The following is a 57,671-nucleotide window of genomic DNA, read 5'->3' on the forward strand; positions in this document are numbered from 1 at the left end:
ACCCCCCACCCCCCGCACCCCCCGCACCCCCGCACCCCCGCACCCCCGCACCCCCGCACCCCCGCACCCCCCGCTCCGCCCCGTCGATCATGGAGTTGTGGTGGGTGACAAAGCCCCCTCATGACGCCAAATCAGGCACCACAACTCCATGATCGATCGGAGTCGGGCCGCGATCTTGCACTTGCTGTCCCGGCGTAGGCGGCATTCCTCGCTTTTCCCCGACCGGAAACGCAAGATCGGCGTGGGCGGGGCGTTCCGGCGAGTTGGCGGTGGTTCGGAATGCTCCTGACGGGTATGCCGCTCCGCGCGGTGCGGCAAGGGACCCCCGCGCGCCGATGACGGAGTGCCAAGGAGCGGAGCGTCCCATGGCTCAGCGGAACAGCTCAGGTCGCGGCGCGACTGCGACAAGGACGAAGCGACAGGCCGGCAATCAGAGTCCGGGTACGCCCGGAGTCTCCGAGTCGGAGATTTCCCGGATGCGGGTGGACGACATCCGTGGGCAGTTGCGCAAACGCGGAGTCTCCGGGATCTCCGCTCTGCGCAAGCCGGAGTTGGTGAAACAGTTGGTGCGTTCGATGCGGGCCGGTGCGGGTCGGAGCAGCACGGGCCCGGCGGGCCGGGCTGCCGGCACCAGGGCATCGGCGGGTCGTGCGGCCGCCACCAGGAAGTCGGCGGCCAGGCCGGCGTCGAGCCGCGCGAAGGCCGCGCCGGCGAACAAGAGCGCGCCCGCGAAGCGGGCCGCCGCCACGAAGGCGACCGCCGCGCGGAAGTCGGCTGCGGCGGCGAAGCGGGCGCCGGCGAGGAAGACGACAGCCGCGAAGAAGACGACAGCGGCGAAGAAGACGACAGCGGCCGCGAGCCCGACGGCCGCGCGCAAGACCGCGGCCGCGAGCAGGACAACTGCCACCCGCAAGACCGCGACGGCCCGCAAGACCGCGGCAGCGCGGAAGACCACGGCGGCCCGGAAGACAGCGACGGCGCGTACCGCGCCCGCGCGGAAGACGGCGGCGAAGAAGGCACCGGCCAGGAGCGCGGCGGCGAAGCGCACGACGTCGGCCAGGAGCGCGGCGGCGAAGCGCACGACGTCGGCCAGGAGCGCGGCGGCGAAGAAGGCACCCGCCAAGAGTGCGGCCGCGAAGCGCACCGCACCGGCCAAGAGCGCGGCGGGGAAGCGTCCGCTGACGCGGTCGACCGGCGGCGGGACCGCGGCCGGCGGGATCCGGACCGGACGGGGTACGGGTCGGTCGGTCCGTAGTTCACAGGTGATTTCGTCGACGATGGACCGGCCGGAGCGTCCTGGGCGGAGCCTGATCACGGCGAACCACGAGGTGATCCAGCGGTGGGCCCGGGAACGTGGGGCGAAGCCGGCGACCATCGCCGGCACCGAACGGGATGGCCGGGCCGGTGTGTTGACCTTCAACATTCCCGGATACCGGGAAAGTAGCCGGATCCGCGAAATCACCTGGGATGAGTGGTTCTACACGTTTGACCTGCGTCGGCTGAATCTGATTTATCAGGAACAGTTGCGGGACGGCCGGCAGAGCAGCTTCTTCCGGACCGAGTCACCCGATCGGGAAGATGGTTGAGGTGTTTGCGGGAATGGGCGACGGGTATGCGCCTGTTGCCAACGGACGAGGCCGGAGCAGCGGATACTCGCCAGTTGTGACGGGCGAGACAGCCGTTCTGGGTTGAATCCAGAATCCGGGCGAACTAGCTTTATTGCACCGCGCCACGTTTGGAAACGTTCGGGGGAGCGGCGGATCGATCAGATCCGCGCACCAGACGAGGCGCGAGGGGACGGGTGGATCAACCGTTGGGGGACGGTGCCCACCTGTTTGGACCGGCGGCGTGAGCGGGCGATGCTTACGGGGGTGAGTGTTGCCCGCCGCCGCCGGCCCCACGGCGGGCGCCCACTACGACCTCAGGGACGTGGTGGGCGCTTTGCGTTGTTCATCCGGTCGGCGGGAGTGTTCGGCTCCGGCCCGGCGTAGCGCGGCGACGTGCCGCTCCCGGGGCGGTCCGGCGAGCAGGTGCCCGAGCGCGGCAAGCAGACCGAGCCCGGCCACGATCAGCCAGTGCCGGTCGCCGAGGTGCTGAAGGCTCACTCCGCCGAGGGTGGGTGCGACGAATGCGGCGGCCGGGAACGTCAGGTAGAAGACCGACTGGTAGCGCGCTCGTAGCTGTGGTGGTGCCAGGTCCGCGTTGATCTGCGCGTTCGGGGGTGCGGCGAGCATCGAGCCGACCGTCCAGACGACTGCGGCAGCCAGGTAGATGGCCAGTTCGTCGGCGATGGCGAGGACCCCGAAGCCGAGCGCGAGCAGCGCCGTGGAGGCGGCCAGGACGACGTCCTTGCGGTGCCTGTCGATCAGCCGGGGCACGAACAGTTGCCCGACCACGATCAACGCGCCGCCGAGTGCCACCACCAGCCCGTACGCCGATGGGCCCAGGCCGTCCGCGCGCATGGCCAACGGCATGATCGTCGAGGTCTGCATGGTGAGTACGGCGAGCACGAAGGTGAGCCCGACGAAGATCAGGAAGGTGCGGTCGGTGAGCGCGGTGTGCAGTCCCGGTCGGCGGGCGCGGACGGTTGTCGGTGCCGCGCTGGTGGCGGGCGGTCGGCCGGTCGCCGGCCGGGTCAGCCGCAGGGTTTCCGGCACCTTCCAGGCGATCACGGCGGCGGCGGTGAGGGTGGCACCCGCGTCGACGAGGAACAGCGCGGTGAAGCTTGCCTCGGCCAGGATGCCGGCGAGCAGCGAGGCGACCGCCATGCCCAGGTTGAACGCCCAGAACTGGAGGTTGAACGCCCGCGAGCGGCGTTCGGCGGGCACCACGTCGACGATCGCCGCGACGAACGCCGGGCTGGGCATCGAGTGGACCACGCCGATCAGCGCGGAGAGCACCGCGATCAGCAGCAGCGGTCGGGTGAAGGCGAGCGCCACCATCAGGCCGACGGTGGCCAGGTGCGCGGCGAGCAGGGTCGCCCGGCGGCCCCACCGGTCGGCGAGCACCCCGCCGAGCAGTACACCGGCCGCCCCGCCGGCCCCGTACGCGCCGACCACGGTGCCGGCCAGCCCTTCGCTCGCGCCGCGCACGTCGGTGAGGTAGAGCGAGAGGAACAGCATGGCGAAGGCGCCGGCCCGGTTGATCAGTAGGCCGGCCCAGAGGTACCAGAAGGTGGCGGGGAGCCCGCCTGCGGTGTCGTGCCACCAGCGCCGCAGGGCGTGCACCCGACCTCCCGACAGTTCAGGTTGTTAACTGTTTCCACTGCACAGTAGAAACTCGCGGCCCCACCGCGCCAGTCGTCAGGCGTCGGCGGGTTGCGGCGCCGGGGTGACGGCGACCGTTGCCAGCGCCTCACCGGAGCGGCGCAGCGCGGTGGCGCGCCGCTCCCGGGCCGGCCCGGAAACCAGGTGGGCCACCGCGGTCAGCAGGCCGAGCGCGGCGCAGCCGTACCAGAGCGCGTCGTTGCCCACGTGCTCGCGGACCAGGCCGCCGAGGATCGGCGCGCTGGCACCGGCGATCTGCCAGGAGAGCGAGAACACACCCTGGTAGCGGCCGCGCAGCTCGGCCGGGGACAGCTCGGCGATCAGCGTGGAGTTGGAGGGGGAGTTCAGCATCTCGCCGACCGTCCAGATGAGCACGGTCAGCCCGTAGAACCAGGCGGTGCCGGCGAACGCGGTCAACCCGAACCCCACGCCCATCACCACGGAGGCCAGCGCGAGCACGTGTGAGCGGCTGCGGCCCCGGATCAGTCGGGGTACGAAGAGCTGGCCGACCACGATGAGGATGCCGTTGAGCGCGATCACCGAGCCGTAGGTGGCCGGGCTCAGACCGTCGTCGCCCATCGCGATCGGCAGCATCGAGATGTGCTGGAGGAACACCAGCGCGGCGAGCAGATTGAGTGCCACGAAGCCGAGGTAGACCCGGTCGGTGAGGATCGTGCGCAGGGCGCCGAGCGGGACCGCCTTCACCGCGTCGGCACCTGTGGGGCCGGCCTGTCGGGTCTCCGGCACCCTGCTGAAGATGATCAGCGCGGTGATCAGCATGGTGGCCGCGTCGACCACGAACAACAGCAGGTAGTCGGCCTGTGCGGCGAGGCCGGCGAGGACGGCGGCGCAGGCGAAGCCCAGGTTGATCGCCCAGTAGTTGAGCGAGAAGGCGCGCAGCCGGTCCTTGGCCGGCACCACGTCGATCATCATGGCCCCGAACGCGGGCCGGGCCGCCTCGGCGAACATGCCGAGCAGCAGTGCGCCGAGCGCCACCGCCCAGAGGTCCCGGGCCAGCCCGAGCCCGAGCATCATGGCCGCCGCGCCCACGTGCGCGGTGAGCAGCGTCGGTCGGCGACCCCACCGGTCGGCCAGGGTGCCGCCGGCGGTCGTGCCGAATGCCCCGCCGACGCCCCAGAGGCCGATCACCAGGCCGGCCTGCGAGGCCGAGAAGCCACGTTCCTGGGTCAGGTAGATGGCAAGGAAGACGAGGACGAACGAGCCGAGTCGGTTGATCAGTGTCCCGGACCACAGGTACCAGAAGGTGGTCGGAAGGCCGCCGGTGGTGTCCCGGAACCAACTCCGCATCGTCCGCATATTGGCGCCCCGCTTGCAGTAATGACCGATGTGACTGGCGTGCCTTACAACCCTAGTGGCGGGCGGATCGGCAGGTCATCCGCTTTTTCACGTGGTGGTCGTCACGACGGCTGCCCGCGTGTCCGCCCGGCGGTTGAGGCAGGATGATCCGCATGACTGCGAGCGAAGGGCCCACCGTCGGGACGCTGGTCCTGCTGCGACACGGTGAGAGCGACTGGAATGCCAAGAACCTCTTCACCGGCTGGGTGGACGTCGACCTGACCGCGAAGGGCGAGGGCGAAGCGCGGCGCGGCGGCGAGCTGCTGCGCGAGCACAGCCTGCTGCCGGACGTCGTGCACACCAGCCTGATGCGCCGGGCGATCCGCACCGCCGAGCTGGCGCTCAACGCCGCCGACCGGCACTGGATCGCCGTGCGCCGGTCGTGGCGGCTCAACGAGCGGCACTACGGCGCCCTGCAGGGCAAGGACAAGAAGCAGACCCTCGACGAGTACGGCGAGGAGCAGTTCATGCTCTGGCGCCGGTCGTACGACACGCCGCCGCCGCCGATCGACGACAACGACGAGTGGTCGCAGGTGGGTGACCCGCGCTACGCGCTGCTGCCGACCGAGCTGATGCCGCGCACCGAGTGCCTCAAGGACGTCGTCGACCGGATGCTGCCCTACTGGTACGACTCGATCGTGCCGGACATCCTGGCCGGCCGGACGGTGCTGGTGGCCGCGCACGGCAACTCGCTGCGCGCCCTCGTCAAGCACCTCGACCAGATTTCCGACGAGGCGATCGCCAAGCTGAACATCCCGACGGGCATCCCGCTGCGCTACGACCTCGACCCGCAGCTGCGCCCGCTCACCCTGGGCGGCACCTACCTCGACCCGACCGCTGCGAAGGCAGCCGCCGCGGCGGTGGCCAACCAGGGCCGCTGAGCGACGACACGGGGCCCCCGGCCATCGCGGAGAGCGATGACCAGGGGCCCCTTTGCGTGCTCAGTCAGTTGCTGCTGGGCGTGCTCTCCCCGGTGATCAGGTAGATCACGTGCTCGCCGGCGTTCACCGCGTGGTCGGCGAAGCGCTCGTAGAAGCGGCCCAGCAGGGTGGCGTCGATGGCCGTCTCCACCCCGTACGGCCAGTCGTCGCCGAGCAGCACCGCGAACAGGTTCTTGTGCAGCTCGTCCATGGCGTCGTCGTCACGGTCCAGTTCGCCGGCGAGGTCGGCGTCGGGCTTCGCCAGCACCGAACCGATCTTCACGGCCATCCGGTCGGCGATCTCGGACATCTCGGTGAAGACCGTCCGCAGCTCGGCCGGGACGGCGGGGGAGGGGTGCCGGCGCAGCGCGGTCTTCGCCACGTGCTCGGCGAGGTCGCCCATCCGCTCCAGATCAGCGGCCACGTGCAGCGCGGTGATCATCGCCCGGAGGTCGGAGGCGACCGGCGCCTGTCGGGCGAGCAGGTCACAGACCCGCTCCTCGACGTGCCGGTAGAGGTCGTCGATCTCGGCGTCCCGCTCGATGACCGTCTCGGCGGCCTGCCGGTCGGCGGTGAGCAGGGCCCGGGTGGCCTGGCGCATGGCGGCGCGGACGCCCTCCGCCATGTCCACCAGCAGTTGGCTGACGATCTGGAGGTCGGCCCGGAACTCGTCGCGCATCATCACGTCCTGTGGTCGGTCGCCGCCGACGGGTGCCGGCGCAGGGGGTTGAGCAGGTGCGACGCCAACGGTAGGGCGCGCGGACGGACCCCGGATGAACCACGGTGAACGACGTCAGACGTGGGGGTGAACACTTCCGTAAGTGAGGGTAGTTCGTCCCGTTCTGTGTGGTAGCCAGGTTAACAATGACCCTACGATCGCCGGGTGGAGTGGGCGGTGGCGGTCGTGGTGGCCGTGGCGTTGGTGGCCGGTATGGCCGCCGGCTTGGTGCTGCCCAGGTTCCTGCCGAGGCGGGACGGCCGCTCCACGCCGACGGGAGGCGTCAGCTTCCGCTGGAGCAGGGGGAGGCCCGCGATAGTCGACGAGCAGCAGGCCGGGCTCGGCCGCCGGACGATCGACTCGCTCCGGGCCGGTGTCGTGGTCCTGGACGACGACGACGTCCCCGTGCTGATCAACCCGGCCGCCCGCGCGATGGGGCTGCTGCGTACCGGCAGCACCCCCGGATCCATCGCGGCGCACCCGCTGATCCGTACCCTCGCCGGCCAGGTGCGACGCACCGGCGTGCGGCGCGAGATCGAGCTTGACCTGCCCCGGGGTCGCGACAGCGCGGGGGAGAACCCGCTCGGCGTGCACCTGCGGGCGATGGGTCTCGGCAACGGCTTCATCGCGGTCGAGGCGGTCGACGTGACCGAGTCGCACCGGCTGACCCGGGTCCGACGGGACTTCGTGGCGAACGTGAGCCACGAGCTGAAGACCCCCATCGGGGCCCTGCAACTACTCGCCGAGGCGTTGCTTGACGCGACCGAGCCGGCCGACGCCGCGACGCCGGACCTCTCCGAGGACCTGGTGGCCGCCCGCCGGTTCGCCGAACGGATCCAGCACGAGTCGACCCGCCTGGGTCGGCTGGTGCAGGAGTTGCTGGAGCTGACCCGGTTGCAGGGGGCCGAGCCGCAGCCGCCACCGGAGCCGGTCGCGTTGGACTGGGTGATCGCCGAGGTGGTCGACCGGACCCGCACCACGGCGTCCGCGCGGGGCGTCGCGGTGACCGTGGACGGGCAGCGTGGCCTGACCGCGTACGGCAGCGACTCCCAACTCGCCACGGCGGTGGCGAACCTGGTGGAGAACGCCATCAACTACTCGGGCGAGGACACCACGGTGCGGGTGACCCTGCGGGGCGACGACGATCACGTCGAGGTCGCCGTCACCGACCAGGGCATCGGTATCGCCCCCACCGACGTGGACCGGATCTTCGAGCGGTTCTACCGGGCCGACCAGGCCCGCTCGCGTGCCACCGGCGGCACCGGGCTCGGTCTGGCGATCGTGAAACACATTGCGAGCAACCATGGCGGACGGGTCGAGGTGTCGAGCACTCTTGGTGGTGGATCGACGTTCACCCTCCGGCTGCCCGCCAGCCCACCGGACGACCTCCTGGCGACACTGCCGCCGGTTGGGATCGAGTCCGGTCCGGCTGGGCTAGGGCAGGTCTGACAGCAGATGGAAAGGAAATCCCCGTTGAGCCGCGTTCTCGTGGTCGAGGACGAGGAGTCGTTCTCCGACGCCTTGTCGTACATGCTCCGTAAGGAGGGCTTTGAGGTCTCGGTCGCTGCGACCGGCACCGACGCCCTCACCGAGTTCGACCGGACCGGCGCCGACATCGTGCTGCTCGACCTGATGTTGCCCGAGATGTCGGGGACCGAGGTCTGCCGGCAGTTGCGGCAGCGCTCCGCCGTGCCGATCATCATGGTCACCGCCCGGGACAGCGAGATCGACAAGGTGGTCGGGCTGGAGATCGGCGCCGACGACTACGTCACGAAGCCGTACTCGCCGCGGGAACTTGTCGCCCGGATCCGCGCCGTGCTGCGCCGGCAGAGCCCGGAGGTGGCCGAAGCGGGTGCGCCGACGCTTGCCGCGGGCCCGGTGCGGATGGACATCGAGCGGCACGTCGTGACGGTCGACGGCGGGGCCGTGCAGTTGCCGCTGAAGGAATTCGAGTTGCTGGAGCTGCTGCTTCGCAACGCCGGCCGGGTGCTCACCCGCGGCCAGCTCATCGACCGGGTCTGGGGTGCCGACTACGTCGGTGACACCAAGACGCTCGACGTGCACGTCAAGCGGCTGCGGTCCAAGATCGAGCCGGAGCCGTCCGCGCCGCGCTTCATCGTGACCGTGCGGGGTCTGGGCTACAAGTTCGAGCCGTGATCGGCGTACGCGAAGGGGGTCTGCGTTCGACGCAGGCCCCCTTCGGCCTGTTCCCCCTCGGTCAGCGAACGACCTTGATGTTGAAGTTCGCGGTGTCGAGTCGACCGTAGAGCCGCAACCAGAGCGGCAGCAGCATCTCGGTGCCCCGCGCGGTCGAGAGGTCGCCGAGGTCGATCACGTCGGTGTGGCCGAAGCTGACGAGCAGTCCGGTGACGATCCGCTTGGCCTCCGGATCGTCGCCGGAGACGAAGACACTGTGCGCACCTTCGGCGAGCTGATGAGGGTGCACCATCAGCTCGGCGGTCACCGTGTTGAGGGATTTGACCACCCTGGTCTGTGGAAACTCGCGCTGGATGCGTTCGGCGAGGGAGTCGGTGTCGAGCACCGACAGGGTGGGTGGAAAACCCGCACCGAAGTCGAGCGGGTTGGCGATGTCGAGCAGAACCTTGCCGGCCAGGTTCGGTGCGCCGGCCGCGGCCAGTGCCGAGAGCGAGCCGTTGCCGTTTGTGGCGTTCACGACCAGCTCGGCGCCGCTTGCGGCTTCGGCGAGGGTCGCCAGGCCGACCTCGGGGTGCTGCGCCGCCCAGTGGGCGTGGTCGCCGGCTCGGGTGGCCGCGACGTCGCGGGTGCCGATGGTCACCTGGTGACCCAGTTCCGCCGTGCGGGCGGCGATGGCTCGACCGACCGAGCCGGTGCCGAGAACTGCGATACGCATGTCGATCGATCCTCCGTCGGGACATCGAATCGGCTCGTGCCGATCGGAAGCAGGCTAACAGACAGGTCTGTCTACCACAGCCCCTGTGGAGTCGCAGGGGTGCTGGCGTACAGCCCTCTCTGGACGCCCGGAGGGGCGGCAGTGCGGTTGGTAATCCTCTGGAGCTGATGTCCCAAACGAGTCATCCGCCGTCGCCGGCCGGTGTCTTCCGCTGATGTCACAAGCGATTCAGCTCCAAAGCGCGCCGAACCCATGTCCCGCCCCTCGTCCCCGAGGCCGTCGCGAGGTCGTCGTGTCACGGTCGCGCAGCCCTCGCGGGGTCGCCGAAGCCGAGGGCACTGCCTCCGTAGACGGAGCCGTCTATAGGATCAGGGCTGTCATCAGCAGAACGAGGGAGCACCGATGCCCGCGCCCCGCACCCCGGCCGGCTCGGCCAGGGACCGGATCCTGGACACCGCGTTCCGGCTCTTCTACGCGCACGGGCCGCGCGGCGTCGGGGTGGACACGGTGATCGCCGAGTCGGGCGTGGCCAAGGCGACGCTCTACAAGCACTTCCCGCGCAAGGACGACCTCGTGCTGGCGTACCTCGATCGGGTCGACCAGGCGTGGTTCGGCGCGTTGCGGTCCGCGGCCCGGGATGCCGGCGACGAGCCGCGCGACCAACTGGTTGGGATGTTCGACGCGCTGACCGGCGCCTGTCGCCGGGAGGGCTACCACGGCTGCGCGTTCATCAACACCGCGGCCGAATCGTCCGCCGCCGGGCCGGTGCACGCCCGGACGGTCGAGCACAAGACCGTGGTTCGTGCCTGGGTGACCGAGCTGGCCCGCCGGGCCGGCGCGGCCGACCCGGAACTGCTCGCCCAGCAGCTCACCCTGCTGCTGGACGGCGGGCTCGTCGCCGGTGTGCTGGACGGCGACCCCCTGGTCGCCGACGCGGCGAAGCGCAGCGCTCGCACGCTTGTCGACGACGCCCTGCGCTGAGCGGCGACCGCCGGACCCGGGTCAGAACAGCTTGCGTAAGCCGGCAGCGATCTCGGCCACCTCCGTGAGGCGGCTCTCGGCCACGCCGATGACCAGGTCGTACGCGATGTCCTGGTTGGTGTCGTCGAGCTGAGCGATGGTGACGGCGCCGTCCTGGAGCAGGAAGGCGATGGCGACGATCCAGCCGATCCGCTTGTTGCCGTCCACGAACGGATGGTTGTTGACCAGGGAGTGGAGCAGTGCTGCGGCTTTTGTCCACACATCCGGGTAGGCATCTTCGCCGAACAGGTTGGTCTGTGGCCGAGCTACCGCCGACTCCACCAGCCCGGCGTCCCTGATCCCCACGCCCAGCTTCCGGGCGATGCCCGCCACGTCAGCGAGCGTGGGGTAACGGATCTCCGTCATCACTCCGCCAGGCGGGCGAGCAGGGCGGCGTGACGCTCGATGATCTCGTCTGCGAGGCCGCCGAACTCCTTGGCGTTACGCCGTGCCAGGTAGTCGTCGATCGCGGTGACGATGACGGCGTGCATCGACCGTGCCTCTTCGTCCGCAACGAGACGGAGCCGCCGTTCACGGTCGTCGTCAAGTCGCAGCGTCATGGCCATGCCAAAAATGGTAGCAGGATCGCTACCAAGATCCGCTAGATCTCGTCGGCCGGGTGCGGGGCGATCATGCCCTGCCTCGTCCTGGTCGCGCACAGCTCGGCCAGCCGCTCGTAGGCGGCAGCGCCGATCAGGGCGGTCAGCTCCGGCCCGTACGACAGGTACATCGGCTCGGTGCCGACGTGCGCGTCGGTGGAGGAGGTGCACCACCAGTCCAGGTCGTGCCCGCCGGCTCCCCAGCCCCGCCGGTCGAACTCGGACAGCGTGGAGACCAGCACCTTGCTGTTGTCCGGGCGCTTCACCCAGTCCTGGTCGCGGCGGATCGGCAGTTGCCAACAGACGTCGGGCTTGTACTCCAACGGGTGCACCCCGTCACGCAGCGCCTGCGCGTGCAGGGCGCAGCCGCCCCCACCGGCGAAGTCGGCGTCGTTGAGGAACACGCACGGGCCGTCGGCGCCCTGGGTGGCGGTGCGGCGGGCTGGGTTCTTGCCGTCGATGGTGTCCTCGTCGGTCCAGTTCTTGAACCCGCGCCGGAAGTGCTGCCAGGTCTCCGGGGTGAGCCGCTTGACGGCGTTGCGCACCCGCTTCTCGTCGTCCGAGTCGGTGAAGAACGCCCCGTGCGAGCAGCAACCGTCGGCGGCCCGGCCGGCGATGATGCCGTGGCAGCCCTTGCCGAAGATGCAGGTCCAGCGGGACAGCAACCAGGTCAGGTCGGCCCGGATCAGGTGTGTCTCGTCGGCGGGGTCGGCGAACTCGATCCACTCCCGAGGGAAGTCCAGGGGCACCTCGCGGCTGCGCGGGTCACCAGGGTCGTCCACCAGCACACGGAGCTCCATCGTCACTCGGCCCAGCCTACGCGCGGTGGCGTGCGCAGGCCGGTGAGCCGCGCAAACGTGTTGCGCTTAGGGTCTTCACCATGCGACTGGGTGTCCTCGACGTCGGATCCAACACGGTGCACCTCCTGGTGGTGGACGCGCACCACGGCGCACACCCGTGGCCGGCGCACTCCGAGAAGGTGGTGCTCCGGCTGGCCGAGCAGATCGGCCCCGACGGCGCACTGACCGAGGCAGGGGCGGACAGCCTGGTCAAGGCCGTGGGCATGGCCAAGGCGGCGGCCGCCGGGCTCGAGGCCGACGACCTGATCGCCTTCGCCACGTCCGCGGTGCGCGACGCCACGAACGCGGCCGAGGTCCTGGCCCGGGTCCGGGAGGAGACCGGCGTACGCCTCGAGGTGCTCTCCGGGGCGGACGAGGCGCGGTCGACGTTCCTGGCGGTCCGGCGGTGGTTCGGCTGGTCGGCGGGCCGGCTGCTGGTGCTGGACATCGGCGGCGGCTCGCTGGAGATCGCCGCCGGCATCGACGAGGACCCAGAGGTCGCGGTCTCGCTGCCGCTCGGCGCCGGTCGGCTGACCCGGGAGCGGCTGCGGGTCGATCCGGCCAGCACCACCCCGCCGTCGGCGGAGGCCGTCGAGAAGCTGCGGGAGTACGTGGACGGTCGGCTGGACAAGGTCGTCGACCAGATCACCCAGGTCGGCTGGGACCGGACGGTGGCCACGTCCAAGACCTTCCGGACCCTGGCCCGGCTGGCCGGGGCGGCACCGTCCGGCGCCGGGCTGTGGGCACGTCGCAGCCTGACCCGGGCCGGCCTACGGCAGGTCATCGGCTTCATCCGGCACATCCCGCCGGCGCAGCTGATGGAGTTGGAGGGGGTCAGCACGGGCCGGGCCCACCAGCTTCTGGCCGGTGCGGTGGTCGCCGAGGCGGTGATGCGCCGGCTGGATCTGGACTCGTTGGACATCTGCCCGTGGGCGCTGCGGGAGGGTGTCATCCTCCGCCGGCTCGATCAACTTGAGCCGATCTGATCCGCTGGCCGTTTTCGGTTGGTTTGCCGGTGCTCGTCACGATGCCCCCGGCGCTGCCGGGCTACGCTGGCTGATGTGACTTCCCGCGTTCCCGTGCTCCTGTCCAGCTCGTCGGTGTTCCCCGAGCCGACCGCGGCGGCGTTCCAACTGGCTGCGGCGCTCGGCTACGACGGCGTCGAGGTGATGGTCTGGACCGACGTGGTAAGCCAGGACGCGGGCGCGCTGCGCGGCCTCTCCACGCACTACGGGGTGCCGGTGCTCTCGGTGCACGCGCCCTGCCTGCTGGTCACCCAGCGGGTGTGGAGTCCGGACCCGTGGGAGCGCCTGCGCAAGGCTGCCGAGTTGGCCGAGACTCTCGGCGCGCCGACAGTCGTGGTGCACCCGCCGTTCAGCTGGCAGCGCGACTACGCGCGTAACTTCGCCGAGGGGCTGGCCACCGTCGCGGACCGGTTCAGTGGGCTGCGCTTCGCGGTGGAGAACATGTACCCGGTGCGGATGGCGGGTCGCCAGTTCGTCCCGTACGTGCCCGGCTGGGATCCGACCGACGCCGGCTACCCGTCGTACACCCTGGATCTGTCGCACTGCGCGGCCTCGCACAGCGACCCGCTGGAGATGGCCGACCGGATGGGCGCCGGGCTGGCGCACGTGCACCTCGGTGACGGCACCGGAGAGGGCCGCGACGAGCACCTGGTGCCCGGGCGCGGCACCCAGCCCTGCGGGGAGCTGCTCTCCTCGCTCGCCGGGCGGGGTTTCACCGGGGCGGTGGCGGTGGAGGTCGCCACCCGGGGCGCGAAGAGTCGCGCGGTGCGCGAGGCGGACCTGCGCGCCGCGCTGGAGTTCGCCCGCCAGCACCTGACCGCGTCGTCACCCGTCGACGCCTGACCTGCCCGCCCACGATCGGGCGGTGGCGGGGTCAGCTCACCGGTGAGAGGGAGTCGACGGCGGAGGTCGGCTGCGGGGCGACGGTCACCTGCTCGCCGACCGCCGCCCGCTTGCGGGCCCGGTGCGCCGCGACGTGCGAGCGGGTGGCGCAGCGCTCCGAGCAGAACCGCCGGCAGCAGTTGGACGACGTGTCCAGGTAGACGTTGCCGCACCGCTCGTCGGCGCAGACCCCGAACCGGGCGCTGCCGTACTCGCAGAGCCAGACCGACAGCCCCCAGGCCGCGCCGGCCAGGTATTCGGCGCTGACCGAGGCACCCCGGCTGGTCACGTGCATGTGCCAGTCGCTGGAGTCGTGCCCGGAGATGCGCGGCTGCACCGGGAACGCCTCGAGCAGCGCGTTCAGCTCGGTGACCGCCTGGGCGTCGCGCCCCGAGGTGCCGTACTCGAAGACGTCGCGCAACCGCTTCTGCGCCCGGCGGAAGATGGCGACGTCCCGGTCGGCGACCTCGTCGCGCATCCAGGCCTGGTCGTCGCTGAAGAGGGCTCGCAGGTCGTCGAGGTCGTCCAGGCGGGCGTTGACCAAGTCAACGCCGGTCCGGGCGTACGCGTCGAAGTTCACACCACAACGGTAGACGACTCAGTGGGTGCGCGGCGCGTCGATGTAGTGCGGCAGGAACCGCGCGTAGCCGTCGGTGATCAGACTCGCGCTCTCCCGCACCCCCAAACCGGCCGACTCGCCGTCGACGATCCAACTGCCAAGCACCGTTCGATGACCGGCGAACTGCGGCAACGCCCGGAACTCCTGGTAGCACCAGCCCTCGTCGCCGTAGATCCCCGGGTTGGTGATCTCCTCCTCGGCGGTGACGATGCGTACCGAGCCGCCCTCGCGGCCGAGCAGCGGCTTGGCGACGTACTCCGGCATGCCGCGCGGCGAGTCGAGGTACGCCGGGAGCAGGTACTCGTGACCGGGGTACAGCTCCCAGAGGACCGCGAGCAGCGCCTTGTTGGAGAGCAGCAGCTTCCACGCCGGCTCGATCCAGGTGGTCGGGGTGCCCGGAGCCAGGGCAGCCGGCCCGTACGGCTCGGCGAGCATCCACTCCCACGGGTAGAGCTTGAAGCAGGTGGTCACCGGGCGGTCGTCGGCGTCGACGAAGCGCCGGCCGTCCCAGCCGATGTCCTGGATGGGTTGGAGTTCGACGTTCAGGCCGGCCTGCCGCGCGGTCTCGGCGAGGTAACCGGCGGTCATGTGGTCCTCGCCGGACTCCTCCTCGTTCGACCAGAGCACGTGCACCAGGGGATCGTGCAACCCCGCCCCGATCTTGGCCCAGGCGCCGACCAGCCGCTCGTGCAGGCTGTTCCACTGGTCCAGCTCGGGGCGGGTCTGCTCCAGCCAGTACCACTGGATGATGCTCGCCTCGACCAGGGCGGTGGGGGTGTCCGCGTTGTACTCCAACATCTTCGGGGGCCAGGTGCCGTCGTACGCGAGGTCGAAGCGCCCGTACAGGGTCGGTGGCGCCTCCCGCAGCGACCGGGCCACCGCCTCGGCCGCCCACTGCGGGATGCCGAACTCGGCGTACCGGCGCTGCGCCACCACGTGCTCGGCGGCGGCCACCGACATCCGGTGCAGCTCCTCGGTGGCCTCCTCCAGCCGCAGCACCTCGTCCAGGTCGAAGGCGTACGCGGCGGTCTCGTCCCAGTACGACATGATCCCGCCGTCGGGCAGCTCGGTGTCGACGTAGACCAGCCCCTGCGACCGGATGGTGGCGTCCCAGTCCGGTCGTGGTGTGACCGTCTCGCGGCGCACGTCAGCCCCCGCAGGAGGCGAGGTGGGTGCCGAACCCGCCGCGCTCGGGCAGGGCCGCTGTGGTCGGCTCCGGGGCGGTGCGGCCGGCGGCCGGGTCGCTGACCCGCATCGCCAGCGCGACGGTCCCGCCGCCGCCGACCGGCCCGAGGGCGCAGTCGTCGTCATCGTCGTCGTCCGAGGTCATGTTGCAGCCGGAGAGGGCGAGCGCGAGAGCGGTGAGCGCGCCGAGCTGCACGGAGGCCGACCGGAGTCGGCGGTGGGGGCGGGGGCGTTGGTCCACGGCATCGTTGTAGCTGATCCGCGCCACCGCCGCCGCCCCGCCCCCACGTCGAGGTGGCCCGGCCGCCCCTCGGCGAGGCCCCTGGCAGGGGCGTTACGCTCGGCTCATGCTCCGTTCCGTCATCCTCGCCGCCTCCCGGTCATCCCAGGTCGAGCGGCTCGTCGCGACAGCCCCGTACACCCGGGACGTCGTCCGCCGGTTCGTTGCCGGCGCCGCCACCGACGACGCGTTGCGCGCGACCCGCGGGCTCGTCGACGACGGCCTCGCGGTCACCCTCGACCACCTCGGTGAGGACACCGTCCGCCCCGAACAGGCCACCGCCACCCGGGACGAATACCTGAAGCTGCTGAAGATGCTCGGCGCCGCGGGGCTCACCCCGGCCGCCGAGGTGAGCGTGAAGCTCTCCGCCCTCGGTCAGATGTTCGACGAGCAGTTGGCGTACGACAACGCGCGGGCGATCTGCGCTGCGGCCGACGCGGTGGGCACCACCGTCACCCTGGACATGGAGGACCACACCACCACGGATTCGACGTTGGAGGTGTTGAGCCGGCTGCGCAAGGACTTCCCGTCGACCGGCGCGGTGCTCCAGGCGTACCTGCGTCGGACCGAGTCGGACTGCCGGGAGCTTTCCTCGGCCGGGTCGCGGGTGCGGCTGTGCAAGGGCGCCTACAAGGAGCCGGAGTCGGTGGCGTACCAGTCGGCCCGTGAGGTGGACAAGTCGTACGTCCGCTGCATGAACATCCTGATGTCCGGCGACGGGTACCCGATGCTCGCCACCCACGACCCCCGGATGATCGCCATCGGTGAGGACCGGGCCCGGTGGTTCGACCGGGGGCCGGAGCGCTTCGAGTTCCAGATGCTCTACGGCATCCGCCCCGAGGAGCAGGCCCGGCTCGCCGGCGAGGGCTACACCGTGCGCACCTACGTCCCGTACGGCGACGAGTGGTACGGCTACCTGATGCGCCGGCTCGCCGAGCGCCCCGCCAACCTGGTCTTCTTCGGCCGTGCCCTGATCTCCAAGAAGTAACGTCCCCGGTTCGGCAGGCGGGCCGGCGGCGACCTTCGGGTCACCGCCGGCCCGTTTCGCGTCTCCGGCTTGCCAAGTTTGGCTAAGTGGCTTAGCTTTAGGGCTATGACAGCTAGCCAGGTGCGGCGGGACGGCGGACACATCGCGTACGAGGTGCGGGGCGACGGCCCGTTGGTCGTCCTCGCGCACGGCATGGGCGAGGACAGGGCGAGCTTCCGGCACCTCGTGCCCCTGTTGGTGGCCGCAGGTCACCGGGTCGCCTCGGTCGACGTCCGGGGGCACGGCGAGTCCAGCGCCGGCTGGCCCACGTACGCCCCGGCGGAGGTCGGCGCGGACCTGCTGGCCGTGGTCCGTGACCTCGACTCCGGCCCGGCCGTGCTGGTCGGCAGCTCGTCCGCCGCGGCGGCGGTGGTCTTCGCCGCCACCGACGCGCCCGAGCTGGTCAGCGGCATCGTGCAGATCGGCGCGTTCGTCGGTCAACCGAAGCTCAACCCGATGCTGCGGATGGCGATGTGGTCCGTGCTGCACAGCCCCCGACTCTTCGGGATGTTCCACAACACCCTGTTCCCGGTGCACCGACCCGTCGACGACGCGGCCTACCGTCGCTCCATGGTGGCCAAGCTGCGCGAGCCCGGCCGGATGGCCGCTACGCGCGGCGTGATCGCACCGGCCGAGCCGCACTGGACGGCCCGCGCCCCGCAGGTGCGGCAACCGGTGCTGGTGCTGATGGGGTCCAAGGACCCGGACTTCCCCGACCCGGGGGCCGAGGCCCGCGCCGCCCGGCGGCTCTTCCGCACCGCCGAGGCCCGCATGATCGTGGAGTCCGGCCACTACCCGCACGCCGACCAGCCGCAGCGCACGGCCGACGAACTGCTCGCCTTCCTGGCGGTGTGCGCCGGTGCCTAGGGTCGGCCTCAACCAACAGACTGTCGTACGCGAGGCCGCCCGGCTGGCCGACGAGGTCGGCTTCGCGCAGCTCACCCTCGCCGCGCTCGCCAGCCGGCTCGGGGTGGCGCTGCCCAGCCTCTACAAGCACGTGCGGGGTGCGGACGCGCTGGCCCAGAAGCTCGCCGTCCTGGCCACCGCCGAGTTGGCCACCGAGATGACCACCGCCGCCGTCGGTCGCTCCGGTGGGGACGCGCTCCGGGCCATGGCTGACGCCTACCGTGACTACGCCCACCGGCACCCCGGCCGCTACCCGGCGACGCAGCGGGTGCCCGACCCGGCCGACCCGGAGCACATCGAGGCGGGCGAACGCGCAGTCAACGCCATCTTCGCGGTGCTGCGCGGGTACGGGCTCACCGGTGACGACGCGGTGGACGCGACCCGAGCGCTGCGCAGCGCCCTGCACGGCTTCGTGACCCTGGAGGCCGCGGGCGGCTTCGGCCTGCCCCGCGATGTGGACCGCTCGTACCACCAGTTGGTCGCGAGCATGGACATCTCGTTCCGCTCCTGGCCGCGCACCGGCGGGTGAGCGAGTGGTCGGGCCGATCGGCCCGGGGCGGCCTCGCCGTACCCAGGCAGTGGTCGTACCCTTCGGCGGGTGACTGACGAGGTGCAGCAGCCAGCACCACGGCGCCTCTGGCCGCTGTGGACAGTGCTCGTGGTGGTCCTCCTGCTGTTGGGCTGCGGTCTGCCCGCGGCGATCGTCGTCGGGGTGATCCGCGAGACAGGCGCGCGCCCCACGATCAGCCGGGCCGGTGCCTCGTCCTCCGACGACCCGGCCACCGCCGTGGCCCGCGGGTTGTCCGACCGGATCACCGCCCAACTCCACCGGCAGTCCGCGGCACTTCTCGGTGGCGACCGCGCCGGGTTCCTCGCCGTCGCCGACCCCGCCGCCCACTCCGACCTGCGCCGACGCTTCGCGGCGCTGAGGGCGCTCAAGGTGACCGGCTGGCGGGCCGAGCCGAGTGGCCTGCCCGTGCCGATCATCGGCAAACCCGGCGAGTGGCGGATGCTGGTGCGCTTCCAGTACTGCTTCGTCACCCCGAACTGCCGGACCAGCACCGTGCTGATCGGCACCCGCTGGCGGGAGAACGGCGACCAGCCCCGGATGGTCGCCATGGAGGAGTCCAAGTCGGTGGAGACCGGCACCCGACCGTGGGAGATCAGCGACCTGGCGGTCGCCGTCGGCGCGCGGTCCATCGTCGCCACCACCCCGGCCCTGCGCGGCAAGCTCCCCGGCCTGCTCGCCCAGGCCGAGGCGGCGGCGAAGGTCGCCGACGGGTACGCGGTGACCGGCTCACCGCCGGACCGGTACCGGATCTTCTACGCCGGGCGCACCGAGTGGCAGCGCTGGTACGGCGGGGAGCGCCCGGAATGGACCGGCGGTTACGCGGTCACCGTGGGCGGCGGCCACCACGAGGTGGTGCTCAACGCCGAGGGGCTCACCAACAGCGGCACCGACGACCTGCTGCGGCACGAGCTGACCCACGCGGCGTCGTTACCGGAGCGCGGCTACCCGGGCAAGCTCACCTGGTGGTTGGTGGAGGGCCTGGCCGAGTTCGCCGGTGCCGGCGGCCAGGCGGTCGACAGGTACGAGGGGATCGCCGACGTCCGCAAGATGGTCAGGGGCGGCTGGGATGGCAAGTTGGAGGGCGTCAACCCCGCCGACGACGCCTCCGCCGAGCGGGTCGCCGGCAGCTACGGCATCGGTTACCTGGCCGTCCGGCACCTCATCGACAGGTATGGGCCGCTGCGGCTGCTGACCTTCTTCAAGACGGTCGTGCACGACGGCAGGACCATCGACGAGGCATCGGAGAAGGCGTTCGGTGAGCAGTGGTCGACGCTGCACGACGAGTGCGTGGCGTACATCCGCGCAGCCGCTGGCTGACGCGGCTCGGTCGATCGCTGTGGCGGTGGGTCGGGCCGAGGCCCGACCCACCGCCGTCGTTCACCAGCCGGTGGCGATCGACGATCGGGTACCGAGGGTGCCGTTGGCCGCCCCCGGGTACATCCAGAGAATGCCCGTCGCGTTCTCCCGGGCGAGGATGTCGGGCTTGCCGTCCCCGTTGAAGTCGGTCATCCCGAAGGAGGTGTAGTTCGTCCACTGGATGCCGACCTGGGTGATGGTCCGCGCCTGGAGGTCGTACACGCGCAGCAGACCGGTGTCGATCTCCCGCCCGTACATCTCCGGCGTGGTGTCACCCACCACGTCGGCCACACCGAACCCGGCGTACTGCCCGTCCCAACCGTCGCCGACGTCGATGCGGGTCAGCTTGCCACCTGCCAGGTCACCCGGGTAGACCCACATATCGTTGGTCGGGCCCGCAGTGAAGACGTCCTGGTAGCCGTCCCGGTTGTAGTCGGCCACCCCGAACGGACGGAAGGTGCACCACCCGGTGCCGTAGGACGTGGGCGTGGGGCTCAGGTCGTCGGCGGTGCCCAGGAACACCTGTAGGTCACAGGTGACGTTGTCCCGGACGATCACATCCTGGTAGCCGTCGTGGTCCATGTCCGCGATACCGAACGAGGTGAACTGGCTCCACCCCGAGGAGATCAGCCGGGGTGAGGTGAGCTGGTTGTTCACCTTCCGGTATCTCCACAAGCTGCCGATGGTGTCCGTCGCGTAGACGTCGGTCTGCTTCGTGCCGGTGCCCGGCGGAGTCCAGGTGGTGGCGCCGACCGGGGTGAGCGAACCGCTCTTCGTGACGTTTGTCGCCCCAACCTGGGTGGGGGTGAGTGCCCGCTTCCACACCTGCAGATTGCTGAGCATCCCGGAGTAGTGCGCCGTGGCCGCGCCCTGGTACTTGTAGCGGCCCACCACGAACTTGCCGGTGCTCGGCCACGTCGGCGTGGCTTCGTACTTCGCGCTTCCCTTGATCACCCCATTGACGTAGAGCACGATCGTCCGGGTCTCGGCGTTGTAGGTGCCAACCAGGTGCGTCCAGACCCCCAGCGCCGTACCGGCCGGCGCCACCACCTGGGCGTACGACCAACCGCTGTCGGCGTTGCCGAGACCGAACCGCCAGGTGTTGTCACTCTGGTTGTTCCAGAGCAGGAAGCGCGACGCGTTCGCGCCGTCCTCGCTGGCGATGACACCGCCGGCGGCCGTGGGCTTGGCCCATACCGAGATGCTGAACGACTTGCTCGTGTCGATCAACCGCTCTGCATTGGTGAGCGCGGTCTTGTTGATGAAGTTGACCTTGGTCGCGGTCGCATCGGTGTTGAGTACGACGACCTTTGGGAAGAGCTCACCGGTGCGCCAACTCGCACTCGTTCCCGGCGTTTCCACCGAAGGATCGGTCACCTCGACTCCAAGCGCCTTGCCGCCGGAGATGTCGATGGCAGTGCTGACGGTGCTGTTGTCCTCGGACACCGACTTGTCGTCGAACTGCCAGGTGTGGTCGGAGGTGACAAGCGTCTGCCTCGGCTGGGCGGTGATGGTGGCAGTGCCCGTCTGGAGATTGGTGACCAGCCAACCGGTGGTGACCGCACCGGCACCGACAGTCCAGAGGTCCGGGAGGCCGTCGCCATTGATGTCTCCGGCGCGCAGGGTAAGCGCTGTACCGGTGTTCCAGCCGCCCGCCGCCAGGATGCGCGCGGTGTACGTGAGCTGCCCGGTGTTCTCGTTGTAGGCCAGGTCGGACCACAGGTGCAGTGCGCCGCTGGTCCGGTTCCACAGGAACATGGCAGCACCGCTGCTGGCCTGTGCGGTGGCGATCGTCCAGTTGTTCCAGTCAGCGCCGCCGGTCGGTGTCAACGCCCCAGTGGAGAATCCGCCAGAGAAGAAGCCGGTGCCCGGCGCGCTGCGGTAGTAGCTCAGCTGGTATCCCCTGGTGGCATCTCCGCTGGTGCCGATCAGGTCCGGGAAGCCTTGGTTTTCGGATCCCCGCCCCTCACCGGCGTTGGCCAGTTGGATCGGCGACCGGCCGTATTCGTCATGCACGTTCTGCTGATCGAAGCTGGTCTGGACGCCGCTCCGTTCGGGCATCAACACGGACCCGTCACCGTTGCCCGCGAGGACGCCACCGCCGCCGGCATTGACTCCCGCTGGGTAGTAAATCAGCACGTCCTGGAGGTTGCCGCCGGTAAACCGTCCGGTGAGCACCTGACCGCCGTCAAAGTCCGCGGGAGAATTGACGCCGACCCCGTTGCCATGCGCGCCCATGTCGCTGATGCTCGGGTTGACCCCAGCCAGACCGTTGTTCTTGGCCAGCCAAAGGCCGGGCTTGAGGCCGTTGACCGAGCCGACGGTGAGCAGGTCTGCCCTGCCGTCGCCGGTCAGATCGCCGTCCGGTGCCACCACGGGTGAGGGATCAGCGTTGAAGGGTAGTGTCGCTGTCTCACCGAAGTTCTGTCCCCCTGCGGTGACACTGGTGACCGAAATCGTGTTGGTGAACCGGGTTGGGATGACCTCGAAACTGGTGATACCGCTCGGGTCGGTCTTGATGCCCTGCGGCGGTGCCGCGTTCAACTGGTAAGCGTAGTTGGTGGGACTGGTTCCGCTGATCGGCGGCTTGACCGAAATGGTGATCGGCTGCCCGATCGTTGCCGGCCCCTCAAGATCAGCGATTACCGGTGGTCCGGCGCGGGTGGCGTCGAAGGTGAAGCGGCAGGTAGCTGACCAGTTGCTCGACGTTTGGAAATCTGTCGTCTGAACCTTCCAGGTGAATGTCGTCGCGGTGCCAAAGCTCACGCCGTCCACCACTCCCGAGGCCCCGGCGAGGATGGACCTTGGCACGATCCATACCGCAGTGGTGCCGGAGGAGTATGTCAGCGAATTGGGATCGGTCGACTTTATGAAGGTCTGGGTTCCGTTGGCATTCACCTTCGACAAGCTGAAGGTCACGCCGAGGGTGCCCTTGTTGGGGTCGGTCACCGGCGCATAGAGGGAGACGGCGGTGTCACCGACCACCGTGGGGCTCGCCGCAGTGCAGGCTGTCGCAGGAGAGGTGCTCAGCCCGGTCGGCGCGGCGGGGGCGTGGTTGTAGCGGATGGTCAGCGTTGGGCTGGTCTCCAGGAATTCCTTCCAACTCTCGGTGTCGCTGGCCTCGTTGGCGGCGACCATCCACAGGGTGCGGGTCGACCTCTTGGCGGTGACGTCAGCCTTGATCTGCCCAGTGATGTCAAAGGAGACGCCTGCGGCACCGCAACCGCTGTAGCCGTACGCGAAGCTCTTGCTGGCGATGGCGCTGCCCTTGCTCACCCCCTCCCAGTCATCCCAGTTGGCATTGCTGGAGCTCAAGGTGGTGCCTGGGCCGTAGATGTTGACGGTCTTGTCGGTGCAGCTCCAGGATCGGGTGTTCGTGATCTTGAAAAATGCGTCCGCGATCTCGGCGCCGGCGAGGGTGGCGTACGGGACGGGGAAGTTGATCAGAGTGTTCGACCGCTGACTTCCCGAGTTGCCGACCTGCATCCGACCGATGGGGTCTGGAGTGTTCTTCCAGTAGTTGGTCGACTGGTGCTGGTAGGAGATCGAGGCCCAACCGCCCATCTTGGGGCCGACAGGCGTCCAGTTGAAGGTGGGGTCGATGTAGAGGGGGTACACCGCCGCCGGGTCATGCAGCAGCGTTCGGTCCGGGGTGAGCCGCAGCTTTCCGGCACCGATCTGGACTGCGATCGGGGCCGTGCGCGCGCCGCGACCGGGTCCGCCCGGGGTGGAAACGGTCCCTCGTTCACTGGTGCCAGCTCTTGCGCCCGCATCGCTGGCGGAATCCCACATCGCGGGGGCGGGCGCGGTGATCACCGTCCGGCCGCCACGATCGCGCCCGGTGATGTTGCCGGCCGGATCGGCTGTCAGCGCGACGCCCTTCGTGGTGGTGGCGAGGTCGAGGGCCGCCAGCCGTGGATTGGCCGCAGCCTGTCGGTTCTTGACCACGAAGACGTGCGAGAAGGAACCCTCGGAGTCGACCCGGACGGTCAGGTCGACCCCAGGCAGCACCTCGGCGTACGTGGCTGTCGGCCCCGACAGGGTCGGTGCCGGCAGAGTCAATGGGGCGGTGACCGACAGTGCGCGGTCCCCGCTGGTCATCTCGGCGAGCGGTCCACCGCCACCGGCGGAGACGCGGATCGGGTTGGTGGTGACGGTCGCCGTGATGCTGCCGTCGGCGTTTCGGACCAGGGTTGGGTCCAGGTCCTTCCAGGTGCCGTTCACCCTGGTGCGGGTGGGTACGGCCGACTCGGTCAGCTCCATCATTCCGTCCGGGCGGGCGGTGTAGGTCGTAGTCGACGTGCGGGCGCCGGTCGCCTCGACCGGCTTGCCGGTCCGTTTCGCCTCGACCATCGCCCGCTCGACGCTGAGTGACCCACTTGCCGACTTGGGTGAGGGCTTGCTGGGCGCGGCGGCAGCCGGAGTCTCGGGCAGGAACGTGGCTGGGGCGGCCAGGACGAGGCTTGCGGCCACCCCTGTGGCTAGCGCTCGTCTGGTTGTCCATGGCCTCGGTTGAGGACCGATTTTGAGCATGGAAAAGGTATCTCCCCCGTGAGTGAAGCCGGCGGACGCGGAGCACGTCCGTAGGGCGGCCACAGTGAACCAGTACCGGGGCAGCCGTGGGACGGGCGACCTCATAGGCAGTTGTCCCTTTCGGACTCACTGCAACGCATTTGCGGCTGTGACAGTCGTCATTCGTTATCGCACCGTTACCTTCGGTGGTAGACGACATGAAACATTGTTCGCGCCACGGGGGTGCGCGACGAGACACCCTGCGTGGATTTTCCAGCGATCTCGCAGAGGTGAGGGTGAAATGGTCGGGCACGGGGGATTGCGCCTACTTACACGGCGCAAACGTCTGGCGACGTTGACTGCGGCGACGTCGCTGGTGGCGAGCCTTCTGGTGGGTACACCGGCGGCTGCGAAACCGGAAGACGGTGGATTGTCCAAACTGCCGCCCATGTCGCCCGGACGGTCGGTGACCGGTGTCAAGCCGCTGCCCACGAAATTCGTGACCCCACCCGACCAGGCGAAGTCGACCTATCGCCCGTCGCGAACGGCGTGGCCGAAGGCCGCCTCGACGCCGGTGGAGCTCACCGGATCGGCGTCCACGACCACCGCCACTGCACCGGCGAAGACCCGCGCGGCGGGCACTCCGGTCTGGGTGGCACCGGTCGTCAGACGCGGACGGTACGCCGCCCCACAGCAGATGCGGGTGTCGGTCGCCGACCGTAAGGTGACCGAGGCAGCAGGCGTTGGCGGCGTGCTGCTCTCGGTGACCCCGTCGTCGCCCGCGTCAGCCAGCGGATCGATGCGCATCGGCGTCGACTACGCCGAGTTCGCTGAGGCGTACGGCGGCAACTACGGCTCCCGACTGCGGCTCGTGCGGATGCCCGCATGTGCCCTCACCACACCGGCGCTCGCCGAGTGCCGAACGTCGACTCCGTTGGCCTCGACCAACGACCCGGCGACCGAATCGGTCTCGGCCGAGGTGCCGCTGACGACCGCCACCGCCGACAACCGCTCAGCCGGCGCAGCAACGATGGTGCTCGCCGCCGTGGCGGGTGCCGGCGACGAGGGCGGCAGGGGCGGCACCTACGCGGCGACCGACCTGAAACCGTCCGGATCATGGACCGCGGGTGGTAGCACCGGCTCTTTCACCTACTCGTACCCGATGACGGTGCCGTCGACCCGGTCGAAGCTCGTGCCGCAGTTGGCCCTCTCCTACAACTCCGGCGGGGTCGACGGTCAAACCGTCGCCACCAACGCGCAGGCGTCGTGGGTGGGCGAGGGGTGGACCACTCCGAAGTCGTACGTCGAGCAGACCTTCGTCTCCTGCGCCGACGACCCGGGCGGCAGCCCGTCACCGGTGAAGACGAGCGACCGCTGCTACGCGGGCCCGATCCTCACCATCGCCCTCAACGGGTCGTCCAGCTCGCTGATCTGGGACTCCACCAAGAAGATCTGGAAGGCGCAGAACGACACGGGCGCAGTGGTCACCCGGGTCATGAACTCGGGTAACGGCAGCGGCACCAAGGACACCGACTACTGGCGGGTCACCGAGCGGGACGGCACCGTTTACGAGTTCGGCCGTAACCGGCTCCCGGGCTGGACGACGAACAAGCCGGAAACGAAGTCGGTCGACCACGTCCCGGTCTACTCGGCACACTCGGGAGACCCCTGCTACAGCACGGCCGGTTTCAGTTCGTCGGTCTGCACCATGGCGTACCGGTGGAACCTCGACTATGTCAAGGACGTCCACGGCAACGCCATGGCCTACTACTACAACCAGGCCACCAACTACTACGGCCGCAATGAGGGCGCCACCGACGTGTCGTACATCCGGGACAGCAACCTCGCCCGGATCGACTACGGCTTCCGCGACAACGGCGCGTACGGCATCGTCCCCAATCAGGTGGTCTTCAATACCGACGACCGCTGCCTCTCCGGCACCTGCAAGCCGCTGAACGAGGCGAACAAGGCCAACTGGCCGGACGTACCGTTCGACCTGGTCTGCAACTCGGGCACGGACTGCAAGGCGTGGAGTCCCTCGTTCTTCTCCACGGTTCGGCTGACGTCAATCGAGACCCAGCAGTACGACGCGAGCCTCAACCCGCCGTACCGGAAGGTCGACTCCTACGCGCTCGCCCACACGATGCCGGCGACCGGGGACGGCACGGCACCGACGTTGTGGCTGTCGTCGATCACCCGTACCGGGCACGACACCACCTCCGGCGGCTCGGCCAGCGCCATCGCCCTGCCGTCGGTGTCGTTCACCGGCATCAAGCTGCCCAACCGGGTGGACATCACGGGCGGCTACCCGTCGTTCTACCGGCAGCGCATCGCGACGATCACCACCGAGACCGGTTCGGTCATCTCGCCCAGCTACGAGCTGCCGCAGCCCTGCTCCGCGCCGGTGACGGTCAGCCCGGCGTCCAACACCCTGTCGTGCTACCCGGTCTACTGGACTCCGGAGGGTTTGTCGGACCAGATCCGCGACTGGTTCCACAAGTACGCGGTCACCCGGGTCACCGCGACCGACCCCACCGGTGGCGCCCCGGCCACCTCCACCAGTTACCAGTACGTCGGCGGTGCGGCGTGGCACTTCGACGACAACGAGGTGGTCAAGGCCAAGTACCGCACCTATGGCCAGTTCCGCGGCTGGGGCAAGGTCCAGGTCCGCAACGGTGACGGGGTGAACGACCCCCGCACCCTGGGTGAGACCACCTACTACCGGGGCATGAGCAAGAACAACAACAGCACGGTCGTGAACGTCACCGACAGCGCCGGCGGCAACCACGAGGACGTCGACCAGCTCGCCGGTCGTGCTTTGGAGACCACCTCGTACCTGGGTGACGGTGGTCCGATCGACAACTCGACTGTCACCTCGTACTGGGTGTCGGACGCGACCGCGACCCGGAGCCGTACAGGGCTACCGGCGCTGACCGCGACGTTCAGCGCGCCGGTGCAGACCTGGCGGCGGCAGGCGGTCACCTCCGGGTCGAGCACCACCTGGCGATACAGCCAGACCGACATGTCGTACGACGACTCGACCAGCTCGGCGACCTTCGGCCTGCTGCAACACTCGTACGACCACACCGTTCCGGCGAACCCCGCCTACGACAGATGCACGAGCGCGACGTACGCGCCGGCCAACACCGGTCTCAATCTGGTCGGCCTGACCAGCCAGGTCGAGACCGTGTCGGTGGCCTGCGCCGGCTTCAGTGCCGGCTCGCCGGCCTCGGTGCCGGGCAGCACCAACACGCTGACCGCCCCGACCACCGTCAACCGGCCCGCACAGGTCGTCTCGCACGTGCGGACCTACTACGACGACACGCAGTTCTCGACCACGTTCCCGCAGGCCGCCCCGAGCCGGGGCAACGTCACCATGGTCCGCAAGGCGTCCGACTGGGTCTCCGGCGGGTACGTCTACCAGACCACCGACAAGGCCGAGTTCGACGCCTACGGCCGGGTCACCGGCAGCTGGGACGGCAACGATCACAAGTCCACCATCAGCTACACCGACAACTCCGCCGGCCTGACCACCGGCATGACGTTGCAGAACGCGGAGGGTCACGCCACCTCCACGACGATGACCACGCTGCGCAACCTCCCCACGAGCAGCACCGATGCCAACGGGGTTGTCACCCGTACCCAGTACGACGCGCTGGGTCGGCTCACGGCGGTCTGGCCGGCTTCCCGTCCGACGAGCGAGCCGGCGAGCGTGAAGCACACGTATGCGGTGTCCAAGACGGGAACGACCGCGACGACGACTGAGACGCTGAACAAGAACAGCTCGTACGTCACGTCGACGACGATCTACGACGGCCTGTACCGGGTGCGGCAGACCCAGTCGGACACGAACCTGGGTGGCCGGATGGTCACCGACTCGTTTTACGACAGCAGGGGTTGGGTGCGGGCGACCTACAACGGCTGGTGGGACGCAGGCAGCATGCCGGGCACCTCGCCGGTCTACGCGGATTCGCTCGTCAAGAAGGCCCTGAACCAGACCTTCAACACCTACGACGGGCTTGGCCGGGTCATCATCGCCGAGAGCGCCCGCGACGGGGTGGTCAAGTCGTCGACCAGGACGGTGTACAACGGTGACCGCACCACGGTCATCCCGCCGACTGGTGGCACTGTCACTGCGGCGGTCAACGACCCGATGGGCCGGCTGGAGAAGCAACTTCAGTTCACCGCTGCGCCGACGCTGGTTTCCCCGTCGAACTCGTTCACCGGCGTCTACCGGCTCACCGGCGGCACCTCGGTGGACAGCAGCTACGGCTACGACGGGCACGGCAACCAGTCCACCGTGACCGATACTGCCGGTAACCCCTGGGTCAGTACGTTCAACCTGCTGGGGCAGGTGGTCAGCAAGGACGACCCGGATGCCGGCACCAGCACCATGCGTTACGACGGCGCGGGCAACGTCATCGAGTCGACTGATGGCCGCGGTAAGACCGTCTCGTACACCTTCGACAAGATCGACCGTCGTACGGCGAGCTTCGCCGCGTTGACCTCCGCGCAGTCGGCAAGTAACAGGCTGGCCACCTGGGTGTACGACAACGACAACAACGTCGCGTCGATCACGAACGCGATTGGCAAGTTGACCACTGCAACGGCCTTCCGTAACGGTGCCGAATACAGCACTCAGTGGATCAACTTCGACTCCTTCGGCAACTCGAAGGGCGAGACGATCACCATCCCCGCTGCGGAGGGCGCCCTCGGCAACTCCTACGCGTTCGGGCACACCTATTCGACGGTCACCGGGATTCCCCTCACCGACACCTATCCGGCTCGGGGCAACCTGCCCGCCGAGACGGTTTTCCACGGCTACGGAGGACGGCTGGACCTGCCGACCAACGTGGCCGGGCTCGCCAGTTACAGCACGAACACCGACTACGACGCCTGGAGTCGTGTCACCCGTAACACGGTCGGCTCTACGACGAGCCTGGCCTCGATCGTCAACATCTACGACGACCACAACGGGCGACCCAAGCAGCAGGTGGTAACCAAGACGACGACCACCACGAAGGACGTCGGCAAGCGGGACTACGAATACGACCTCTTCGGCAACATCACCAAGACCGTCGACACCCGCTCGGACCCGAGCACCGCGTCAGAGACGCAGTGCTACCGGTACGACGCGCTGCGACGGCTCACCAAGGCATGGACGGCGACCGACGCGTGCGCGGTCGACCCCACCTCGGGTAACCGCGCCATGGTCGGCAGTGGCATCGGTGCCACCAGCGCCTACTGGACCGAGTGGAACATCGACTCGCTCGGTAACCGGAAGAGCCAGACTCAGTACTCGACGTCCGGCGGGACCGACACCACCACCAACTACGTGTACGACGGCAACGCCAAGGGCCAGCCGCATACGTTGACGAGCACTGCCACCTCCGGCGGACTAACCGGCAGCACCTCGTACGGCTACGACGACGCGGGCAACATGACCACCCGCAAGGCCGGACAGGGCACCCAGACGCTGAACTGGGACGACGCCGGAGAGTTGGCCTCGGTGACCGGCAGCACGGGCGGAAACAGCTCGTTCCTGTACGACGCCGACGGCAACCTGCTGATCCAGAAGGACCCGGGGGTCACCACTCTTTACCTGCCAGGTCAGCAGATCACCCTCAACACCAGCACCCAGGCGTTGAGCGGCACCCGCTACTACCCGCTGCCCAGCGGTGCGATGGCCTATCGAACGGGCAGTGGCACCGCGTACGGGTTCACCGTGCCGGATCATCAGGGCACGCCGTACCTCTACCTGAACAACACGGCCCAGGTGCCGACCTGGCGGCAGTACACCCCGTACGGCGCGCCCCGCGGCTCCACCGTCACGGCACCGGACAACCGTGGCTTCCTCAACCAGCCCTTGAATACGAACACCGGCCTGACCCAGGTCAGCGCCCGGAACTATGACCCGACGATCGGCCGGTTCGTCTCGGTCGACCCGTTGCAGGACCTGGCCGACCCGCAGCAGTGGAACGGCTACTCCTACGCCAACAACTCCCCGGTCACGATGAGCGACCCAGATGGCCTGATTCCCGCCGACTGCCTGGAGTACGACTGCCGCGGTTACGACCCGCGGCCCCTCAAGGACGGCGACGGCCGTGGGGCAGGTGGCTGCCCGGGAGGCTGCGGCACCGAGGCGAACATCGCGTGGGGCGACGCGAACGGCAAGACGACCACTAAGTCGAGGTTCGATCACCCGCGCAACCTGGGTCACGGGATCATGGTTCCGCCCACCGTTCCGCTCGAGGATTTCATGCGGCGATGGAACGACCAGCGCGCTGCGTATTACAAGACGTTTAGCCAAGGCAACAACGACGTCCTGATGGAGCGGGACACCCGCATGCTCGCGCTCAGCATCTGTTGGGACATGAGCGCCTCCAAGGGGTGCGGCGATTGGTATCACGAGTTGTGGTCCGGCCACTTCGATTGGAGTGTCGAGAATTTGCCGGACGATGACAGGCTCATATCCGGCAAGCCCGGGAAGTTGGGTAAGGGCGGAAAGGGATGCAATTGCGGCTGCAAAAGCTTTAGTGGTGACACCAAGGTTCTAATGGCCGATGGCACTACAAAGCGATTCGACGAGATCAAAGCCGGGGACGAGGTCATGGCCGCGGACCCGGAGACCGGCGAGCAGGGCCCCCGGGTCATCACTGACGTATGGGTCCACCAGGATGATCTCGTCGATCTTCAGCTGGTGGGCGACACTCTGACAACAACGGAGGATCACCCCTTCTGGAACCGAACCGACCGGCAGTGGCAGCGAGCCGACGAGCTGGACGCGGGAGATCTGGTGCTAACGGTGGACGGTGGTAGTCGACCGGTCCTCGGTATTCGCGCGAGCGGTGCTCAGATAGCCCTTGCTTACAATCTCAGCGTCGCGGGCATCCACACGTATTATGTGATCGCAGGAAGCACTCCGGTGCTCGTTCACAATGAAGGCGGGGACGACCCCTCTCTCGGGAAGATGAAGAAGCTGTCGGACGGACAGGCCAAGAAGCTCGTTGGAGATGTTCATGAGTTCAAGCAGGACGTTGTGGGGCGAGGTGCAAAGATATCGTCTTACGACGTCTATCTTGAAAAGTCGACCGGGAATCTTTACCTGATGGACAAGGCTGGGAAGAATCCGATCCCGACCTACGTGAACAAGGGTGGAACCTGGAACCCTGGGACGAGTAAGGCACATGGTGGCTGCTGAATCTGGACAAAGAAAGCCTGTCAAGCAATTGGCTGTGTTTCTCGTTGCGAGCGACAATTTGTCGGTCGAGCAGATGGCGTCGGTGTTGGGCACTGCGGCTGATATCGCCTTGGCTAAGGGGGCCATCCGTGAGGGCGCCATTGCCCGTATACCCGCTCGTCAGTCTACCTGGGAGATGCGGGAGGAGGCCCTATCCGCTGGCGAGGCAGTGGGGCAGATGCTTGGTCGCTTGAGGCCCCTCCGGAGCCAGGTTCGGGAATTGCTTGACCGTGGATGCGTGGTCAAGTTTTCGGTTGTGCAGTATGCGGGTCGCGGTACTGATCTGTCCTTCGCTCTTGATGGAGATGATCTCCGCCTCTTGGCAGAAATGAAGGCGTTGATCGACGTAGTGCATTATTCTGAGCACTGACCTGTCGTTTAGTTTGAGTAACGTGTGGGCGGGCACGAAAGAGTAACTGGTGAATTTCGTGCAACTGCTCATGCGTTGATGTTTCGCTGCGGGGAGTGCCGCGCCTCCATTGATGGGCGCGGCACTCCTAGCCTATCTATCGTGCGAGCTATCCGCGATGTCGGCAGAACGGTGCATCGAGGTGGCTGATTTGGGATCCGCGTGCAGTCGCGTATGGAGCGCTAAGAGGCTGGCTTGGTCGATGCCAACGCATTCTTCTTTAGCGCTGCTCGCGGTCAGTTGGCGCAGGCCGGGTGCTCGACTAGGTCGTAGCATGACTGTGTGCGCCGCCCCCACCCGCCGCGGCCCGCAAGCGCCACGCGGCCCCGCCTGCTCGTCGCCCTGACCGCCGTCGTCGTCCTCACCGCCACCACCGCCGCCTCCTGCGGCGACGAAGGCCCCGACCTCGCGCTCGCCTCGGCCGCCCGTAACCCGGTCACCGAGGTGATCGACGCCCCGGCCACGGTGACGGCCCGCGCTGCCGCCACCCTCACCGCCCCCGCCGACGGCACCCTCAAAAGCCTGCGTGTCCAACCTGGACAGCGGGTCAAGCGCGGTCGGGTGCTGGCCGTTGTCGACTCACCGAGCGCGCAGCAGCGTCTCCGTCAGGCCAAGGAGGCGCTGGCCGCCGCGAAGCGTGCCGGCCGGGGTGTCGGCGCGGGCAACCTGACCAGCAGTCGGCGCGGCACCGACAAGGCCGCCGACGAGGCGTTCGACGCCGCTCGGAAGGCCGCCGAGAAGATCGCCGACCCCCAGGTGCGGAATGCGCTGCTGACCCAGGTGACCTCCGCGCAACACCAGTACGCGGCCGCCGCGCGCAGCGCCGACCAGGCGGTTCGCGCGGTGCAGCGGGGGATCAACGGGTTGAGTTCCGCCGTCGGCGCGCTCTCCGCGGCGCAGCGGCTCCAGGCCCAGCAGGCGTACGACCTGGCGAAGGCGACTGTCGACGCGCTGACGCTGCGCGCCCCGATCGCGGGGGTGGTGCAGCCGGGTGGCACCAGGTCCAGTGGTGGCGCGAACGCCGGTCTGGCCGGTCTGTTGGAGCAGGCCGGCGGGGCCGGCCTCGACCCGTCCGTGCTGGCCCCCAGCCAGGGTGGGCCGCCGGCCGGCGTGGACGACGCGGTCGCGGTCGGCGGGCTGGTCAGCGCCGGAGCGCCGGTACTGACCGTGGTGGACACCGGGCAGTTGGGTCTGCTCGCCGAGGTCGACGAGACCGACGTGCTGTTGGTCAAGGCCGGCGTGCGGGCCACCGTCGAGCTGGACGCCATCACCGGTGCCAGCTACGACGCCACCGTCCGGTCGGTCGACGTGCTTCCCACCAACTCCGCGCAGGGCGGGGTCACCTATCGGGTACGCCTGGCGCTTGGTGCGGGGAAGCTGGCCGAGGACACGCCGGCCCCGGCGCCCCGCCCCGGCATGAACGCGATCGTGCGCCTGCGGGTACGCGAGGCCGTCGACGCGGTGACCGTCCCCGCTTCGGCGGTGTTCTCCGCCGACGGCCGGGACGCGGTCTGGGTGGTCCGGGACGGTAAGGCGGACCGGGCGTCGGTGACAGTGGGCGTCCAGGGGGCCGACCTGGTGCAGATCGTCGACGGCGTGCAGCCCGGCGACCGGATCGTGGTGCGCGGGGCCGACCAGGTCCGCGAGGGCCAGGAGGTCCGGTGACCGCACCCGCCGCCTCAGGTCGACAACGCGGGGAGCGGGTCCCAGCGATCGAGGCGGTGGACGTGTCCCGGACGTACCAGCTCGACGGGGTGTCGGTGGAGGCGCTGCGCGGGGTGTCGCTGACCGTGCAGCCGGGGGACTACGTTGCCCTGGTCGGGCCGTCCGGGTCGGGCAAGTCCACCCTCATGCACCTCCTCGGTGGGCTGGACCGGCCCACCGGTGGCAGGTTGGTGATCGGCGGGCGGGACGTCAACGCCCTGGCCCCGCCGGAGATGGCGACCCTGCGCAACGAGACGATCGGCTTCGTCTTCCAGGCGTTCCACCTGCTGCCGCGTACCTCGGCGGTGGAGAACGTGGCGTTGCCCCTGGTCTATCGGGGGGTGTCGGCCCGGCAGCGGCGGGAGCGGGCGGCGGCGATGCTGGGCCGGGTCGGCCTCGGGCACCGGCTGGACCACCGGCCCAACCAGATGTCCGGCGGTGAGCAGCAGCGGGTGGCGATCGCCCGTGCGCTGGTCACCGAACCGACGGTGCTGCTGGCCGACGAACCAACCGGCAACCTGGACAGCGTCACCGGCGCCGCCGTGCTGGAGCTGTTGGAGCAGTTGAACGCGGAATCCGGGGTGGCGCTGGTGATGGTCACCCACGACCAGGAGGTGGCGGCCCGGGCCCAGCGTCGGATCACCATGCGCGACGGCGTGGTGGTGGCGGACAGCGCCGCGACCATGGACAGCGCCGACCCGAACTCCGGCCATGATCGACCGCCGTCCGCTGATCACGGTCGACCTGCGACACTGGTCCCCGCTCCCAGCGCGGAGCCCCGGTCCGCGTCCGGAAGCGGCCCGGGGCACCCGTCCGGTGGCTCCGGTGGCGCCGCCGGAGCCACCGGGCGCCTTCCGCACGAGGTCGAGCAACCCGGGGGTACGGCGTGAGGGTCGCCGAGGCGTGGCGGGTGGCGCTTGACGCCCTGCGGGCGAACCGGCTGCGCAGCGCGCTGACCATGCTCGGGGTGATCATCGGGGTGGCCTCGGTGGTGCTGCTGGTTGCCATCGGCACCGGCACCAAGCAGAAGGTCGAGCAACAGGTCGAGGGCCTCGGCTCCAACCTGCTGCTCGTGGTCCCCGGCCGGATCGAGGTGGGCAACGCGCCTGTCGTCTCGCCGTTGACCCTCAAGGACGTGGACGCGGTCACCCGGGTGGTCGGCGACCCGGACCGGGTGGCGGTCACCGTCGCCTCCGGGGCGACCGCCCGGGCCGGCGCCCGTTCGGACTTCACCACCGTGCAGGGCGTACTGGAGACGACCCCGGCGGTGTTCACCCGGTCGCTGGCCCGGGGACGCTATCTCACCGGCACCGACGTGGACACCAGCCGACGGGTGGCGGTGCTCGGCGACTCGGTGGCCCGGGCGCTCTTCCCCGACCGGGATCCACTCGGCCAGCAGGTGGCGCTTGCCGGGGTGCGGTTCCGGGTGATCGGCGTCTTCGCGCCGCTCGGGCAGAGCCTCGGCGTCGACCGGGACGACGAGGTGCACGTGCCGGTGACCGCCGCCCAGCGACTGTGGGGCACCCAGCGGGTCGACGGCATCGCGGTGAAGGCCCCGGACCGGGAACGGATCGACGAGCTGGGCGAACGGATCGTCGCCGAGCTGAACCGCCGTCACCCGGACACCGAGTTCAGCGCGGTCACCCAGCAGCAGATCCTCGGCGTGCTCGGCGACATCCTCGGTGTGCTCACCGGGGTGCTGGCGGCCATCGCCGGCATCTCGCTGCTCGTCGGCGGGGTCGGCGTCTCCAACATCATGCTCGTCAGCGTCCGGGAGCGGACCCGGGAGATCGGGCTGCGCAAGGCCGTCGGCGCGCGTCCCCGCGACATCGGCGTGCAGTTCCTGCTTGAGGCGGTGCTGCTCACCACCATCGGTGGGCTCACCGGGATGGCGCTGGGGGTGGGAACGGCCCTGCTCGTCGACGCGCTGTCGCCCATCCCGGCGGCGATCACCTGGTGGTCGTTGGCGCTCGCCTTCGGCGTGTCGGCGGTGGTGGGCATCGTCTTCGGGGTGGTTCCCGCGCAGCGCGCCGGCCGTCTGGACCCGGTGGTCGCGCTGCGCACCGAATGAGCATCCGCGGATCAAAAGGACTGCGGGCGCGGACGGGCCGATATCGGGAGCGCGGACCGGGTGAACCAGCCACCGAAACATGATCAGTTGCAGGAAGGGATCGCGCCGGTCACAACCGCCCCGCTACCGTACTGGTAACACGCGCGTCGCTGGCCCGGCCCGGAGCATCCGTCGGGTTGGCACGCGCCGGGCATGGGATGGGTCGGTGAGCCATGGCCGGGTCACAGTCCGACGGACGGCTGTCGGAGGTCAAGTTCCTGACCGTCGCGGAGGTGGCGACGGTCATGCGGGTGTCGAAGATGACCGTCTATCGCCTGGTGCACAGCGGTGAGCTCACCGCCGTCCGGGTCGGTCGGTCGTTCCGGGTGCCCGAGCACGCGGTGCACGAATATCTCCGGGGTGCCTTTCAGGAGACCGCCTGAGTCACCACCCCGTCCTCCGATCGCCGGCTGACCGGCATCGGTGGACGTAGGAAGTGACCTCGCGAGCCCCGCGGTCGCGCGCCGGCGACGGCTGCGACGGGGGCGCGTTGGTCCGGCTGACGCCCTCCGGCTACCCTGGAGCCCGACCGAGACCCCGCCGGTGCGCCCCGCCGCCCAGACTGGTCCGGTCCGTTGTCCGCAAGCGGTCGCCGTCGCCACCTGCGTGGTGTCATCCGGTCCGCCCCGAACGTTGTATCGAAAGGCTGTCGTATGGGCTCGGTGGTCAAGAAGCGCCGTAAGCGCATGGCTAAGAAGAAGCACCGCAAGCTGCTGCGCAAGACCCGCGTCCAGCGTCGCCGTCTCGGCAAGTGATCGCCGCCGGGCTCTCGGCCCGGCGCTCGGCGTCACTTGCCTAACTGTCGACCTCCGGAGGCTCAGGTGATCAGGCCGTGGTCGTCCCGGCTCGGTCCTTCCTGCCGGGGTAGGTGCGTCAGATGACCCCCGGTGGCACCTCAGGTGCTCCGGGGGTCGTCGTCGTCACCGGAGTGGGCCGTTACCTGGGTGCCCACGTGGCGGCCCGGCTGGCCGCCGACCCGCGCATCGAACGGGTCATCGGGGTCGACGCACCCGACTCCGGCACCGAGTTCACCGACCTGCTGGACCGGGTCGAACGGATCCGCGTCGACAGCGGCTCGCTCGGTGGTCTCCTCGCCGACCTGAACGTCGACGCCGTGGTGCACCTTGCGCTCGTCACCTCACCCGACCCGCAGCACGGTGGCCGGTCCGCGATGAAGGACCAGAACGTCATCGGCAGCATGCAGATGCTCGCCGCCTGCCAGCGGGCCCCCCGGCTACGCAAGCTCGTGGTCCGCTCGTCGACCGCCGCGTACGGGGTGTCGTTCCGGGACCCGGCGGTCTTCACCGAGGAGACCGAACCCCGGGAGGTGCCGCGCGGCGGTTTCGGCCGCGACATCCTCGACCTCGAGGGGTACGTTCGCGGGTTCCGCCGCCGCCGGTCCGACGTCACCGCCACGGTGCTGCGCTTCGCCCCGTTCATCGGTTCGACCGCCGACACGACGTTGACCCGCTACTTCTCGCAGCCGTTCGTGCCGACCGTCTTCGGCCGTGACCCCCGCCTGCAGTTCCTGCACTTCGACGACGCGTTGGAGGTGCTGCACCGGTCGATCGTGGAGGACCACCCGGGCACGTACAACGTCGCCGGCCCCGGGGTGCTGTCGCTGTCCCAGGCGATCCGCCGCGCCGGCCGGGTGGCCGTGCCGGTGTTGGAGCCGGGTCTCTCCGGGGTGGTGGCGCTGGCCCGCACGATGGGCTTCGGCCGCTACGGCCTGGACCAGGTCGACCTCTTCGTGCACGGCCGGGTGGTCGACACCAGTCGGCTCGAGCAGGAGTACGGCTTCACGCCCCGGTCGACCGCCGAGGCGTTCGAAGACTTCATCCGCGCCCATCACGGTGGGGTGGTGGTCACCCGGGATCAGTTGGCCGCTGCCGAGCAGCTCGTCCTGGACGGCATCCGGCAGGTCCGGTCGGCGGTACGGGAGCGGTCGTCGTGAGCGTGAGGAGTGAGCCGGGTTTGCGAGCCCCGCAGTCGCGAACCGAGGTAGCGCTGTGAACGGGCCGGCGGAGGGGCGCGACCCGCGGTCGGTCGGGCGGTTCGACGTACCCCAGCAGGTGCCCGCGCCGGACGCGGAGCCGGCGCGGCGCAACGGACACCGGCCGGCAGCGCAGGCCGCGCCGACGCCGGCCTCGCACGCAACGCCGGCCCCGACGCCGGGCTCGACCGCGACGCCGGCCGCGACGCCGGCTGACGAGGTCGACGCCGGGTTGCCCGGTGGCACCGAGCCGGCCGTGTCGGACCGGCCCGGGGACCACTGGGACCGCAAGGTCGCGAGCGGGTTGGCGTTCCTGCGCCGGCGGCTCTCCGGTGACTACGAGGTCGACGAGTTCGGTTTCGACTCGGAGTTGACCGATGCGGTCTTCCACCCGCTGCTGCGGCTGCTCTACCGGGACTGGTTCCGCACCGAGGTCAGCGGGGTGGAGCACGTCCCCGTGGACGGGCCCGCCCTGGTGGTCGGCAACCACTCCGGGACGGTGGCGCTCGACGCCCTGATCCTCTCGGCGGCGCTGCACGACAAGCACCCCGCCCACCGCTACCTGCGGCTGCTCGGCGCCGACCTGGTCTTCCGGATGCCTGTGGTCTCCGAGTTGGCCCGCAAGACCGGCGGCACGGTGGCCTGCAACCCGGATGCCGAGCGGTTGCTCGGCGGTGGCGATCTGGTCGGCGTGTTCCCGGAGGGTTTCAAGGGCATCGGCAAGCTCTACGCCGACCGCTACAAGCTGCAACGCTTCGGGCGGGGCGGGTTCGTCTCGGCGGCGCTGCGCACCGGCACCCCGATCGTGCCCGTCGCCATCGTCGGCGGCGAGGAGATCTACCCGATGCTCGCCGACATCAAGCCCCTGGCGCGGCTGCTCAAGCTGCCGTATTTCCCGGTGACGCCGACGTTCCCGCTGCTCGGCCCGCTGGGCATGGTGCCGCTGCCAAGCAAGTGGCTGATCGAGTTCTGCCCGCCGATCCCGACCGCCCACCTGACCGACTCGGCGGACGACCCGCTCGTGGTCTTCAACCTCGCCGACCAGGTGCGGGAGACCATTCAGCAGACCCTGCACACGCTGCTGGAGCGACGGCCCGACCCGTTCGGCCCGTAGACGGCGCTGGCCAGCAGATCCGCCCCGACGGAGGTGACCGGCGGCGACCGGCTCAGCCGGCGCGGCGACGGCGTTGCAGGGCCAGGCCGGCGGTGACCGCGCCGGCGACCAGCCCGGCCGCCGCGGTCGACGGTACGGCGATCTTGACCGCTCGTCGGCCGGTGCGGAAGTCCCGTACCTCCCAGCCGTGCTGGCGGGCCTGCCGCAGCAGTGCTCCGTCCGGGTTCACCGCTACCGCCCGGCCCACCGAGCGGAGCAGCGGCAGGTCGTTGGCCGAGTCGCTGTAGGCGGCGCAGCGGGCCAGGTCTAGCCCCTCCACGGCGGCGAGTTGGGTGACCGCCTCGGCCTTGGCCGGGCCGTGCATCAGGTCACCCACCAACCGCCCGGTGTACGCCCCGCCGGCCACCTCGGCCACCGTGCCGATGGCACCGGTCAGGCCGAGCCGGGCGGCGATCACCCGGCCGATCTCGACGGGGGCGGCGCTGACCAGCCAGACCCGCTGCCCGGCGTCCAGGTGACGCTTGGCGAGCTGGTGGGTGCCGGCCCAGATCCGGGGGGCCATCATCTCGTCGAAGATCTCCTCGGCGAGGTGCTCGACCTCGTCGACCCGCCAGCCCTCGACGAAGGCCAGCGCCGCCTCCTTGGCCAGCGACATGTCACCGGCGTGCTCCCGCGCCAACAGCCGGAAGCGGAGCTGCTGCCAGGCGAAGCGGGCCAGGTCGCCGGTGGTCAGATAGTTGCGGGAGGCGAGCCCACGGGCGAACCAGTAGATCGACGCGCCCTGCATCATCGTGTTGTCCACGTCGAAGAACGCCGCAGCGCTCGGGTCGGCTGTGCCGACCGGGGCCAGGTCGGTCTCCGTCCAGGCCGCGGTGTGCCCCTCGGCGTCGGTGCTGACCGTCACCTTACGGCTACGCGCCACGCGATTCCCTTCCTCACCGGTACGACAGATGCTCCTCGCGAGGGTATCCGCCGTAGATGGCCGACCGGCCGGGCACACAGCGAACTGTGCCGCGGCCGGTCGGACATGCGGTATAGGAAGCGCAGGTCAGCGAGCTCCCGGGCAGGCGTTCGGCGCTGGGCCGAGCGCGTCGCTGGCGGCCGGTGCCGGCAGGCCGCAGGCGATCGCCGCGCGTAGGTCGTCGGAACGTTCGCGGATGCTGTCCAGCAGCAGCAGCGACCGCTGGGTGCGTTCCCGGTCGACGCGGGTGCTCTCGTCGAGCAGCCCGCGTACGGCCCGGCGCTGGCTCGACACGAAGGCGTTGAGAGTGTCCAGGCTGCCCGGCTCGGCCCGCTGCACCGCGGCCGAGGTCAGCAGGCGAACTCCCTGCCGGCTGTCGGCGTCCATGTCGTCGAGGACCGCGCTGTAGCCGATCCGGTCACCGCGCAGCTTGGCGGCTTCGCCGACCCTGGTCCGGGCGAAGTCCAGGAAGAGCTGGCCTCGGCTGATGTCGGAGCTGGCCAGGGCGAGTTGGGCGCGTTCGGTCGAGCGCTTCATGCCGTAGAGCGCGTCGCCGGGCACCGCGTTCTCGCTGGCGGCGGAGATCCCGGAGACGGCGATGGCCCCGGCGGCGATGCCGACCAGGATCGCGCCCCGGGCGCGGGCCCGCCGGGCGGTGACCGCCGGCAGCAGCCGCCCACGGGCGGTGGTGGCGGTGGCCGGTTCGTCGACCGCCGCCGGTGTGCTGCCCAGCCTTTCCCGCTCGGCGGTCGCGAGCAGCATCGCCCGCAGGCCGGTGCGGAAGTCCTGGTCCACCTCGACAGCCGGGGGGTCGACGCTGAGCCGCTGACCCACCGCGACGAGTGGCGCGAGTTGACCGTCCACTCGGGATCGCACGTGGTGTCGCCGAGCGCCGTTGGCCTCGTCGAGAAGCTGCGCGAAGCGCTCCGCGCGCCGGCGGGAGAAGAGGGTGTTGTCCACCGCAGGCACCTCCTCTCGCTGGTAACGGCCGGTCGGCCGCCGTCGTTGCCAGCGACCGCGGCGGCAGTGTGACACCACGGAGGTGAGGTGCCGCCGGCGAGCCGGTCGGACCTCGGTGACCCGGCTTGCCGGGACATCCAACGGTCGCACCCGGAGAAACGCGGCGGGCCGGGCACGGGTTACGGGCCGGGCGGAGCCGAAATTACGGAAAGTGATGGTCATCACCGGGCGGGACCGACCCTGAGCTGCACGGACGTCGGTGACGCCCGTCGGCCCCGCCGTAACAAACTACGGCTGGAAGCCGTCGGGCAGGAGGCGGGCCAGGGCGCGGACGGCACGGTACTGGAGGGCCTTGATGGCCCCCTCGTTCTTGCCCATCGCGCGAGCCGTCTCGGCGACCGAGAAGCCCTGGAGGAAGCGGAGCACGATGCACTCCTGCTGCTCCGGGTTGAGTTGTTTCACGGCGGTGAGGAGCGCGACGTTGGTGATGTGCTCCACCACCGCCGCCTCCGGGCTGCCCTCCGGGCCCCGGTCCTCCCGGTCGGCGTCGAGCACGTCGCCGGTGGTGACCTCGAGCCGGTACCGGCCCGACTTGAAGTGGTCCGCGACGAGGTTGCGGGCGATCGTCACCAGCCAGGCGCCGAGGTCGCGGCCCTGCCAGGTGAAGCTGCCGATCCGCTTGAGCGCACGCAGGAAGGTGTCCGAGGTGAGGTCCTCGGCGAGCTGCCGGTTGCCGACCCGGAAGTAGACGAACCTGAAGACGGTGTCGACGTACCGGTCGTAGATCAGACCGAACGCCTCGGACTCGCCGGCCTGGGCCCGCTCGATGAGCGTCCAGACCTCGGTCGCCGGGTCGGACGGGTCCGGGCGGCTCGGGAAACCGGTCGGAGTGGTGGCGGTGGTGGCCGGCACCGCCGGGATCACCGCGGTCTCGCCCGCCGCCGGTTCCGTGGTGACCGCGGGTGTGTCGCCTATCCGACGACCCTGCACGGGCATGACGGGTCGGGGCGGTACGGCGACCCGGCCACCGGCCGGCTTCGCGTTTCCACCGGGCACCGCGGGCCGCGGCGGCGGCTCGTTGTGTGTCCGGCTGCGGGTCCGCTGTGCCGCGCCGTCGCCCCGCACGACGCCGCCGTGCTGCTCGTCGAGGGGGGCGCGGGCTGCTGGCCGCTCGTTGACGTGGGAGCGGGCCGGCTGACCGGTCAGGCCGACCGGGCGTTCCGCGTAACCGAAGGTGGTCACCGTGTTGCCCCCGTCCCGTCGGTCACCGGGCGGGCCGGTCTGGGTCTCGTCGGGGCGGACCGACCGGGTGATCGGTCGGGCAGGACGGTCGAGGGGGTTGCCGACGGGCGGCAAATCCCCTGGAGGTGCTGGTCCAATGCGCTGACAGGCACGGGGGCCTCCTCGGGCTGAGGGGTGTCGACTCACGGCAAATGGGGTGACCCGACCCGAGTGATGATAGGGCCAACGTCACCCGCGCGTGGCAAGTCCGTTACACAAGGCGGAAGTATTTCCCGCTCCCCCGCGCCGGCGGCGGACCGGTTGTCCGTCGTGTGCGTTTGACTTTCCGTCGACCCGGTGTTCCAGGATGGATCCCCAGGTCGCAGGCTTACCGACCGTTCGGCTGGCCCGGCGCTCCGGCCGGTCGGCCGGAGGCGGCCGAAGTGCTTCCTCCCGACGTCGCACGTCCCACCGACAGGACCTGATCGGATCGCCGGTGGCACACCGGACAGTCCCGTACATGGGACTGTCGTGGTGGCCGGTTCGGCCCGGCCCCACGGGCCGCGAGGCGTGGCCCGTCGCCGTCCGCTGTGCCAGACTCGATCACCGTGCCGGACGTCTCGGAAAGCCTCGCGCCGAACCTCGCCGACCGGGTCCGCCAGGCGGCTCGCGCCCGCGCCGACCGGCCCGCGCTGCACTGGCGCGAGCACACCCTGAGCTGGTCCGAACTGGACGCCGCGGTGGACGCCGCCGCCCGCGGCCTGTCCGCCGCCGCACCACCCACCGACCCCGGGGGTACGCCACCCCGCGTCGCCATCGCACTGCCGAACACACCGGACTTCGTGATCGCCTGGCTCGGCGCTCTCCGCGCCGGGCTGGTCACCGTGCCGGTCAACCCCGGCTTCACCGCTCCGGAGCTACGACACGTGCTGGCCGACTCCGGTGCGTCGGTGCTGATCGCCACCGAGCGCGTACGGGGCCTGGTCGCCGACGTGGCCACCGAGCTGCCCGCGCTCACCCGCACGTACGCCACGCCACCGACCGCCGAGGCGCCCGGACCGCCACCCCGCCCTCGACGGGGCGGCGTCGACCTGGCGGTCCTGCTCTACACCTCGGGCACCGAGGGGCGACCCAAGGGAGCGATGCTCTCGCACCAGGCGCTGCTCGCCAACCACGAACAGGTCGCGCGGATCGACCCGCCGGTGGTCGGACCGACGGACACCGTTCTGCTCGCGTTGCCGCTGTTCCACGCGTACGGGCTCAACTCGGGGCTCGGCGCGGTCGTGCACCACGGCGCGACAGGCGTGCTGCTCGACGAGCCAGACCCGGCGGCGGGGCTGGACGAGATCGCCCGGCACCGGGTCAGCGTGCTCGTCGGCGTACCGTCGATGTTCCTGAGGTGGGCCGGTGCGGCCACGGCCCGCGCGGCGACCGCGTCGGTGCGGGTGGCGGTCTGCGGCGCGGCACCACTCGAACCCACGGTCGCGGCGCGCTTCACGGAGGCCACCGGGCACCAGGTGCACATCGGGTACGGCCTCACCGAGACCGCGCCCGTGCTCACCTCCACCCTGGTCGGCGGGGTGGCCAAGCCGGGTTCGATCGGCCGGCCCCTGCCCGGTGTGCGGCTCCGCCTGGTCGGCGCCGACCAGGTGGACCTGTGGCGCGACGGGCTCGCCGTCCCCGACGACGACCCGGATGACCTGGACATCTCCGACGTGGCACCGGGCACCGACCCGGGGCAGATCGTCGCGAGCGGCCCCAACCTCTTCACCGGCTACTGGCCCGACGGTCGGGGCGGCCCGGACACCGACGGCTGGTGGGGCACCGGCGACATCGCGTACGCCGACGAGGACGGGGACCTCTTCCTTGTCGACCGGCTCGGCGAGTTGATCCTGGTCAACGGCTTCAACGTCTATCCGCACGAGGTCGAGCTGGTCCTCGCCGGGCACCCCGGGGTGGCCGAGTCGGCGGTACTGGGTGTGCCGCACCCGCGGACCGGCGAGACTGTGCGGGCGTACGTGGTGCCGGCACAGGGCCGACCGGTGACCAGCGAGGAGCTGCTCGCCCACTGCGCACGCAACCTGGCCCGGTTCAAGTGCCCGACCACCGTCGAGTTCGTCGACGCCCTGCCGCACTCGGCGATCGGCAAGGTACGCAAGGCCCAACTCCGGTCGGCGACGCCGACCGACCGTACGGAGGTAACCGATGGCCACTGACGCCCGACTCGCCCTGATCACCCGACCCGGCTGCCACCTCTGCGACGACGCCAAGGCGGCGCTGGACCGGGTGGTCGCGGTCACCGGCGACAAGTGGGTCGAGTGGGACGTCACCGCCGACGAGGGGCTGGAGCGCGAGTACGGGGACCGGCTTCCGGTGGTGATGCTCGACGGCAAGGAGCACGGTTACTGGCGGGTCGAGGAGGACCGGCTGCTGCGGGACCTGACCACGCCCCAGCTCTGAGGAGTGCCTATGGTGCTCGGATGACCCCTGCATCCCCGCACCTCGTCTGGGACTGGAACGGCACCCTGCTCAACGACCTCAGCCTGGTGGTGTCCGCCACCAACGTCGTGTTCGCGAGCCTGGGCGGGCCGACCGTCACCTCGGACGAGCACCGGGTGCGGTTCCGCAGGCCGATCGCCGACTACTACGCCGAGGTGCTCGGGCAGGCCGTGGACGACGACGAGTTCGGTCGCCTGGACAAGATCTTCCACGACGCGTACCGGACCGGGTTGACCACCTGTGAGCTGGCCGCCGACGCGCGCGCCGCGATGGCCGCCTGGCCGGGCACCCAGAGCCTGCTGTCCATGTGGTTCCACGAGGAGCTGGTCCCGACCGTGCACACGTACGGCCTGACCAGCCACTTCACCCGGGTCGACGGGCTGCGCGCCACGGTCGGCGGTGACCGCAAGGCCGAGTCGCTCAAGCTGCACCTGGCCGAGCTGGGCGTGGACGGCACCTCGGTGGTGCTGATCGGCGACTCCATCGACGACGCGGACGCGGCGCTCACCGTGGGCGGCCGTGCCGTCCTCTACACCGGCGGGTTCACCGACCCGGGCCGGCTGCGTGCCTCCGGTCACCCGGTGGCCGACACCCTCACCGGCGCGGTGGCGCTGGCCCGGGAGGTCAGTTCCGCAGATAGGTGAGCACCGCCAGCACCCGCCGATGCTGTTCGGTGTCCGGCGGAAGGGTGAGCTTGGTGAAGATGTTGCGCACGTGCTTCTCCACCGCACCGTCGCTGACCACCAGGGCGCGCGCGATGGCGGTGTTCGAACGCCCCTCGGCCATCAGGGCGAGCACCTCGCGCTCACGGGGGGTCAGCTCCCGCAGCGGGTCGTCGCGGCGGCGTCGGGCGAAGAGCTGACCGACCACCTCCGGGTCGAGCACCGTGCCGCCGCCCGCCACCCGGCGCAACGCGTCCAGGAACTCGTCGATCGCGGCCACCCGGTCCTTGAGCAGGTAGCCGATCCCGCCGCCGCCGGCACCGCCGGTGGTGGCCAGCAGATCATCGGCGTACGACACCTCGACGTACTGGGAGAGCACCAGGATCGGGGTGCGTGGCACCAGCCGACGGGCCTCCACCGAGGCCCGGAGCCCCTCGTCGGTGTGTGACGGCGGCATCCGCACGTCGACGATCGACACGTCGGGTCGATGCTCCTGCACGGCCGCCACCAGGGCGTCGCCGTCCCCGACGGCGGCCACCACCTGGTGCCCACTCTCGGTCAGTAGCCGGACCAGCCCCTCCCGGAGCAGAACGGCGTCGTCGGCGATCACGATGCGCATGGGTGTGGTGTCTACCACGTCGCACCCGGCCAACGGGGAATCCTTTCGCTCAGAGGGGAAGCTCGGCGCGGATCTCGGTGGGGCCGCCGGTCGGGCTGACCACGGTCAACTCGCCCCCGGCGGCCCGGACCCGGTCGGCTATCCCCGCGAGCCCGTGCCCCTTGGCCAGGTGCGCGCCGCCCTGCCCGTCGTCACCCACCCGCACCTGGAGCTGGCCGCCCTGCCGGGTGACGGCCACCGTCGCCTCGGTGGCCCGGCTGTGCTTGGCCACGTTCGTCAGCGCCTCGGACACCACGAAGTACGCGGTGTTCTCCACCGCCGGGTCGAGCCGGCCGGACGGGGTGCCGAGCTGCGGGTCCACCTGGAGCTCGATCGGGATCAGCCCCCGGGCGGCGATGGCGGCCAGGGCGCTGGGCAGGCCCCGGTCCACAAGGATCGGCGGGGCGATGCCCCGGGACAGCGCCCGTAGCTCGGCAAGCGTGTCCCGGGTCTGGGCGACGGCCTCGTCGATGGTGCGGCCGGCTGCCTCCGGGTCGGAGGAGAGCTGCATCCGGGCCCGGCTGAGGTCCATCGCCAGCCGGACCAGGCGCTGCTGGGGGCCGTCGTGGATGTTCCGCTCCAACCGTCGCAGCGCGGACGCCTCGGCGGACACGGCAGCCCGCTTCTGCTCCTCCAGCACGGTGATCCGGTCGCGCATCTCGGCCACCCCGGTCAGCATGGCCTTGGCGAAGCTGGCCTGGAGCAGCGCGCAGCCCCGCACCACGATCGGCAGGGTGATCAGGAAGAACACACCGAGCGCCGTGTACAGGCCGATCCGGGCGGTGGTCGAGTCGCCCAGGCCGAGCAACTGCGCAAGATCCTGGTCACCCTCGCCGTCGGCCCGGGGCAGGGCCCAGTCGTACGCCCAGTAGAGCGAGCCGGCGGTCGCCGCAGCCCACCAGGAGACGGTCACCACGAAGGTGCCCGCCGCCGCGATCAGCCGCAGGATGCCGTGCGCCAGGTCGAGCCAGGACTGGGCGTCCCGCATCGGCACGAAGATCCGCCGCCAGGCGTTCGCCCTCGCCTCGGGCAGCCGGTAGTGCGGCCGGATCCGGGGTTGGTGGAGCACCGCGGGCAGCCGCAACCGCTCGACGTCGGCCAGCCCGCGGGCGGCGTACAGGGTGCCGCTGAGGATCGGCAGGCCGATCACAGTGACCACCAGGCCGATGCCGACCGCGAGGCCGACGATCAGGACCACGAAACTGGCCACCGCGAGAGGCAGACCGAGCACCACGTACCCGGAGTCGACGAAGAGCTGGCGGGGGATGCTCGGTGCCAGCGCAGGTCGGTCGCTGGTGGCGGCAACGGCGGTCATGCTCAAAGGCTAGGCAGTAGGACCCGGTGCCCCCATCCCGAAACCCCGCCTCTCCTCCGTAGTGCTGCCCCTACCCCCGCCCTCCCGCCCCCGCCCTCCCGCCCCCGCCCTCGTCTGCGTCGATCTTGCAGTTGTGGATGGAGGTTTGTCCGTTTGTGGGGTGAAAGGCGGGGACAGTAAGTGCAAGATCGCGGGCGGGGCGATGCCGGTGGGCCGGGCCGGCGCGGGATTGGTCAGAGAAGTCGGGATTGAGCAATAATCGCCCGGGCGGTGAGCGGACCAGGCCGTTCAATCGATCTTGTGGAATGGAGGGGCTGGTGAGGTCGCGCCACGCAGCGGCAAGATCGCGATTTGTGCACGTCTTCACAAGCGCCTACGCTGTGACTCCGACGCGCCCTGCTAGCACAGCCGGCAATCTCGGTCGCCAGCGGGAGTCCACAAACGGCCGACCAGCGGAGTTGGCCGAGGATCGCACCGCACGGAGTCTCATGAGTCAGCACCGTCACCCAGGCGCGCCCGGCCGCGCCGGTGCCGTACCGACGCTCCCGGACCTGCCCGAGGCGACCGTCGCTCGGCTCCCGGAGTACCTGCGCGCGCTGCACAACCTCGCCGACGCCGGGCACGAGACGGTCTCCAGCGAGGGCCTCTCCGCCGCCGCCGGGGTCAACTCCGCCAAGCTCCGCAAGGACCTCTCGCACCTCGGCTCCTACGGCACCCGGGGCGTCGGCTACGACGTCGCGCTGCTGATCGAGCAGATCGAATATGTGCTCGGGCTCACCCAACGCCGGGCGGTCGCCCTGGTCGGGGTGGGTAATCTCGGTCACGCTCTGGCCGGCTACGACGGCTTCGCCAGCCGGGGCTTCCGGATCGCCGCACTGCTCGACGCCGATCCCTCCCGGGTCGGCGAGGAGATCAACGGCCTGGTGGTCCGGCATGTCGACGACCTGCCGGCGGTCGCCGCGGAGGAATCCCTCGCGATCGGCGTGATCGCCACCCCGGCCGCCGCCGCCCAGCAGGTCGCCGACCAGCTGGTCGCCGTCGGCGTGACGAGCATCCTCAACTTCGCGCCGTGCGTACTCTCGGTTCCGGAGGGGGTCGACGTGCGCAAGGTCGACCTCGCCATCGAGCTGCAGATTCTGTCCTTCCACGAGCACCGCAAGGCGTCGCTGACCGCGTTGCCCGCCACCGGCGGGTCCGCTCTCACCGCCCTGCCGGGCGGGTTCGCGGCCACCGACACCCAGGAGGCGATCGGCACGTGAAACTGCTCGTCGTCGGCGCGTCCTACCGGACCGCCCCGGTCGCCACGCTGGAACAGCTTGCCGTGCCCCCGGCCGATCTGACCCGCACACTCGACCGCCTGGTCGCCCAGCCCTACGTCGCCGAGGCGGTGATCGTCTCCACCTGCAACCGGGTGGAGGTCTACGCCGCCGTGTCCGGTTTCCACGGTGGGCTCGGCGACATCTGCGCCGTGCTGGCCGAGCAGGCCGGCAGCTCTCCGACAGCGCTCGCCAGCCACCTCTACGTGCACTACGACACCGCCGCCGTGGACCACGTCTTCCGGGTCGCCACCGGCCTGGACTCGATGGTCGTGGGCGAGGCGCAGATCCTCGGCCAGCTGCGCGACGCGTACCACTGGGCCACCGGCGCCGACTCGGCCGGTCGACTGCTGCACGAGCTGATGCAGCAGGCGCTGCGGGTCGGCAAGCGGGCTCACGCCGAAACCGGCATCGACCGGGCCGGCCAGAGCGTCGTCACCGCCGCGCTGGAGCTGGCCGCCGGGCACCTCGACGGTGACCTCGCCGGCCACCCGGCCCTGGTGGTCGGCGCCGGCGCGATGGGCTCGCTCGGGGTGGCCACGCTGTCCCGGCTGGGCGCCGGGCCGCTCACCGTCAGCAACCGGGGCGCCGACCGGGCCGTCCGGCTCGCCGAGTCGTACGGGGCAAGTGCCGCGCCGATGACCAAACTGGCCGACACCCTCTCCACAGTGGACATCGTAGTGGCCGCCACCGCGTCCACCGAACCGGTCCTCACCCGGGCGGTGGTCAGCACGGCGCTCGCCGACCGTGACCCGGCCCGGGGTCCGCTGGTCCTCCTCGACCTGGCCGTCCCGCGCGACGTCGAGGAGGGCGTCGCCGACCTTCCCGGCGTCGAGGTCATCGACATCGACCGGATGGCGGCGCTGCTCGCCGACGGTCCGGCGGCCGCCGACGCCGCGGCCGTCGAACGCATCGTGCTCGGCGAGGTGGAGGGCTTCCTCACCTGGCTGCGCGGTGCCGACGTGGCACCCACGGTCGCCGCGCTGCGCGGCCGGGCCGACGACGTGGTCACCGCCGAGCTGCGCCGGCTGGCCCAGCGTCGCCCCGACCTCGGCGACGACCTGCGCGCCGAGGTGGCCCGCACGGTGCACCGGGTCGTGCAGCGGCTGCTGCACCAGCCCACCGTCAAGGTGCGCCAGTTGGCGGCGGAGCCCGGCGGCGACCAGTACGCGGCACTGCTGCGCGAACTGTTCGACCTCGAGGTGCCGCAGACCTCGCCCGTCGACACCGTCCCGGAGGTGCTGGCCCCCGACCTCGGCCTGGCACTTGCCGGCACCGACGCGCTTGCGGGCACCGACGCGCTTGCCGGCACCGACCTGGTGGCCGGAGCAGACGCGGCCGAGCCGACCCCACCCACCGGAGGTGCGCGATGACCACCCCCCTGCGCCTCGGCACCCGGGGCAGCGCCCTGGCGATGGCCCAGTCCGGCCAGGTCGCCGAGGCGGTGACCGCTGCCACCGGCCGCCCCGTCGAGCTGGTCGAGGTCGTCACCGCGGGCGACCGTTCCAACGCGCCGGTGCACCGGCTCGGCGTCGGGGTGTTCGTCTCCGCCCTGCGCGACGCGCTGACCGCCAAGACGATCGACTTCGCGGTGCACTCGTACAAGGACCTGCCCACGGCTGCCGCCGGCGGGCTGCACATCGCGGCGGTGCCGGCCCGGCAGGACCCGCGCGACGCGTTGGTGGCCCGCGCCGGCCGTACGCTCGCCGAGCTGCCGCCCGGGGCCACCGTGGGTACCGGCGCGCTGCGCCGGATCGCCCAGTTGCACGCCCTCGGCCTGCAACTGGAGGTCACCCCGATCCGCGGCAACGTCGACACCCGTCTCGCGCGGGTGCTCGGCCCCGAGGCCGACCTGGACGCCGTCGTCCTGGCCCGGGCCGGCCTGGCCCGACTCGGTCGGCTCGACGTGATCACCGAATCGTTGGACCCGATGCTGATGCTGCCCGCGCCCGCTCAGGGTGCGCTGGCCGTGGAGTGCCGGGTCGACGACCAGGACCTGGTCGAGCTGCTCGCAGTGCTCGACCACGCACCGTCACGTGCCGCGGTCACCGCGGAACGTGCGTTTCTGGCAACCCTGGAGGCCGGGTGCAGCGCACCCGTCGCCGCCTATGCCATCCTCGCCGAAGGCGAGCCAGCCGACTCTGCCGCCGAAGGCGAGACCGGCGATGAGATCTACCTGCGCGGGGCGGTGATCAGCCCGGACGGCACTCGTGACCTCCGGCTGTCCCGCACCGGAACGCCCGCCGACGCGGCGGAGATCGGTAAGGCACTCGCCGCCGAACTCCTCGACCTCGGCGCCGACTCGATCCTCGGCCACGAAGGACACACCGGCCCGGGGACCCAGCAATTTGGGAGCACAGAATGACCCGCACCCGTAAGCCCGTCGGCCGTATCGCGTTCGTCGGGGCTGGCCCCGGTGACCCGGGCCTGCTGACCCGTCGGGCCCACGACGCCCTGGTCGACGCCGACCAGGTGATCTACGACCGGGGAGTCCCCGAGTCGTTGCTCGCCGTCGTACGCGCCGAGGCCTCCGACGATGCAGAGTTCACCCCGGCCGAGGGCGCGCCGGGCGACGTGGCGAAGGTGCTGATCTCCGCGGCCCGCTCCGGGCTGAACGCGGTGCACCTGGTCGCCGGCGACCCGTTCGGGCACGACTCGGTGGTCAAGGAGGTGCAGGCCGTGGCCCGCACCGCCGCCCACTTCGAGGTGGTGCCCGGTGTCGGTCAGGCCGAGGGTGTGGCCACCTACGCCGGTGTTCCGCTGCCGGGTGTGCGTACGGCCGCCGACGTCGAGGACGTCAGCGCACTGGACTTCGAGGCGCTGGCCACGGCCGTCGGCCGGGGCTCGCTCGCGCTCGCCGTGGACGCCGGTGACCTCGCCGCCGTCCGGGACGGGCTGCTCGCCGCCGGGGTCGACGGCACCACCGGCGTCGGGGTGACCGGCGACGGCACCGGCGAGACCCAGTACACGACCACGTCGACCGTGGACAGCTTCGTGGCCGCCGCGCTCGGTTTCACCGGCCGGGTGGTGCTCACCGTCGGTGTCGGCGTGGGGCAGCGCGACAAGCTGAGCTGGTGGGAGAACCGCCCGCTGTACGGCTGGAAGGTGCTCGTACCCCGCACCAAGGAGCAGGCCGGCGCGATGAGCGCCCGGCTGCGCGCGTACGGGGCGATCCCGTGCGAGGTGCCGACCATCGCGGTCGAGCCGCCGCGTACTCCGGCGCAGATGGAGCGGGCGGTCAAGGGCCTGGTCGACGGCCGGTACGCCTGGGTGATCTTCACGTCGGTGAACGCGGTCCGCGCGGTCTGGGAGAAGTTCGCCGAGCACGGCCTGGACGCCCGGCACTTCGGCGGCGTCAAGATCGCCTGCATCGGTGAGGCCACCGCCGACGCGGTCCGCGCGTTCGGCATCCAGCCTGAGCTGATCCCCGCCGGCGACCAGTCCTCCGAGGGTCTGCTGGCCGAGTTCTCGCCGCACGACGAGATCCTCGACCCGGTGGGCCGGGTGCTGCTGCCGCGCGCCGACATCGCCACCGAGACGCTCGCCGCCGGGCTCACCGAGCGCGGCTGGGAGGTCGACGACGTGACCGCCTACCGGACGGTGCGGGCCGCTCCGCCGCCCGCCGAGATCCGCGACGCGATCAAGTCGGGCGGGTTCGACGCGGTGCTCTTCACCTCGTCCTCCACCGTGCGCAACCTGGTCGGCATCGCCGGGAAGCCGCACGCCCGGACCGTTGTTGCCGTCATTGGGCCCAAGACCGCGGAGACCGCGACGGAGTTCGGCCTTCGGGTCGACGTCCAGCCGCCGCACGCCTCGGTGCCCGACCTGGTGGAGGCGCTCGCCGCCTACGCCGTCGAGCTGCGCGAGAAGCTGGCCGCCATGCCGGCCAAGCAGCGCCGTGGCTCGAAGGTGCAGGGTCCGACCGCCCTGCGCTTCCGGTAGTCGTTCGAGGAGGCTCTGCCATGTCGTACCCCGAGATCCGGCCCCGCCGGCTGCGCCGCACCCCGGCGGTCCGCAGGCTGGTGTCCGAGACCCGGGTCGACCCGGCCGAGCTGATCGTTCCGATGTTCGTCAAGGAGGGGCTGACCGAGCCCCGCGCCATCGGGTCGCTCCCGGGGGTGCTCCAGCACTCCCGGGACTCGCTGCGCAAGGCGGCGGCCGAGGCGGTCCAGGCCGGTGTCGGCGGGATCATGCTCTTCGGCGTGCCGGAACAGCGGGACCCGACCGGCTCCGGCGGCATCGACCCGAACGGCATCCTCAACGTCGCCATCCGCGACGTGGTGGCCGAGGTGGGCGACGCCACGGTGGTGATGAGCGACCTGTGCCTCGACGAGTTCACCTCGCACGGGCACTGCGGGCTGCTCACCCCCGACGGTGAGGTCGACAACGACTCCACCCTCGCCGCGTACGCCGAGATGGCGGTGGCCCAGGCCGCCGCCGGGGTCGGCATGGTCGGGCCGTCCGGGATGATGGACGGCCAGGTCGGCGTCGTACGCCGGGCGCTCGACGCCGCCGGTCACCAGGACGTCGCCGTGCTGGCGTACGCGGCGAAGTACGCCTCGGCCTTCTACGGCCCGTTCCGGGAGGCGGTGGAGTCGGCGCTGGAGGGCGACCGGCGCACCTACCAGCAGGACCCGGCCAACCTGCGCGAGTCGCTGCGTGAGGTCGCGCTCGACGTGGCCGAGGGCGCCGACCTGGTGATGGTCAAGCCGGCGCTGCCGTACCTCGACGTGGTGGCGGCGGTGCGGGCCGCGGTGGACGTCCCGGTCGCCGCCTACCAGGTCTCCGGTGAGTACGCGATGGTCGAGGCCGCCGCCGCGAACGGTTGGATCGACCGGGAACGGGTGATGCTGGAGACGCTCACCTCGATCAAGCGGGCCGGCGCGCAGGTCATCCTCACCTACTGGGCCGTCGAGGCCGCCAACCTGCTCCGCCAGCGCTACTGAGCTGAGCGGGCCGGCTGGCGGCCGTGACCGCTGCGGTTCGACTCGCGCGGTCCGGGTCTTGTCTGGCGGATCCCCGGGCACTGACTGTGACGGAGCCCGGGGACTCGATGTCCCCGCTTTTGCCTTTGCTCTGCACCCGCGGAAGCGCCGGCTACGTTCCTCGACCGGCGCCGATCATGGTGCCGCCTGTCAGGGCGGCCTGTCGGGTGGCGCTTGTCAAGGCGGCCTGTCGGGGTGGCGCGCATCAGGGCGACCTGTCGGGGTGGCGCATATCAGGGTGCAGAGCAAAGGGGACAGGTCGGGGATTACGTCCCCGCTCCGACGCATCGAGGACCTGCAGCTCAACGGCTACGACTCCGACGCCTGGGCGGAAGCCACCCCCCTCCACGGTGACGGGTGCCCGGTTGTCCACAGGTCCTTCCGTTGTCCACAGGCCAGCCGAACGGGGCTGCGAGAAACCGGACGAGCCGCCACGGTGGAGGCATGGACGACCTACCGAGCGAGCCTTCCGACATCCCGTGGCCGGTCGTTGGCATCGTCCGGGCGGTCCGTCGCCACGGCGACCTCAGCCAACGTGAGCTGGCCCGACGGGCAGGGGTGCACCACGCCACCATCGGCCGCATCGAGGGCGGTCGGGCTGTTCCGAGCATCGAGCTGCTCTGCCGGATCATCGAGGTCGTCGGGTGTCGACTGGCCGTCGTCGACGAGCTCGGCCGGGTGCTCAAGCCGATGCGGGACCGGGAAGACACGCGCAACGGCGCGGGGCGCCGCTACCCGTCGCACCTGGACACCATCCTCGACCCCGAGCCAGGGGAGTGGTGGGCGGACATCTACGGGCTGGCCCGCCCGCCCGAGACGTTCTACCGCAATCGGGAGGTCCGCGACGCGATGCGTCGGCGTAGCCAGTGGGAGGTGCGGGTAGCGAAGCACCGAGGTGATCCACCGCCGCCGCAGCGCTGGCGGTACGGCTGACGCCGGACAGGCGACGGCCCGCCGCCCCGACTGGGGTTCGGCGGGCCGTCGTCGACCACTCCGAAATCAGTCGTCGTTGGTGATCGTTCCGGTGGCGAGCGGATCGGCCAATCGCAGGCCGGGTACGCCGGCCACGAGCAGGGTCAGCTTCTCGTCCGCCTCCCGCCTGCGGTCACCGCGCACCGACACCGGGAAGGCCACCGACGTCTGCCCGGCGGCCAGCACCTTGCAGGCGGCGTACGGGTCGAAGTCCGAACCCACCTGGGCGGTGAGGCCGACTGCTGCGGCGCAGAGCAGCACCGGCTGGGACAGCGGCCGGGACACGGTTGCGCTGAAGGTGAGCTGCCTGGTGCCCTGGTCGCCCTCGGCCACCGACGCGTCGGCCACCGTCAACGACGCCCGGGACCGGAACCGGGCCACCTGCGGGTCGTGGTCACTCGAACCCCGTGACCCGTCACCGGCGAACTCCGCCGGCCAGTCGGCGTTGATGTGCGCCGCCCGCACCTGCACCAGGTCGCCGTAGAGGGCGTCGTTGACGAACAGGTGGTCGAGGGTCTGCGCGTGCCCCCCGAAACTGTACGAGTAGGCCGAGGCCGGCACGTCCGCGACGAGGTTGTCCCACAGGTTGTGCAGGCCCGCCTCGTAGAGCGGCGCGAGCTGGTCCGACGGGGTGGGCTGCGCACCGGTGGCGATGGGATCGTCCGGGCGGGGGAAGACGTTCAGGTCCCCGCCGTAGACGACCCGCGCGGTCTGGTCCGCCGCCTCGATCGCGGTGACGATCGCCGCGCCGTAGCGGGCCTGCTCCCGCCGCTGCCCGACCCGGCTGTCCGGGCCGGACGAGTAGTGGTTGCTGAGCGCGTACAGGGTGAACCGCTCCGCCGACCCCGGTGCCGCCGCCACGCTGAACTTGCCCAGCTGGGGAGCACGGGTGAAGACGTTGTTCCCGTCCTTGCCGGTGGAGGTGTCCACGTCCGACGGCAACACGGCGTTGAGCGCCTTCGGGTTCTGCACGTCGGCGTTGGCCGGCAGCCCCGGGGCCCGGTACTGCACCGTCGGCGCCGAGCCCAGCAGGGGGTCGTCCGCCGTCGCGGCCGCCAGGGACACCCGGTCGGTGCGGTACAGGAACGCCGCGGTGATACCGCGGGCGTCCGCGCCGGTGCGGTCATAGGCAGCGGCGTACGCGGGCCCGCCGGCCGCTGCCACCGCGAGCGCCAACTCCTGGATGGTGTCCGGAGCGCCATCGGCGTTGTCGGTGTCACCGCAGCTCAACGCGGCTCCGGAGACCGTGCAGATGTCCTGGTCCTCGGCCTCCTGCACCAGGATCAGATCCGGTGCGTGCAGGTCCTTGACGATCTGGTCGGCGAGCGCGGCCAGTTGCTCGCGGTACTCCGCCTCGCTTGCCGGCACGTAGTCGAACGGCGGACTGACCCCGGTGCACCCGGCGTTGCCGGCGAAGTCGCAGCCGTCGAACGGGTCGTCCCGGTGGTCGTACAGGTTCTCCACGTTGTAGGTGGCCACGGCCACCTCCTGCGACCGGTCGGCCGGCTTGGGCGGGTTGTTCCTCGACGGGTCGGCCCCGGCGGCGAACTCCGCCCGCTCGACCTGGACGCCGTACTTCTCGAACGAGTAGTAGACCCCGCCCACCGCGTCCGCCCGCAGCGTGTCGAAGGTGTGCGCCGGCGGGAGCAGCGCGGCGCTGTCCCCGGCGGTGGCCTTCACGCCCATGCTGCCGAGCAGCGTCCGCTGGCCGTTGCCGTCGTCGAAGCGGCGGGTCGGGTCGTTGTCCAGCGGGTGCGAATCGCGGAAGACCCGCCGGGCATAGGGGTCGGCGCGGTCCAGCAGTGGGTCGTCGCGGTCCACCACCCACAGCTCCGCGTCGGCGGTGGAGGAGAAGACGTCCCGGCCGCTCACCGCGCCGCTGCCCGCGCGTACCCGCATCCGGGAACCCTCGTGCCGCTCCCAGAAGCGTTCCGCGTCGGTCAGCACGGTCGGCGGCACCGCGTCGGTCACCGCGACCGCCGTGTCCACCGCCAGGCCGCCACCGATCCGGCGGACCAGTGACGCGCCGGAGAGCTGGGTGAAGTTGTAGTACTCCGACACCCGGGCCCGCAGGACGACCTCGTCGCCGACGGTCGGCACGTAACCGCCGATCAGCGAGGTGAACGCGCCCATGAACACGAAGATGCCGTCGGAGCTGGTCGGGTCACCGTCGGTGTCACCGACGCGGCTCTGCAGGAAGAACCCCCGCTGGTCCGCGCCGGCCGAGGTGCGGGCCAGGGTCAACTGGGTGATCACGCCGCGTACGTCGTACATCGTGCTGCTCGTGCCGTTGCCGCTCGCAGGCGCGAGCGGCGAGCGGTCGGTCGGACCGGACTCGGCGTCGGTGGTCGGGCCCTGCACCTCGCCGACGGTCAGCTCGCGGGTGACCTGCACGGCCAGCGCGCAGCTTGCGGTGCCACCGCCCGCGTCGGTCGCGGTCAGGGTGACGGTGTACGCCCCGGCGGTGAGGTCGGCGCTCACGCCGACCGTGGCGCGGGCGGTGCCGCCCACCCCGTCGGCAGGGGTGAACGCGGTACGGGTGATCGAGCCGGCGGCGGGGTTCGGGCTGATCGCGGTGACCGCCAGGTCGACGATCGTGTCGTCGGGGTCGACGGCGGTCACCTCGCGGCTCGCGGCCGTGCCGGCGGCGGTGACGAGCGGCCCACCACAGGTCAGGGTGGCCGGCACGTCGACCGGACCACCGCCGTCCACGGTGTGCGCGCCCAACCCGTCGAACGTGTCGACTGGGAGGCCCGCCCACTGCGCGGCCGGGTCGAACGCGTCCGACGGGTCGGTGTCACCGGCCGTCACGTTCGGCAGTCGGCGCAGGGTGTTGTCCGCGGTGCTGGTGACGCCGGCCCCCCACTCGGCACCCGGGTCGACACCCACCTGGCCGATCGAGTCGAGCACCGTGGTGCCCCGGCGCAGCACGATCGCGTCGTCACCGTTGAAGAGGCTCGCCCCGGTGGTCTGGTCGGCCTGGGCGAGGACGGCGGCCCCGGCCGAGGCGCTTGCGAACACGAACGCGTCACCGGCGGCCACGCCCCCGGTGAGGGCGATCGTGGTGGCCGTCGTGGAGCCGTTGAAGTAGAGCTGCAACTGGTAGCCACCGGCCGTCAGGTCGACGGAGTCACCCGTGCCGTTGAACAGCTCGATCGCCTTGTTGTTCGACGAACCCTCGACGTACTCGGAGATGAACAGGTCGGTGGGCGCGGCGCTGGCAGCGGTGGGTGCGACGCCGAGCGCCGTGACTGTCACGGCGGCGGTGGCGGTCGCGAGCGCGGCGATTGAACGGCGCGGGCGCATAGGGCCTCCACGATGGGTGGATGGGGGTCAACGCACGTTAAGGTGCGCGACTGTCCACCGTCCATCCCCTAGTGGACAGTTTCGTGAATTCCTCAGCGTGGCTGATCGAGGCGGTGCACCAGCTCAGCGACGTCGACGCTGTATTCGCACCAGTCCCGGTCGGGGCGGTAGCCCAGCTCCGCGTTGACCTTCAGCATCGCCTCGTTGGCCTGCGCGTTCCAGGTCTGCACCTCGATCAGCTCCGGCTCGGCGGAGCGCAGCTCCAGCAGCATCCGGGCCTTGATCGCCCGATC

General features: G+C 70.6%; 46 protein-coding genes and 1 pseudogene (1 of these 47 running past the window's edge). 29 read left to right on the top strand and 18 right to left on the bottom strand.

Features of this window, described 5'->3' with window-relative positions; genetic code table 11:
• Positions 1 to 1,184: 1,184 nt before the first annotated feature.
• Positions 1,185 to 1,586, top strand: a pseudogene (locus tag AB0C15_RS26075) (hypothetical protein); the annotation flags it as partial.
• A 327-nt stretch (positions 1,587 to 1,913) separates the two neighbouring features.
• On the opposite strand, the gene AB0C15_RS26080 reads toward AB0C15_RS26075, so the two are convergent.
• Both AB0C15_RS26080 and AB0C15_RS26085 read right to left on the bottom strand, forming a co-directional pair.
• Entirely contained in the window at positions 1,914 to 3,227 is a 1,314-nt protein-coding gene (locus tag AB0C15_RS26080) for an MFS transporter (protein WP_357356141.1), read from the bottom strand.
• A 75-nt stretch (positions 3,228 to 3,302) separates the two neighbouring features.
• Positions 3,303 to 4,583, bottom strand: coding sequence for an MFS transporter (locus tag AB0C15_RS26085; RefSeq protein WP_357356143.1), 1,281 nt, complete (start codon positions 4,581 to 4,583; stop codon positions 3,303 to 3,305).
• 152 nt (positions 4,584 to 4,735) lie between these two features.
• Between AB0C15_RS26085 and AB0C15_RS26090 the strand changes: the two genes are divergently transcribed.
• Positions 4,736 to 5,503 (top strand): phosphoglyceromutase, encoded by a 768-nt coding sequence (locus tag AB0C15_RS26090; protein ID WP_357229052.1) that lies wholly within the window; start codon positions 4,736 to 4,738, stop codon positions 5,501 to 5,503.
• Between the two features lie 64 nt (positions 5,504 to 5,567).
• Here the strand turns inward: AB0C15_RS26090 and phoU are convergent, their stop codons facing one another.
• Complete coding sequence (gene phoU / locus AB0C15_RS26095) at positions 5,568 to 6,221, bottom strand: phosphate signaling complex protein PhoU (RefSeq protein WP_151496297.1); 654 nt, start codon at positions 6,219 to 6,221, stop codon at positions 5,568 to 5,570.
• Between the two features lie 204 nt (positions 6,222 to 6,425).
• Between phoU and AB0C15_RS26100 the strand changes: the two genes are divergently transcribed.
• Complete coding sequence (locus AB0C15_RS26100) at positions 6,426 to 7,709, top strand: ATP-binding protein (RefSeq protein ID WP_357356145.1); 1,284 nt, start codon at positions 6,426 to 6,428, stop codon at positions 7,707 to 7,709.
• Between the two features lie 24 nt (positions 7,710 to 7,733).
• Positions 7,734 to 8,417, top strand: coding sequence for a response regulator transcription factor (locus AB0C15_RS26105; RefSeq protein ID WP_030329696.1), 684 nt, complete (start codon positions 7,734 to 7,736; stop codon positions 8,415 to 8,417).
• Between the two features lie 61 nt (positions 8,418 to 8,478).
• On the opposite strand, the gene AB0C15_RS26110 is transcribed toward AB0C15_RS26105, so the two are convergent.
• Positions 8,479 to 9,132, bottom strand: coding sequence for an NAD(P)-binding domain-containing protein (locus tag AB0C15_RS26110; protein ID WP_357356147.1), 654 nt, complete (start codon positions 9,130 to 9,132; stop codon positions 8,479 to 8,481).
• Between the two features lie 402 nt (positions 9,133 to 9,534).
• Here AB0C15_RS26110 and AB0C15_RS26115 point away from each other — a divergent pair, with 402 nt between their 5' ends.
• Complete coding sequence (locus tag AB0C15_RS26115; RefSeq protein ID WP_357356149.1) at positions 9,535 to 10,113, top strand: TetR/AcrR family transcriptional regulator; 579 nt, start codon at positions 9,535 to 9,537, stop codon at positions 10,111 to 10,113.
• Positions 10,114 to 10,134: 21 nt separating this feature from the next.
• Here the strand turns inward: AB0C15_RS26115 and AB0C15_RS26120 are convergent, their stop codons facing one another.
• The 3 genes from AB0C15_RS26120 to AB0C15_RS26130 are packed head-to-tail and all read right to left on the bottom strand — an operon-like array spanning position 10,135 to position 11,551.
• Positions 10,135 to 10,485 carry a type II toxin-antitoxin system death-on-curing family toxin gene (locus AB0C15_RS26120; RefSeq protein ID WP_357356151.1) on the bottom strand — a complete coding sequence of 117 codons (351 nt, stop codon included), beginning with the start codon at positions 10,483 to 10,485 and terminating at the stop codon, positions 10,135 to 10,137.
• Between the two features lie 32 nt (positions 10,486 to 10,517).
• Positions 10,518 to 10,718 carry a hypothetical protein gene (locus tag AB0C15_RS26125; protein ID WP_355005772.1) on the bottom strand — a complete coding sequence of 67 codons (201 nt, stop codon included), beginning with the start codon at positions 10,716 to 10,718 and terminating at the stop codon, positions 10,518 to 10,520.
• A 35-nt stretch (positions 10,719 to 10,753) separates the two neighbouring features.
• Entirely contained in the window at positions 10,754 to 11,551 is a 798-nt protein-coding gene (locus AB0C15_RS26130) for a hypothetical protein (protein WP_357356273.1), read from the bottom strand.
• 80 nt (positions 11,552 to 11,631) lie between these two features.
• Between AB0C15_RS26130 and AB0C15_RS26135 the strand changes: the two genes are divergently transcribed.
• Both AB0C15_RS26135 and AB0C15_RS26140 read left to right on the top strand, forming a co-directional pair.
• Complete coding sequence (locus AB0C15_RS26135; protein ID WP_357356154.1) at positions 11,632 to 12,576, top strand: Ppx/GppA phosphatase family protein; 945 nt, start codon at positions 11,632 to 11,634, stop codon at positions 12,574 to 12,576.
• A 75-nt stretch (positions 12,577 to 12,651) separates the two neighbouring features.
• Positions 12,652 to 13,458 carry a sugar phosphate isomerase/epimerase gene (locus AB0C15_RS26140; protein WP_357356156.1) on the top strand — a complete coding sequence of 269 codons (807 nt, stop codon included), beginning with the start codon at positions 12,652 to 12,654 and terminating at the stop codon, positions 13,456 to 13,458.
• A gap of 31 nt (positions 13,459 to 13,489) precedes the next feature.
• Here the strand turns inward: AB0C15_RS26140 and AB0C15_RS26145 are convergent, their stop codons facing one another.
• Genes AB0C15_RS26145 through AB0C15_RS26155 form a run of 3 tightly spaced genes read right to left on the bottom strand, consistent with a single transcriptional unit; the run spans position 13,490 to position 15,542 of the window.
• Positions 13,490 to 14,077, bottom strand: coding sequence for a CGNR zinc finger domain-containing protein (locus AB0C15_RS26145; RefSeq protein ID WP_357356158.1), 588 nt, complete (start codon positions 14,075 to 14,077; stop codon positions 13,490 to 13,492).
• A gap of 18 nt (positions 14,078 to 14,095) precedes the next feature.
• Positions 14,096 to 15,262 (bottom strand): glutathionylspermidine synthase family protein, encoded by a 1,167-nt coding sequence (locus AB0C15_RS26150; RefSeq protein ID WP_357356160.1) that lies wholly within the window; start codon positions 15,260 to 15,262, stop codon positions 14,096 to 14,098.
• Between the two features lies 1 nt (position 15,263).
• The gene (locus AB0C15_RS26155; RefSeq protein WP_357356162.1) at positions 15,264 to 15,542 is read right to left on the bottom strand and encodes a hypothetical protein; all 279 of its coding nucleotides are present in this window, start codon (positions 15,540 to 15,542) and stop codon (positions 15,264 to 15,266) included.
• A 106-nt stretch (positions 15,543 to 15,648) separates the two neighbouring features.
• Between AB0C15_RS26155 and AB0C15_RS26160 the strand changes: the two genes are divergently transcribed.
• The 4 genes from AB0C15_RS26160 to AB0C15_RS26175 all read left to right on the top strand — a co-directional run bounded on the left by AB0C15_RS26160 (position 15,649) and on the right by AB0C15_RS26175 (position 19,402).
• Positions 15,649 to 16,569 (top strand): proline dehydrogenase family protein, encoded by a 921-nt coding sequence (locus tag AB0C15_RS26160; protein WP_357356165.1) that lies wholly within the window; start codon positions 15,649 to 15,651, stop codon positions 16,567 to 16,569.
• A 105-nt stretch (positions 16,570 to 16,674) separates the two neighbouring features.
• On the top strand, positions 16,675 to 17,475 hold the full coding sequence (locus tag AB0C15_RS26165) for an alpha/beta hydrolase (RefSeq protein WP_357356167.1): 801 nt from the start codon (positions 16,675 to 16,677) through the stop codon (positions 17,473 to 17,475).
• Positions 17,468 to 18,043, top strand: a complete 576-nt coding sequence (locus AB0C15_RS26170) for a WHG domain-containing protein (RefSeq protein WP_357356169.1) — start codon at positions 17,468 to 17,470, stop codon at positions 18,041 to 18,043. The genes AB0C15_RS26165 and AB0C15_RS26170 overlap by 8 nt, the downstream gene beginning before the upstream one ends.
• 69 nt (positions 18,044 to 18,112) lie before the next feature.
• Complete coding sequence (locus AB0C15_RS26175) at positions 18,113 to 19,402, top strand: hypothetical protein (protein WP_357356171.1); 1,290 nt, start codon at positions 18,113 to 18,115, stop codon at positions 19,400 to 19,402.
• A 60-nt stretch (positions 19,403 to 19,462) separates the two neighbouring features.
• On the opposite strand, the gene AB0C15_RS26180 is transcribed toward AB0C15_RS26175, so the two are convergent.
• Positions 19,463 to 23,914, bottom strand: a complete 4,452-nt coding sequence (locus AB0C15_RS26180) for a LamG-like jellyroll fold domain-containing protein (RefSeq protein ID WP_357356173.1) — start codon at positions 23,912 to 23,914, stop codon at positions 19,463 to 19,465.
• 487 nt (positions 23,915 to 24,401) lie between these two features.
• Between AB0C15_RS26180 and AB0C15_RS26185 the strand changes: the two genes are divergently transcribed.
• From AB0C15_RS26185 to AB0C15_RS26225, 9 genes are all read left to right on the top strand, one after another.
• A complete protein-coding gene (locus AB0C15_RS26185) occupies positions 24,402 to 31,154 on the top strand; it encodes an RHS repeat-associated core domain-containing protein (protein WP_357356175.1) in 6,753 nt (2,250 codons plus the stop codon).
• Positions 31,141 to 31,563, top strand: coding sequence for a DUF4279 domain-containing protein (locus AB0C15_RS26190; RefSeq protein ID WP_357356177.1), 423 nt, complete (start codon positions 31,141 to 31,143; stop codon positions 31,561 to 31,563). The genes AB0C15_RS26185 and AB0C15_RS26190 overlap by 14 nt, the downstream gene beginning before the upstream one ends.
• 321 nt (positions 31,564 to 31,884) lie before the next feature.
• Positions 31,885 to 33,267, top strand: coding sequence for an efflux RND transporter periplasmic adaptor subunit (locus AB0C15_RS26195; RefSeq protein WP_357356179.1), 1,383 nt, complete (start codon positions 31,885 to 31,887; stop codon positions 33,265 to 33,267).
• On the top strand, positions 33,264 to 34,196 hold the full coding sequence (locus tag AB0C15_RS26200) for an ABC transporter ATP-binding protein (protein WP_357356181.1): 933 nt from the start codon (positions 33,264 to 33,266) through the stop codon (positions 34,194 to 34,196). Before AB0C15_RS26195 ends, AB0C15_RS26200 begins: the two co-directional genes overlap by 4 nt.
• A complete protein-coding gene (locus tag AB0C15_RS26205; RefSeq protein WP_091402733.1) occupies positions 34,193 to 35,377 on the top strand; it encodes an ABC transporter permease in 1,185 nt (394 codons plus the stop codon). The genes AB0C15_RS26200 and AB0C15_RS26205 overlap by 4 nt, the downstream gene beginning before the upstream one ends.
• Before the next feature lie 212 nt (positions 35,378 to 35,589).
• The gene (locus tag AB0C15_RS26210) at positions 35,590 to 35,799 is read left to right on the top strand and encodes a helix-turn-helix domain-containing protein (RefSeq protein ID WP_007465625.1); all 210 of its coding nucleotides are present in this window, start codon (positions 35,590 to 35,592) and stop codon (positions 35,797 to 35,799) included.
• 270 nt (positions 35,800 to 36,069) lie between these two features.
• The gene (locus AB0C15_RS26215) at positions 36,070 to 36,171 is read left to right on the top strand and encodes an AURKAIP1/COX24 domain-containing protein (protein WP_007465623.1); all 102 of its coding nucleotides are present in this window, start codon (positions 36,070 to 36,072) and stop codon (positions 36,169 to 36,171) included.
• A gap of 122 nt (positions 36,172 to 36,293) precedes the next feature.
• Positions 36,294 to 37,370 (top strand): NAD-dependent epimerase/dehydratase family protein, encoded by a 1,077-nt coding sequence (locus AB0C15_RS26220; RefSeq protein ID WP_357356184.1) that lies wholly within the window; start codon positions 36,294 to 36,296, stop codon positions 37,368 to 37,370.
• 271 nt (positions 37,371 to 37,641) lie between these two features.
• Entirely contained in the window at positions 37,642 to 38,523 is an 882-nt protein-coding gene (locus tag AB0C15_RS26225) for a lysophospholipid acyltransferase family protein (RefSeq protein WP_357356275.1), read from the top strand.
• A gap of 52 nt (positions 38,524 to 38,575) precedes the next feature.
• On the opposite strand, the gene AB0C15_RS26230 is transcribed toward AB0C15_RS26225, so the two are convergent.
• The 3 genes from AB0C15_RS26230 to AB0C15_RS26240 form a co-directional block, all read right to left on the bottom strand.
• Positions 38,576 to 39,445: an HAD-IB family hydrolase gene (locus tag AB0C15_RS26230; protein ID WP_357356186.1), complete on the bottom strand. Its 870-nt coding sequence runs from the start codon at positions 39,443 to 39,445 to the stop codon at positions 38,576 to 38,578.
• Between the two features lie 126 nt (positions 39,446 to 39,571).
• On the bottom strand, positions 39,572 to 40,444 hold the full coding sequence (locus AB0C15_RS26235) for a DUF5667 domain-containing protein (protein WP_357356188.1): 873 nt from the start codon (positions 40,442 to 40,444) through the stop codon (positions 39,572 to 39,574).
• Between the two features lie 288 nt (positions 40,445 to 40,732).
• Positions 40,733 to 41,686: an ECF subfamily RNA polymerase sigma factor, BldN family gene (locus AB0C15_RS26240; protein WP_357356190.1), complete on the bottom strand. Its 954-nt coding sequence runs from the start codon at positions 41,684 to 41,686 to the stop codon at positions 40,733 to 40,735.
• A gap of 587 nt (positions 41,687 to 42,273) precedes the next feature.
• Here AB0C15_RS26240 and AB0C15_RS26245 point away from each other — a divergent pair.
• From AB0C15_RS26245 to AB0C15_RS26255, 3 genes are read left to right on the top strand one after another with little or no spacing between them, the layout of a single operon-like run.
• On the top strand, positions 42,274 to 43,881 hold the full coding sequence (locus tag AB0C15_RS26245) for an AMP-binding protein (protein ID WP_357356192.1): 1,608 nt from the start codon (positions 42,274 to 42,276) through the stop codon (positions 43,879 to 43,881).
• On the top strand, positions 43,871 to 44,125 hold the full coding sequence (locus AB0C15_RS26250; protein WP_357356194.1) for a glutaredoxin family protein: 255 nt from the start codon (positions 43,871 to 43,873) through the stop codon (positions 44,123 to 44,125). The genes AB0C15_RS26245 and AB0C15_RS26250 overlap by 11 nt, the downstream gene beginning before the upstream one ends.
• Positions 44,126 to 44,145: 20 nt before the next feature.
• A complete protein-coding gene (locus AB0C15_RS26255; RefSeq protein ID WP_357356197.1) occupies positions 44,146 to 44,808 on the top strand; it encodes an HAD hydrolase-like protein in 663 nt (220 codons plus the stop codon).
• On the opposite strand, the gene AB0C15_RS26260 is transcribed toward AB0C15_RS26255, so the two are convergent.
• Positions 44,789 to 45,445 carry a response regulator transcription factor gene (locus AB0C15_RS26260; protein WP_357356199.1) on the bottom strand — a complete coding sequence of 219 codons (657 nt, stop codon included), beginning with the start codon at positions 45,443 to 45,445 and terminating at the stop codon, positions 44,789 to 44,791. The two genes, AB0C15_RS26255 and AB0C15_RS26260, sit on opposite strands and share 20 nt — an antisense overlap.
• Positions 45,446 to 45,494: 49 nt before the next feature.
• Positions 45,495 to 46,799, bottom strand: a complete 1,305-nt coding sequence (locus AB0C15_RS26265) for a sensor histidine kinase (protein WP_357356201.1) — start codon at positions 46,797 to 46,799, stop codon at positions 45,495 to 45,497.
• 488 nt (positions 46,800 to 47,287) lie between these two features.
• Here AB0C15_RS26265 and AB0C15_RS26270 point away from each other — a divergent pair, with 488 nt between their 5' ends.
• The 6 genes from AB0C15_RS26270 to AB0C15_RS26295 all read left to right on the top strand — a co-directional run bounded on the left by AB0C15_RS26270 (position 47,288) and on the right by AB0C15_RS26295 (position 54,033).
• On the top strand, positions 47,288 to 48,058 hold the full coding sequence (locus AB0C15_RS26270) for a redox-sensing transcriptional repressor Rex (protein ID WP_357356203.1): 771 nt from the start codon (positions 47,288 to 47,290) through the stop codon (positions 48,056 to 48,058).
• Positions 48,055 to 49,488 carry a glutamyl-tRNA reductase gene (locus AB0C15_RS26275; RefSeq protein WP_357356205.1) on the top strand — a complete coding sequence of 478 codons (1,434 nt, stop codon included), beginning with the start codon at positions 48,055 to 48,057 and terminating at the stop codon, positions 49,486 to 49,488. Before AB0C15_RS26270 ends, AB0C15_RS26275 begins: the two co-directional genes overlap by 4 nt.
• Positions 49,485 to 50,480: a hydroxymethylbilane synthase gene (gene hemC / locus AB0C15_RS26280; protein WP_357356208.1), complete on the top strand. Its 996-nt coding sequence runs from the start codon at positions 49,485 to 49,487 to the stop codon at positions 50,478 to 50,480. The genes AB0C15_RS26275 and hemC overlap by 4 nt, the downstream gene beginning before the upstream one ends.
• Entirely contained in the window at positions 50,477 to 52,057 is a 1,581-nt protein-coding gene (locus AB0C15_RS26285) for a uroporphyrinogen-III synthase (protein WP_030490179.1), read from the top strand. The genes hemC and AB0C15_RS26285 overlap by 4 nt, the downstream gene beginning before the upstream one ends.
• A 20-nt stretch (positions 52,058 to 52,077) precedes the next feature.
• Positions 52,078 to 53,061: a porphobilinogen synthase gene (gene hemB, locus AB0C15_RS26290; protein ID WP_357356210.1), complete on the top strand. Its 984-nt coding sequence runs from the start codon at positions 52,078 to 52,080 to the stop codon at positions 53,059 to 53,061.
• Positions 53,062 to 53,544: 483 nt separating this feature from the next.
• Positions 53,545 to 54,033, top strand: a complete 489-nt coding sequence (locus AB0C15_RS26295; RefSeq protein ID WP_357356212.1) for a helix-turn-helix transcriptional regulator — start codon at positions 53,545 to 53,547, stop codon at positions 54,031 to 54,033.
• 66 nt (positions 54,034 to 54,099) lie between these two features.
• Here AB0C15_RS26295 and AB0C15_RS26300 read toward each other — a convergent pair whose 3' ends face one another.
• Complete coding sequence (locus AB0C15_RS26300) at positions 54,100 to 57,378, bottom strand: lamin tail domain-containing protein (RefSeq protein ID WP_357356214.1); 3,279 nt, start codon at positions 57,376 to 57,378, stop codon at positions 54,100 to 54,102.
• A 92-nt stretch (positions 57,379 to 57,470) separates the two neighbouring features.
• Positions 57,471 to 57,671, bottom strand: partial view of a GNAT family N-acetyltransferase gene (locus tag AB0C15_RS26305; RefSeq protein WP_357356277.1) — the final stretch only. 816 nt of this gene lie beyond the right edge of the window; the window shows 201 of its 1,017 coding nt (coding positions 817-1,017); the start codon falls outside the window, past its right edge — the gene reads right to left on this strand; the stop codon is at positions 57,471 to 57,473.

Origin of the sequence: Micromonospora sp. NPDC048835 (genome assembly GCF_040649995.1) — a bacterium.
In the GTDB taxonomy this organism is placed as follows: Bacteria; Actinomycetota; Actinomycetes; order Mycobacteriales; family Micromonosporaceae; genus Micromonospora.

Excerpts from the sequence above, each read along its gene's own strand:
- AB0C15_RS26125 (WP_355005772.1), bottom strand. The coding sequence starts at position 10,718 with ATGGCCATGACGCTGCGACTTGACGACGACCGTGAACGGCGGCTCCGT.
- hemC (WP_357356208.1), top strand. The coding sequence starts at position 49,485 with ATGACCACCCCCCTGCGCCTCGGCACCCGGGGCAGCGCCCTGGCGATG.
- AB0C15_RS26295 (WP_357356212.1), top strand. The coding sequence starts at position 53,545 with ATGGACGACCTACCGAGCGAGCCTTCCGACATCCCGTGGCCGGTCGTT.
- AB0C15_RS26260 (WP_357356199.1), bottom strand. The coding sequence starts at position 45,445 with ATGCGCATCGTGATCGCCGACGACGCCGTTCTGCTCCGGGAGGGGCTG.
- AB0C15_RS26165 (WP_357356167.1), top strand. The coding sequence starts at position 16,675 with ATGACAGCTAGCCAGGTGCGGCGGGACGGCGGACACATCGCGTACGAG.
- AB0C15_RS26090 (WP_357229052.1), top strand. The coding sequence starts at position 4,736 with ATGACTGCGAGCGAAGGGCCCACCGTCGGGACGCTGGTCCTGCTGCGA.
- AB0C15_RS26270 (WP_357356203.1), top strand. The coding sequence starts at position 47,288 with ATGAGTCAGCACCGTCACCCAGGCGCGCCCGGCCGCGCCGGTGCCGTA.
- AB0C15_RS26210 (WP_007465625.1), top strand. The coding sequence starts at position 35,590 with ATGGCCGGGTCACAGTCCGACGGACGGCTGTCGGAGGTCAAGTTCCTG.
- AB0C15_RS26265 (WP_357356201.1), bottom strand. The coding sequence starts at position 46,799 with ATGACCGCCGTTGCCGCCACCAGCGACCGACCTGCGCTGGCACCGAGC.
- phoU (WP_151496297.1), bottom strand. The coding sequence starts at position 6,221 with ATGCGCGACGAGTTCCGGGCCGACCTCCAGATCGTCAGCCAACTGCTG.
- AB0C15_RS26255 (WP_357356197.1), top strand. The coding sequence starts at position 44,146 with ATGACCCCTGCATCCCCGCACCTCGTCTGGGACTGGAACGGCACCCTG.
- AB0C15_RS26110 (WP_357356147.1), bottom strand. The coding sequence starts at position 9,132 with ATGCGTATCGCAGTTCTCGGCACCGGCTCGGTCGGTCGAGCCATCGCC.
- AB0C15_RS26285 (WP_030490179.1), top strand. The coding sequence starts at position 50,477 with ATGACCCGCACCCGTAAGCCCGTCGGCCGTATCGCGTTCGTCGGGGCT.
- AB0C15_RS26250 (WP_357356194.1), top strand. The coding sequence starts at position 43,871 with ATGGCCACTGACGCCCGACTCGCCCTGATCACCCGACCCGGCTGCCAC.
- hemB (WP_357356210.1), top strand. The coding sequence starts at position 52,078 with ATGTCGTACCCCGAGATCCGGCCCCGCCGGCTGCGCCGCACCCCGGCG.
- AB0C15_RS26085 (WP_357356143.1), bottom strand. The coding sequence starts at position 4,583 with ATGCGGACGATGCGGAGTTGGTTCCGGGACACCACCGGCGGCCTTCCG.
- AB0C15_RS26115 (WP_357356149.1), top strand. The coding sequence starts at position 9,535 with ATGCCCGCGCCCCGCACCCCGGCCGGCTCGGCCAGGGACCGGATCCTG.
- AB0C15_RS26185 (WP_357356175.1), top strand. The coding sequence starts at position 24,402 with ATGTCGCCCGGACGGTCGGTGACCGGTGTCAAGCCGCTGCCCACGAAA.
- AB0C15_RS26135 (WP_357356154.1), top strand. The coding sequence starts at position 11,632 with ATGCGACTGGGTGTCCTCGACGTCGGATCCAACACGGTGCACCTCCTG.
- AB0C15_RS26130 (WP_357356273.1), bottom strand. The coding sequence starts at position 11,551 with ATGGAGCTCCGTGTGCTGGTGGACGACCCTGGTGACCCGCGCAGCCGC.
- AB0C15_RS26190 (WP_357356177.1), top strand. The coding sequence starts at position 31,141 with ATGGTGGCTGCTGAATCTGGACAAAGAAAGCCTGTCAAGCAATTGGCT.
- AB0C15_RS26220 (WP_357356184.1), top strand. The coding sequence starts at position 36,294 with ATGACCCCCGGTGGCACCTCAGGTGCTCCGGGGGTCGTCGTCGTCACC.
- AB0C15_RS26160 (WP_357356165.1), top strand. The coding sequence starts at position 15,649 with ATGCTCCGTTCCGTCATCCTCGCCGCCTCCCGGTCATCCCAGGTCGAG.
- AB0C15_RS26215 (WP_007465623.1), top strand. The coding sequence starts at position 36,070 with ATGGGCTCGGTGGTCAAGAAGCGCCGTAAGCGCATGGCTAAGAAGAAG.
- AB0C15_RS26300 (WP_357356214.1), bottom strand. The coding sequence starts at position 57,378 with ATGCGCCCGCGCCGTTCAATCGCCGCGCTCGCGACCGCCACCGCCGCC.